47 protein-coding genes (2 of these 47 cut by a window edge) are annotated in these 57,671 nt (G+C 27.5%); 7 read left to right on the top strand and 40 right to left on the bottom strand.

Annotated features, from left to right (window positions below; translation table 11 throughout):
* Positions 1-86 carry the 5' end (the start) of a peptidoglycan recognition family protein gene (locus GOM42_RS03010; protein ID WP_003471344.1) on the bottom strand. 583 nt of this gene lie to the left of the window's left edge, so the window shows 86 of its 669 coding nt (coding positions 1-86); the start codon lies at positions 84-86; the stop codon falls past the left edge of the window.
* Positions 87-432: 346 nt separating this feature from the next.
* Here GOM42_RS03010 and GOM42_RS03005 point away from each other — a divergent pair, with 346 nt between their 5' ends.
* On the top strand, positions 433-2,619 hold the full coding sequence (locus GOM42_RS03005) for a stage V sporulation protein D (RefSeq protein WP_003471431.1): 2,187 nt from the start codon (positions 433-435) through the stop codon (positions 2,617-2,619).
* 449 nt (positions 2,620-3,068) lie between these two features.
* Here the strand turns inward: GOM42_RS03005 and treR are convergent, their stop codons facing one another.
* The 8 genes from treR to GOM42_RS02965 all read right to left on the bottom strand — a co-directional run bounded on the left by treR (position 3,069) and on the right by GOM42_RS02965 (position 14,244).
* On the bottom strand, positions 3,069-3,776 hold the full coding sequence (treR, locus tag GOM42_RS03000; protein WP_003471465.1) for a trehalose operon repressor: 708 nt from the start codon (positions 3,774-3,776) through the stop codon (positions 3,069-3,071).
* 264 nt (positions 3,777-4,040) lie between these two features.
* A complete protein-coding gene (gene treC / locus GOM42_RS02995; protein ID WP_057230793.1) occupies positions 4,041-5,708 on the bottom strand; it encodes an alpha,alpha-phosphotrehalase in 1,668 nt (555 codons plus the stop codon).
* A 203-nt stretch (positions 5,709-5,911) separates the two neighbouring features.
* The gene (gene treP, locus GOM42_RS02990) at positions 5,912-7,333 is read right to left on the bottom strand and encodes a PTS system trehalose-specific EIIBC component (protein WP_003471351.1); all 1,422 of its coding nucleotides are present in this window, start codon (positions 7,331-7,333) and stop codon (positions 5,912-5,914) included.
* A gap of 350 nt (positions 7,334-7,683) precedes the next feature.
* Complete coding sequence (locus GOM42_RS02985; protein WP_057230791.1) at positions 7,684-8,775, bottom strand: DUF4179 domain-containing protein; 1,092 nt, start codon at positions 8,773-8,775, stop codon at positions 7,684-7,686.
* Positions 8,768-9,343: a sigma-70 family RNA polymerase sigma factor gene (locus GOM42_RS02980; protein ID WP_252597693.1), complete on the bottom strand. Its 576-nt coding sequence runs from the start codon at positions 9,341-9,343 to the stop codon at positions 8,768-8,770. The genes GOM42_RS02985 and GOM42_RS02980 overlap by 8 nt, the downstream gene beginning before the upstream one ends.
* A gap of 256 nt (positions 9,344-9,599) precedes the next feature.
* A complete protein-coding gene (locus GOM42_RS02975; protein WP_057230786.1) occupies positions 9,600-11,153 on the bottom strand; it encodes a glycine betaine ABC transporter substrate-binding protein in 1,554 nt (517 codons plus the stop codon).
* Positions 11,146-12,282 (bottom strand): betaine/proline/choline family ABC transporter ATP-binding protein, encoded by a 1,137-nt coding sequence (locus tag GOM42_RS02970; protein WP_057230785.1) that lies wholly within the window; start codon positions 12,280-12,282, stop codon positions 11,146-11,148. The genes GOM42_RS02975 and GOM42_RS02970 overlap by 8 nt, the downstream gene beginning before the upstream one ends.
* Before the next feature lie 1,305 nt (positions 12,283-13,587).
* Positions 13,588-14,244: an NAD(P)H-dependent oxidoreductase gene (locus GOM42_RS02965; protein ID WP_057230783.1), complete on the bottom strand. Its 657-nt coding sequence runs from the start codon at positions 14,242-14,244 to the stop codon at positions 13,588-13,590.
* A gap of 309 nt (positions 14,245-14,553) precedes the next feature.
* On the opposite strand from GOM42_RS02965, the gene GOM42_RS02960 reads away from it, so the two are divergent.
* Positions 14,554-17,205 carry a heavy metal translocating P-type ATPase gene (locus tag GOM42_RS02960; RefSeq protein WP_289781952.1) on the top strand — a complete coding sequence of 884 codons (2,652 nt, stop codon included), beginning with the start codon at positions 14,554-14,556 and terminating at the stop codon, positions 17,203-17,205.
* Positions 17,206-17,323: 118 nt separating this feature from the next.
* Here the strand turns inward: GOM42_RS02960 and GOM42_RS02955 are convergent, their stop codons facing one another.
* Positions 17,324-17,971, bottom strand: coding sequence for a TasA family protein (locus GOM42_RS02955; RefSeq protein WP_057230779.1), 648 nt, complete (start codon positions 17,969-17,971; stop codon positions 17,324-17,326).
* Between the two features lie 145 nt (positions 17,972-18,116).
* The gene (nanJ, locus tag GOM42_RS02950; protein WP_057230778.1) at positions 18,117-21,638 is read right to left on the bottom strand and encodes an exo-alpha-sialidase NanJ; all 3,522 of its coding nucleotides are present in this window, start codon (positions 21,636-21,638) and stop codon (positions 18,117-18,119) included.
* A gap of 208 nt (positions 21,639-21,846) precedes the next feature.
* On the opposite strand from nanJ, the gene GOM42_RS02945 reads away from it, so the two are divergent.
* Complete coding sequence (locus GOM42_RS02945) at positions 21,847-22,110, top strand: DUF1294 domain-containing protein (RefSeq protein WP_003450079.1); 264 nt, start codon at positions 21,847-21,849, stop codon at positions 22,108-22,110.
* Between the two features lie 316 nt (positions 22,111-22,426).
* Here the strand turns inward: GOM42_RS02945 and speB are convergent, their stop codons facing one another.
* From speB to GOM42_RS02920, 5 genes are all read right to left on the bottom strand, one after another.
* The gene (speB, locus tag GOM42_RS02940; protein ID WP_057230776.1) at positions 22,427-23,284 is read right to left on the bottom strand and encodes an agmatinase; all 858 of its coding nucleotides are present in this window, start codon (positions 23,282-23,284) and stop codon (positions 22,427-22,429) included.
* The gene (gene speE, locus GOM42_RS02935; protein WP_003449853.1) at positions 23,271-24,122 is read right to left on the bottom strand and encodes a polyamine aminopropyltransferase; all 852 of its coding nucleotides are present in this window, start codon (positions 24,120-24,122) and stop codon (positions 23,271-23,273) included. Before speE ends, speB begins: the two co-directional genes overlap by 14 nt.
* 14 nt (positions 24,123-24,136) lie before the next feature.
* Entirely contained in the window at positions 24,137-25,591 is a 1,455-nt protein-coding gene (locus tag GOM42_RS02930; RefSeq protein WP_003480261.1) for an aminotransferase class I/II-fold pyridoxal phosphate-dependent enzyme, read from the bottom strand.
* Positions 25,592-25,608: 17 nt separating this feature from the next.
* Complete coding sequence (gene speD / locus GOM42_RS02925) at positions 25,609-26,424, bottom strand: adenosylmethionine decarboxylase (RefSeq protein ID WP_011009885.1); 816 nt, start codon at positions 26,422-26,424, stop codon at positions 25,609-25,611.
* A gap of 312 nt (positions 26,425-26,736) precedes the next feature.
* Positions 26,737-28,287 (bottom strand): nitrite/sulfite reductase, encoded by a 1,551-nt coding sequence (locus tag GOM42_RS02920; RefSeq protein ID WP_057230774.1) that lies wholly within the window; start codon positions 28,285-28,287, stop codon positions 26,737-26,739.
* A gap of 249 nt (positions 28,288-28,536) precedes the next feature.
* On the opposite strand from GOM42_RS02920, the gene GOM42_RS02915 reads away from it, so the two are divergent.
* The gene (locus tag GOM42_RS02915) at positions 28,537-28,767 is read left to right on the top strand and encodes a hypothetical protein (RefSeq protein WP_003450005.1); all 231 of its coding nucleotides are present in this window, start codon (positions 28,537-28,539) and stop codon (positions 28,765-28,767) included.
* A 13-nt stretch (positions 28,768-28,780) separates the two neighbouring features.
* A complete protein-coding gene (locus GOM42_RS02910; RefSeq protein WP_003449914.1) occupies positions 28,781-28,996 on the top strand; it encodes a hypothetical protein in 216 nt (71 codons plus the stop codon).
* A 162-nt stretch (positions 28,997-29,158) separates the two neighbouring features.
* On the opposite strand, the gene GOM42_RS02905 is transcribed toward GOM42_RS02910, so the two are convergent.
* Positions 29,159-30,550, bottom strand: coding sequence for a peptide MFS transporter (locus GOM42_RS02905; protein ID WP_003450292.1), 1,392 nt, complete (start codon positions 30,548-30,550; stop codon positions 29,159-29,161).
* Between the two features lie 404 nt (positions 30,551-30,954).
* Positions 30,955-32,088, bottom strand: a complete 1,134-nt coding sequence (locus tag GOM42_RS02900) for an AI-2E family transporter (protein ID WP_057230771.1) — start codon at positions 32,086-32,088, stop codon at positions 30,955-30,957.
* A 253-nt stretch (positions 32,089-32,341) separates the two neighbouring features.
* On the opposite strand from GOM42_RS02900, the gene GOM42_RS02895 reads away from it, so the two are divergent.
* Positions 32,342-32,794: a MarR family winged helix-turn-helix transcriptional regulator gene (locus GOM42_RS02895; protein ID WP_057230769.1), complete on the top strand. Its 453-nt coding sequence runs from the start codon at positions 32,342-32,344 to the stop codon at positions 32,792-32,794.
* 115 nt (positions 32,795-32,909) lie between these two features.
* Here GOM42_RS02895 and GOM42_RS02890 read toward each other — a convergent pair whose 3' ends face one another.
* The 16 genes from GOM42_RS02890 to GOM42_RS02815 all read right to left on the bottom strand — a co-directional run bounded on the left by GOM42_RS02890 (position 32,910) and on the right by GOM42_RS02815 (position 50,869).
* A complete protein-coding gene (locus GOM42_RS02890; protein WP_003449949.1) occupies positions 32,910-33,590 on the bottom strand; it encodes a TrkA C-terminal domain-containing protein in 681 nt (226 codons plus the stop codon).
* A 35-nt stretch (positions 33,591-33,625) separates the two neighbouring features.
* Positions 33,626-33,814: a hypothetical protein gene (locus tag GOM42_RS02885; protein ID WP_003471345.1), complete on the bottom strand. Its 189-nt coding sequence runs from the start codon at positions 33,812-33,814 to the stop codon at positions 33,626-33,628.
* Positions 33,815-33,822: 8 nt separating this feature from the next.
* Entirely contained in the window at positions 33,823-34,938 is a 1,116-nt protein-coding gene (locus GOM42_RS02880; RefSeq protein WP_003450095.1) for a 4-hydroxybutyrate dehydrogenase, read from the bottom strand.
* 310 nt (positions 34,939-35,248) lie between these two features.
* Positions 35,249-35,662 (bottom strand): hypothetical protein, encoded by a 414-nt coding sequence (locus GOM42_RS02875; RefSeq protein ID WP_003449951.1) that lies wholly within the window; start codon positions 35,660-35,662, stop codon positions 35,249-35,251.
* Positions 35,663-35,823: 161 nt separating this feature from the next.
* The gene (locus tag GOM42_RS02870) at positions 35,824-37,014 is read right to left on the bottom strand and encodes a transposase (protein WP_334212211.1); all 1,191 of its coding nucleotides are present in this window, start codon (positions 37,012-37,014) and stop codon (positions 35,824-35,826) included.
* A gap of 460 nt (positions 37,015-37,474) precedes the next feature.
* Complete coding sequence (locus tag GOM42_RS02865) at positions 37,475-38,116, bottom strand: manganese efflux pump MntP family protein (RefSeq protein WP_057230765.1); 642 nt, start codon at positions 38,114-38,116, stop codon at positions 37,475-37,477.
* A gap of 525 nt (positions 38,117-38,641) precedes the next feature.
* Positions 38,642-38,782, bottom strand: coding sequence for a hypothetical protein (locus tag GOM42_RS02860; RefSeq protein WP_003471247.1), 141 nt, complete (start codon positions 38,780-38,782; stop codon positions 38,642-38,644).
* 470 nt (positions 38,783-39,252) lie between these two features.
* Positions 39,253-39,783, bottom strand: coding sequence for a hypothetical protein (locus GOM42_RS02855; RefSeq protein ID WP_003461219.1), 531 nt, complete (start codon positions 39,781-39,783; stop codon positions 39,253-39,255).
* Between the two features lie 157 nt (positions 39,784-39,940).
* Positions 39,941-40,120: a hypothetical protein gene (locus GOM42_RS02850; protein WP_003450214.1), complete on the bottom strand. Its 180-nt coding sequence runs from the start codon at positions 40,118-40,120 to the stop codon at positions 39,941-39,943.
* A gap of 80 nt (positions 40,121-40,200) precedes the next feature.
* Positions 40,201-40,869: a response regulator gene (locus GOM42_RS02845; RefSeq protein ID WP_003471331.1), complete on the bottom strand. Its 669-nt coding sequence runs from the start codon at positions 40,867-40,869 to the stop codon at positions 40,201-40,203.
* Positions 40,869-42,419 carry a sensor histidine kinase gene (locus GOM42_RS02840; protein WP_011590236.1) on the bottom strand — a complete coding sequence of 517 codons (1,551 nt, stop codon included), beginning with the start codon at positions 42,417-42,419 and terminating at the stop codon, positions 40,869-40,871. Before GOM42_RS02840 ends, GOM42_RS02845 begins: the two co-directional genes overlap by 1 nt.
* 295 nt (positions 42,420-42,714) lie before the next feature.
* Positions 42,715-43,713, bottom strand: a complete 999-nt coding sequence (locus tag GOM42_RS02835; protein ID WP_011009879.1) for a 2-hydroxyacid dehydrogenase — start codon at positions 43,711-43,713, stop codon at positions 42,715-42,717.
* A gap of 326 nt (positions 43,714-44,039) precedes the next feature.
* Positions 44,040-45,089 (bottom strand): AEC family transporter, encoded by a 1,050-nt coding sequence (locus tag GOM42_RS02830; RefSeq protein WP_003449992.1) that lies wholly within the window; start codon positions 45,087-45,089, stop codon positions 44,040-44,042.
* Positions 45,090-45,343: 254 nt separating this feature from the next.
* Entirely contained in the window at positions 45,344-46,225 is an 882-nt protein-coding gene (locus GOM42_RS02825) for a hypothetical protein (RefSeq protein ID WP_057230763.1), read from the bottom strand.
* A gap of 497 nt (positions 46,226-46,722) precedes the next feature.
* Positions 46,723-48,579: an ABC transporter ATP-binding protein gene (locus tag GOM42_RS02820; protein ID WP_003455403.1), complete on the bottom strand. Its 1,857-nt coding sequence runs from the start codon at positions 48,577-48,579 to the stop codon at positions 46,723-46,725.
* Positions 48,572-50,869: an ABC transporter ATP-binding protein gene (locus GOM42_RS02815; RefSeq protein ID WP_057230761.1), complete on the bottom strand. Its 2,298-nt coding sequence runs from the start codon at positions 50,867-50,869 to the stop codon at positions 48,572-48,574. Before GOM42_RS02815 ends, GOM42_RS02820 begins: the two co-directional genes overlap by 8 nt.
* A gap of 322 nt (positions 50,870-51,191) precedes the next feature.
* On the opposite strand from GOM42_RS02815, the gene GOM42_RS02810 reads away from it, so the two are divergent.
* Positions 51,192-51,638, top strand: coding sequence for a MarR family transcriptional regulator (locus tag GOM42_RS02810; RefSeq protein ID WP_057230759.1), 447 nt, complete (start codon positions 51,192-51,194; stop codon positions 51,636-51,638).
* Positions 51,639-51,770: 132 nt separating this feature from the next.
* Here the strand turns inward: GOM42_RS02810 and GOM42_RS02805 are convergent, their stop codons facing one another.
* From GOM42_RS02805 to GOM42_RS02780, 6 genes are all read right to left on the bottom strand, one after another.
* Positions 51,771-52,565 (bottom strand): Cof-type HAD-IIB family hydrolase, encoded by a 795-nt coding sequence (locus GOM42_RS02805; RefSeq protein ID WP_057230757.1) that lies wholly within the window; start codon positions 52,563-52,565, stop codon positions 51,771-51,773.
* A gap of 445 nt (positions 52,566-53,010) precedes the next feature.
* Positions 53,011-54,282 (bottom strand): PTS ascorbate transporter subunit IIC, encoded by a 1,272-nt coding sequence (locus tag GOM42_RS02800; protein ID WP_003461029.1) that lies wholly within the window; start codon positions 54,280-54,282, stop codon positions 53,011-53,013.
* A 167-nt stretch (positions 54,283-54,449) separates the two neighbouring features.
* Complete coding sequence (locus GOM42_RS02795) at positions 54,450-54,722, bottom strand: PTS sugar transporter subunit IIB (protein ID WP_057230751.1); 273 nt, start codon at positions 54,720-54,722, stop codon at positions 54,450-54,452.
* Positions 54,723-54,896: 174 nt separating this feature from the next.
* Complete coding sequence (locus GOM42_RS02790) at positions 54,897-55,340, bottom strand: PTS sugar transporter subunit IIA (RefSeq protein WP_057230749.1); 444 nt, start codon at positions 55,338-55,340, stop codon at positions 54,897-54,899.
* 376 nt (positions 55,341-55,716) lie between these two features.
* The gene (locus GOM42_RS02785; RefSeq protein ID WP_057230747.1) at positions 55,717-56,523 is read right to left on the bottom strand and encodes an SGNH/GDSL hydrolase family protein; all 807 of its coding nucleotides are present in this window, start codon (positions 56,521-56,523) and stop codon (positions 55,717-55,719) included.
* A 152-nt stretch (positions 56,524-56,675) separates the two neighbouring features.
* Positions 56,676-57,671: the 3' portion of a sensor histidine kinase gene (locus GOM42_RS02780; protein WP_158276353.1), read on the bottom strand. Its footprint extends 243 nt past the window's final position; the window shows 996 of its 1,239 coding nt (coding positions 244-1,239); the start codon falls outside the window, past its right edge; the stop codon is at positions 56,676-56,678.

Below are 57,671 nucleotides of genomic sequence, written 5' to 3'. Positions count from 1 at the left end.
ATACTAATTAAAAATATAAGTCTTCTTCTAAAAATCTTTTTTCTTCTCTTTGATAAATTAATATTCTTAATTTTAGTATGCTCCAACTCTGCTCTTCCCCCTTTTATTTTTTTAATATAGCACCCCAATATTTCAGTTCCTATTTTAAAATATTAAAAAACACCATAGTATTTAAAAACCTTATATGTAAATAATAAACAAAATCCTTTTTAATCTCTACCTTATTTTTAATAATTTACATTTTGTTGCCTCTATAATTTTTTATTTCATACTTAAAATATTTTAAATCCTAACCTTAAATTATTATGAATCTTACTATACACATAAAAATAAACTTTTATTTTAAATAAGCTTTTTTTTAAATTTTATAATTAATTTCTTATTTAACTAATATTATGTATAGATAAGTTTTTTTGGAGGAGGTATTTAATATTGAAAAGATCATATAGAGATATGGCCATAATAAGAAAAAGACTTTCGTTTATCCTAGCATTTATTATAATTATGTGTTTTATACTAAGCATTAGATTATCTTATGTAATGATAGTTAAAGGACCTGAATATGCAGAACTAGCTGTTGAACAATGGACAAACGAAGTTAAAATATCTGCAAGAAGAGGAAAAATACTAGATAGGGATCTAAACGAGCTTGCTGTTAGTTCTAATGTTTATAGAGTTGACTTCAACCTAAATGCAATTAGATCTTATACAAAGAAAACTGGAAAAACTAATGAAGAATTAGCTTTAGAAATTTCTAAGGTTCTTGAAATGGATAAGGATACAGTTTTAAAAAAATTAGAATTTAAACTTCCTTCTGGAGCTCCTGCTGGTGCTGCAATCCTTGCTAGAAGAATAGAAAAGGAGAAAGCTGATAAAGTTAAAGAATTAGAAATACCAGGAGTAATGGTTTCTCCAGATACTCAAAGATACTATCCTAATGATAATTTTCTTTCTCATGTACTAGGTACTACTAACTCTGACGGTGTTGGACTAAATGGTATTGAGCTAAAATATGATAGAGTTTTATCTGGAAGTCCTGGATTAAAAATAACTGAGATGGTTAAAGACGGTGCTGAATATCCTTATACTATTTCTAGATTTACAGCCCCTGTAGATGGCAAAGATGTAGTCTTAACAATTGATGAAAAATTACAATACTTTGCTGAACAAATCGCTGAAATAGGTTTAGTACATCATAATGCTGATGCAGCATCAGTAATAATAATGAATCCAAACAATGGTGAAATCTTAGCTATGTCTAACAAGCCAGACTTTAATCCAAATAAACCTTATGATGGGGCTGAAAATTTTTCTGGAAATACTTCCTCAGATAGAATTCAAAAAATGTGGAGAAATAGATCTGTTTCAGACTCCTTCGAACCTGGTTCTATTTTTAAGATAATAACAGCTTCCGCCGCAGTCCAAGAAGGGGTAGCTGGTAAGGATGAAACCTATACCTGTAGTGGTGGTCTTCAAAAAGGTGATAGATTCATTAAATGCTGGAAAAGAGGTGGCCATGGCACTCAAACCTTTGAAGAAATAATACAAAATTCATGTAACGTTGGATTTATGAATTTAGGAGAAAAATTAGGTGCTGAAAAATTAAATGAATATATTAAAAAATTTGGTCTTGGAAAAAAATCCGGTGTAGATTTACCTGGTGAATCTCCTGGAATAGTTAAGAAAACAGAAAATATAACAGATATGGACTTAGCAACTATTTCTTTTGGTCAAACTAATACTGTTAACCCAATTCAATTCATGACTGCAGTTAATGCCGTTGCCAATGGTGGCACATTAATTCAACCCCATGTTGTTAAAGAAATAAGTTATATAGATGAAAATAATGATAGAGTTATAGATGAAACCTTTGTCCCTAAAAAAACAGAAAATTTAATAAGCAAAGAAACTGCTGATCAAATAAAATTAGCCCTAGAAAACGCAGTAAAAAATGGATCAGCAAAAGGAGCTTATAAAGAAGGATATGGAGTTGCTGGTAAAACAGGTACTGCCCAAAAAGTTAATCCTGAAACTGGTGGATATGGTGGAGGATATGTAGCTTCCTTTGTTGGTTTTGCTCCTTATGATAATCCACAAATATCTGTTATGGTATCTGTTGATAATCCTAAAAATGGAGAATATTATGGTGGTAGAGTTGCAGCACCTTTAGCTGGAATGCTACTCCAAAATATATTTAACTATATAGATTTAACAGAATTCCACTTAGATGAAAAACTTCCTGAAAAAGAAACTGTTATAATTCCTGAAGTTCGTGGATTACCTATAAATGATGCTACAAGTATGCTAAAAGAATTAAGTATATCTTACGAAATAGAAGGTGAAGGTGAATTTATAGTTGAAAGTAATCCTGCTCCTGGCTATCCAATATCTCCTGATACAAAAATAACTTTAATAGCTGGTGATAGTTCAAACTTAAATAGTGATGTTATAATTCCAGACTTTAAAAACTATTCTAAAGAATCTGCTGAAAAACTTCTTAATCAGTTAGGTCTTATAGGAGAATTTGTTGGTGAAGGACCATCTGTAACTAAGCAAAGTATTTCACCTGATGAAGTTGTAAATGGAAATTCAAAAATTACATTAACCTTAGGATATTAAAAAATTGTTAATGTAAAATGTATACATTCCTTATTTAAATAATTATTTAATGGTTAAAATTATTTAATTTCAAAATATAGGCTTAAATATTAAAATTATTTAATTCCATTTATTTGACATTAAATGCAAAAAGTTTTATAAATATTTTGTAAACATTATTAACTTTTTTTAAAAACTGTTTGATACTTAAGTGGCTTTCCTAAATTAGCCTTTACTACATCGAAACTTTTTCCTTTGCTATTTTAGGTGTTAAACATTATTCAGTCAATGAGAGTACATAAGTGCTCTCATTTTTTTATTTAAAATAATTAGTAATTCTAAAAGAGGCTTATATCAAAATAACTTTTAATAAAACTTGCAAACATTCTAAAGCTCATCTAACTACTCTTTTTATAATGTTTGCAAGTTTTATTATTATATTTTGATACAGCCTCATCACCATTTTAAAGCTATCTTCTTGCAAAATCTACAAACTTAAATTTATCTGGTCTATGTCTTGACTCTGTATATTGAAATAATTTTCTTCCTTCTAAATATGTATAACTTTTAACCACAGCTACCATATCATATCCTCTTAAATCTAAAAGTCTTTGATCTTCCTCAGTAGCAGTTTGTACTGTTATCTCTTTTTCAGCATAGGCTATTTTTAACCCTAATTCTCCCTCTATATATTTATATAAAGAATCCTTGCATATTTCTTCTGTAAGTCTTGGAACAAACTCTGCATTTAAATAGTCCTTATCTAAAATTATCTTTTCACCATCAATATTTCTAACTCTTACTACACTCCAAACATATTTATTAGGAGAAACCTCTAATTTTTTCATAAGGCTATCACTAGGACTTTTTAATGTTAATTCCTCTAATATAGTTTCGCACTCTTTTCCTAAGCTATTTTCAATCTCTTTAAAGCTCTTTATACCTGACACAGGAAAATCAAATTTATTCATATCAAGTACAAAGGATCCCTTACCTTTAGATTTTTCAATATACCCATTTTGCTCTAATAAATTTAAGGATTTTCTTACAGTATCCCTAGATACATTATATTCATCCATAAGTTGTGATTCTGAAGGCAATTTAGTATTTGCTTCAAAAATTCCACTATCTATTTTTCCAACAATATCATTATATATTTTTAAATACTTACTAGACATATTTTAAACTCTCCCCAACCTATAATTATAACTTTTACTACTTTTAAAACTTTGTATAATAAATAACTCAATATTTATTATTACCTATAAATATTAAAATTCAATTATATTTTAACATAATAGTAAGTTTTAAGTGAATTTCAAAAAAATAAAGGAGTTGCATCTTATTTAAAATACAACCCCTTCTTAATTTGTAATATATAATTGATGCGCAAAGTATATCTTTTATACTATTGAAATCTCAAATTTTTCAATTATTATATATTACTTTTCTAATTTATAAACTATTGATTCATATGGTCTTAACTTTAAACTTAATAAATCTAATGTACTATCCTTATAATTAGATATTAAAATACTCTTATTGTAATTTTCTAGCCCTTCAATTTCCTTTGATAAATCTACTAAGCACTCTTCTCCATAGAAGTTATTTATAACAAGTAACTTTTCACCATTATAATTTCTTTCATAAGCATAAACTTTAGGATGATCTTCTAAAAACTGAATGTAATCTCCATAGGCTATTACATCTTCATTCTTTCTTAATTCAATAAGTTTCTTATAATGATAAAATACAGAATCCTTATTTTCTAAAGCTCTTTCAACATTTATTTCTCTATAATTATTAGCAATATTTATCCAAGGAGTTCCTGTAGTAAACCCAGCATTTTTTTCTTCATTCCATTGAACAGGAGTTCTTGAGTTATCTCTTGATTTGCTCTTAAGGATTTCCATTATTTCTTTTTCATCAATTCCCTCTTCTTTTAAAATATTGAAATAGTTTATTGATTCTACATCTCTATATTCTTCAATACTTTCAAAACCTGGATTTGTCATTCCAATTTCTTCTCCTTGATATACATAAGGAGTTCCACTCATCATATGAATTGAAGTCGCTAGCATTTTTGAAGATTCATTAAAGTATTTCTTTACATCTCCAAATCTTGAATTAACTCTTGGTTGATCGTGGTTACACCAAAAAACAGCATTCCAGCCTCCTCCATTAATCATTCCTCTTTGCCAATTATTAAAAAGTTTTTTTAATTCAATAAAATCAAAATCCATTAAAGACCATTTTTGACCATCTTTATAATCAACCTTTAAATGATGAAAATTAAATACCATTGATAATTCTTTTTCCTTAGGATTAGAATATTTTATACAGTTTTCTATAGTTGTTGATGACATTTCACCAACAGTTACTATTTCTACATCTTTACCAAAAGTTCTTTCATTAAGTTCTTTTAAATACTCATGTATTCTATGCCCATCAGTATAAAATCTTCTTCCATCTCCTTCATAATCATTTTCAAATTTTTCTGGCTTAGAAATAAGGTTTATAACATCTAATCTAAATCCTTTAACCCCTTTATCTATCCAGAAATTCACCACTTTATAGATTTCTTCTCTTAATTCTTTATTATTCCAGTTTAAATCAGCCTGTGAAACATCAAATAAATGTAGGTAATACTCTCCTAGCTCCTCAACATACTCCCAAGCATTCCCTCCAAACTTTGAAATCCAATTTGTTGGTGGTTCTCCTTTTTTTCCTTCTTTAAAAATGTAATAATTTTTATATTTTTCTTCGCCCTTTAAAGCTCTTTTAAACCATTCATGCTCTGTAGAAGTATGATTAAAAACCATATCAAGCATAATATCTATATTTCTGCCTTTAGCTTCTTTAACCAATTCTTCAAAATCTTCCATAGTTCCATATCTAGGATCAATTTTATAATAATCTGCTATATCATATCCATTATCTTTTTGAGGAGATACATAAAATGGAGTCATCCAAATATAATCTACTCCTAAATTTTTAAGATAATCTAATTTTTCAATTACTCCTCTTAAATCTCCAAGACCATCTCCATTTGAATCCTTAAATGATTTTGGATATATCTGATAAACAACACTTTTCTTAAAATCTTTCATAATTCACACCTCACACAACTTGTACGTATAAGTTATTTTAAATATATTCTAATTCACTCTTTCTGTCAACACTTGTTAAATTTTAAATATAATTTCTAATTATATTTAAATCCGTAATTTAATAGATCTTACCTAGTATTTCATGTGTTATTTCACCTAAAATCTATATAAGCAAAAGGTGGAGTTACCCCCACCTTTTTATATTATTTTGAAGCCATATTAGCTAATTTTGTCTTTGAGAACACTATTGTTAAGATGAATGGTACAACTATTGCTATTCCCATTGCAACTAAATACATTAACATACTAGATGATTGCATTGATAAGATTGCTGGTAATCCACCAACTCCTACTGAGTTTGCCATACATCCCATTGCCATTGAGAACATACCAGAAACTCCTGCTCCAATCATAGAAGCTATGAATGGATATAGATATTTTAAGTTAACCCCAAACATTGCAGGTTCAGTTACCCCTAAATATCCTGAAATACATGCTGGTATTGATATTTGTTTTTCATCTTCATCTTTTCTATTTACATATATCATAGCTAAAACTGCTGATGCTTGAGCTATATTTGATAATGCAATTATTGGCCATAAGAATGTTCCACCTATATCACTTATAAGTTGTAAATCAACTGGTAATAAAGTATGATGTAATCCTGTTATAACTAATGGTGCATAAATCATTCCAAAAATTCCTGCAAATAACCATCCAAATGATGATGTTAAGCCTGCCACTATAGCTCCTGATATTACGCTACCTATTTTCCAACCTATAGGTCCTAAAACAGTGTGTGCTAATAATACTGTTGGAATTACTGAGAAAAATGGTACTATTATCATTTGTATAGGACCTGGTGTAATCTTCTTAAATAATCTTTCTAAGTAAACAAAAGTGAATCCAACCATGATTGCTGGTAAAACTTGTGCTTGATATCCTATCATTGGAACTTGAGCAAATCCAAAGTCCCAAACTGGAGCAGCGGCTCCATTACCTGCACTATATGCATTTAATAATTGTGGAGATACTAAAGTTATACCAATAACTATTCCTAGCATTTGATCTGCTCCCATTTTCTTAGCAATTGACCAAACAACTCCTACAGGTAAGAAGTGGAATATTGCCTCTCCTATTAACCATAAGAAACTATGTGTTCCTGCCCAGAATTGAGAAATTTCAACTAAACTCTTAGTTCCATCTTCAAATAATTTCATATCTCCGATTACATTACGGAATCCTAATATAAGACCTCCAACTATGATAGCTGGTATTAACGGAGCAAATATTTCTGCTAAGCCTGCAACTGCTCTCTGAACTATATTCATATTCTTCTTAGCAGCCTTCTTGACTTCTTCCTTACTTTCTCCAGATACTCCAGTCTGTCCAACAAAATCATTATAAAAAGTTGCAACTTCTGGTCCAATTATTACTTGAAACTGTCCTGCTTGTGTAAAAGTTCCTTTTACACAAGGAATAGCTTTTATTTTTTCAACATCTGCTTTGCTTGTATCATTTAAAACGAATCTCATTCTTGTAGCACAGTGAGTAACTGCAGCTACGTTTTCTTTTCCGCCTATGTACTCTGTTAGTAACTTTGCATCTTTTTCAAACTTACTCATCTTTTTCCCTCCATAACTTGTACGTATATCTTATGGCTTTATACTAACATATACGTATATGTTGTGTCAACCTTTTCATTAATCCTTTTCAAAAGTTTTTTATTTACTATTTTTATCATTAAATAATAAAATATTTAACTTATAGTTAGTAGTTTAAAAATAATTAATATACAAGTTACTAAAATATTTATAATAGGAAATTAAACTTTAAAATTAAAAAAAACTATCAGAAATAAAAAAGAAGTCAATGAAAATTACTATAAACTCTCATTTAACTTCTCTTTATAAAACTATTTTAGGTTAATATATTTTTTATTTTAAACTTAATAAATTAATATTATAAGCCTTGTTTATTCTAAATTTATTTCCTTAGAATATAATATAGTTTCTCTAGGATCATGAAAATAATCTTTTCCATTTTCATCTACAAATGGTTTATAAATTTCAACTTTTATTTTTTTAATATCTTCACCTTCCTTAGCAATAGTTGATAAGTATTCTCCATAACTAGATAATTCTTCTCCACTGCTTGTTATTAATATATTCCCTTTTTCATCATAAACTCTTACCCAGTAATTATTCTTTTCTCTGTCATAGCCAGTAGTAACTAATTTTAATTTAATTGGAGTTGCTATTACTTCTTTAATACCAACACCCTCCTTATTCATATCATTAACTTCTATACACTTAGATAAAGATTTATCAACTTTTACTGGCACTTTAAAGTTCCAAGTTCCTTCTAATACATTATCTTTATCTCTCTCACTATTCCATCCTTCTTCAACTATTGAATTGAAATTTATTATAAATTCAAATTCATCTGGAATCTTCATGTTTAAGCTTGTTAAATTGTACTCTTCTACTCCAACAAAAGTATGATCATCTATGAATCTTCCTTCTAATCCTGAAACTCCACTATTATCTAACTCACTATCTGTAAAACTTACTTTAGCTTCAGCTCCGTAATCTAATTGCATTTGTTCAATTTTTTCTGCTTGTTCTTTAGTTATGTCATAATCTTTCACAGGATCATATTTATATTTTATATATTTAAAAGGTTCTTTACTTTCAATTACATAGCTTACATATAAATTCTGTCCATCACAAAGAATCTCTGACAAAGTTATTCCTACCCCATTATTAGAGACAGTCTGATTAACTTCTGTTGCATATTTTGAGTAATCCCCTTTATTCCATATTTCCTTTTGTATTCTTTCAAAAGCATTCTTGATTACTGGAACCCCATAAGCCAAGGTGCTTGTACCAACACCAATTCCAGTAATTATTGCAAGTCCTGCTGCAATACTTTTAAATACTTTCTTATCCCCTTTACCTTTTATTTTATTTTTCTTTTTATCTTCATGAGCCATATTTATTGCCTCATCTATAATATCATCTAAATTATTTGGTAAATTTATCTTATCTAAATCTTTTTTATTCATCTAAATATCCCTCCTTTAAAATCTCACCTAAAGCTTGTTTTGCTCTTCCCAAATAAGTTTTAACTGTGTTTTCTGGGATTTCCATAACCTTTGAGATATCTTTTATTTTCATATCATTAAAGTACATCATGATTATTACTGTTTTATAATTATCATTTAATAAATCTATTGCATTATATAAATCTAACTTTTCCTCTGTGGATATTTCACATTTTTCTTTTCTTATCGGTGTACTTTCATCCAACATTTCATTTTTTCCTTTTTTCTTTAGAAAATCAATTGATACATTTATTAAAATTCTTGTAATCCATGTGTTAAAAAACTTTGCTTTTTTTAATTTTTCAATATTTAAAAAGGCTCTATATACTGTTTCATGTATAACTTCAAGAGCATCCTGCTCATCTTTAACATATAGAAACGCCATTTTGTATAAGTATTCTTTATTGTTTTTTATAAGGATTCCAAAGGATTCTTTATTTCCTTTCATTGATTCTTTTATTAATCTAATTTCATTTAATTCATTTTTTCTATCTATATCTAGATATGATATACTCATAGTTTTTTCCATCTTTCCCCTCCTAGCAAAAACTTTAACATCGATGTCTACATATATTAGTCTTTTTAAGTAGCTAAAAAGTTTCAAATTTTTTATTTTTTCTTTAAGTTAGGTTTTATTTAAAAAACTTTCTAAAATAATTTTCTTTAAACATACTCTCACTAAAAACTATACTAATTATAAATTAAGCAATAAAAAAGCATATTAAGACTTATATAAATCCTAATATGCTTCTTATAATTTTTATTTAACATATAATAAATACTCACTATTGTTCTATTAAACCTTCTCTAATTAAGAAAGCTTTAGCAACCTCTTCTGGTGATTTACCTAATACATCTACTTCATAGTTTAAGTCAATCATTTTTTCTTCATTGATCTTACCACTTAAAGAGTTTAAAACATCCTTTAATTGTGGATATTTTTCTAAAGTTTTATTGTTAACTATAGGTACTGCACTATAATTTACAAAGAATTTCTTGTCATCTTCTAAAGTTTTTAAGTCAAACTTTTTAAGAAGTCCATCTGTTGAGAAAGCATCTATAGCCTGTGATTCCCCATTTGATAATGCTGAGTATCTAAGACTTCCATCTAAAGATTTAACATTTTTGAAATCCATGCCATAGTAATTCTTTAATCCAACTAAACCATCTTGTCTATTTTGGAATTCAATAGTTGGAGATAATACAAAGTCATTACTGTACTTTGATAAATCTGATATGGTATTTATTTTATACTTATCAGCTAATTCTTTTGATATAGCTATATTATAAGTATTATTAAAACCTAGGGGTTCCATTACTGTTAACCCATGTTCCTTATTCATATTTTCTTTTATGCTATTATAATAATCTACACTATTATCAATATTATTTTCTTTCATAACATTAACAAGTAATGTTCCAGTATAATCAACGTACATGTCAACATCACCTTTTTCAAGAGCTCCAAAGGCAACTGATGTTCCTCCTAGATTTAACTTTTTTTCAACTTGTAAATCTGTTTTATCCTGAACTAAATCTGCATACATATTTCCTAAAATAAGTTGCTCTGTAAAGTTTTTTGATCCAATAACCACTTTATCTTTTTTACTTGATATAAATGATGAAATTCCCATAAATAAAATAGCTATTATCATTATTACACTTATTATTTTAAGAACAAAAGTATTTTTCTTTTTGTTATCATTACTTAATCCCTTTGGTGTAACAGCTACCTCTATTTTTCCAAAAATAAAGTCAACTATTAAGGCTAAAATACAAGCTGGTATAGCTCCTGCTAAAATCATATTATTATTTACCGTTTGAACTCCTGAGAATACTAAGTATCCAAGTCCACCGGCACCAATAAAGGCTGCTAAAGTCATAAGCCCTACGGCTGTAACTGCTGATATTCTTATACCAGACATTATTATTGGCAATGCTAATGGTAATTGTATCTTAAATAAACTTTGGTTCTTAGTAAGTCCAATTCCCTTAGCAGATTCTAATACTACTGGGTCTATGCCAGAGATTCCTGTGTAAGTATTTTTAACTATTGGAAGCAATGAATATACTACAACCATAAAGATTGCAGGTGTACTTCCTATTCCTAATATGGGAATAAGCAATCCTAGTAAGGCCATAGAAGGCACAGCTTGTACTAAGTTTACAAATCCTAGTATAGGCTTTCTTAAAAATTTGACCCTTGAAACAAGAATTCCTAAAGGAACTCCTATTAATATAGCTATTCCTATAGCCGTAATTGTTAAATATATATGTTGAACTAATAAATCTAATATTTGAGTTTTCTGTGAAATTACATATTGTAATAAATTATTCAAATATATTCACCTCCATGTCTAAGAATTGGTCGCTTAATATTGAAAGTAAACTACTTCTTGTTATAAGCCCTACCAATTTTTCTTCCGAGTTAACAACAGGTATAAATCCTACTGAGTTTTCATTCATTACAGTTAAAATATCAACTAAACTATCATCTTCATTAACTCTTAGTGGATTTTCACTCATAATTTCTGAAAGTGCTCTTGATTTTTCATTTGTAATTTTTATATCTTTAAAAGTAACAATACCTTTAAGTACATTTCCTTTATCAATAACTAATAAACTATCAACCTTATTACTTCTCATTATTTCAATTCCCTGTAATATGGTTCTAGCACCTTTAACAGATACAGGATTTTTTATCATTATATCCTTTGCTTTTATGAAGTCAGGATTATTCCAAACCCTATCTGATCCTATAAAATCTCTAACAAAATCATTTGCTGGATTTCTAAGTATATTTTCTGGAGTATCATATTGAGCTATTTTTCCTCCATTCATTATGCATATTTTATCTGCTATCTTTAAAGCTTCATCCATATCATGAGTAACAAAAATAATTGTCTTTTTAAGTTCCTCTTGAATATTAAAAAGCTCTTCCTGAAGTGAAGTACGAGTTATTGGATCTAAAGCACTAAAGGGCTCGTCCATTAAAATTATCTCAGCATCTGTAGCAAAGGCTCTTGCAAAACCTACTCTCTGTTGCTGTCCTCCACTAAGCTCTGATGGATACTTATTTAAATAAATTTCAGGATCCAATCCAACCATATTTAAAAGGTCTAAAGTTGTCTTCTCTATTTTTTCAACATCTTTGCCTTTCTTTAGTCTTGGAATAAGCTCTATATTTTCCTTTATTGTTAAATGTGGAAATAATCCATTATTCTGAATTACGTATCCAATATTTCTTCTTAATTCAATAGGGTTTTCCTTGGCTAAAGATTTCCCATTTATAAATATTTCACCAGAAGTAGGTGTTATTAACTTATTTATAAGTTTTAAAGTAGTTGTTTTACCGCATCCACTAGAACCTATTAAAACAACTAGACTTCCTTTATCAATAGTTAAAGAAATATTATCTAGTATCTTTCTGTCCCCTATTTGTTTAGATACATTTTTTATTTCTATCATAAAAATCCCCCTTTTCTTCTGACAACTTTTATTATTTTAAAAAGTTGTTAGTTCATTATAACACGATTTTAAGTTAAATTCAAATTTTAATTTGTTTAACCTAAAATTTATTTCATATAATTTATTAAATACTAAATACTATGTTAGTCTCTATTAATGGCTATATTACTATCTTCATAAGCTTTTAAAATAGTATTTAAAATAATAAAAAAACACCATTATATAAAACAGTGCTCTACATAATAAAATCTATTTATTTTTTGCCTCATTTAAAATATTCTTTACATCTGTACTAGTTCTTCTTTTATTCTTTTTACTTTTACTAAATTCATTACAAATATTATATATTAACAAATTTGTATCCTCCTTTTAATTTACATTTTAAATGAATTCTCCCTATATAGAGAATTCAACTTTCACTTAAATTATAGACATAATTTAATATTTATATATCAAAATTTTTATTTTTTTCCTTTAATTCACAGGTTTAATTGTAAGTATTAAAAATCATCTAGTTTCTCTTTTGAGTTAACAACTAGTATGAATATATTCTATTTTTTTCAACAAAAATTAAACTAATCAAATATCATTCTAAATCAACTTTAATTAGCTATAATATATGAAAATACATATTATTAATTTTTCACGCAGTACCTTTTTATAAATCTTAAATAAATAGTCCTATGATGTAAAACTATACTGAATTAATAACATACTTTTAAATTTTTTACTGGATTTATTAAGAATATTTTAGGTGTTATGTTTTTATACCATTTATCATGTTTTTATAAATTTTAAAACATTAGTATAAAATAATTTTGTACCTATTGAAGTGAAAATCCTCTTTACGAAGTGAATTACAATTTACCATATTGTAATTTAAATATTTTATCTCTCTTCTATACCTTTTTAAACCTGAGAATAAACTCTAAACTTTATTTTATTATAAAAATAATTTATTTCTATATTCTAATTTCAGCATTTAAACCCACAAGCTGAGAGTTAAGTATAACATATAAAAGTAAGAAATGCAAACATTCGTTCTCTTTTTAATTTATAATACTTGTGTAAAAGGTATTTTTTCTTATATTCAAAATATTTTTTTCTTATATTTAAAGTAAAAGAATTTATCAAATCTCATGAATAAAGTTTACAATTAATATGTTATTTACTAGTAAGTTTTATTAATAAATTACTTTGATAAATTCTCTTAACTCTATTGATCAACCTAAAAATCAATATTTAAATATAACTAAATTTAATTTCTATATAAGATTCTCTTAACTAAATATAAAACTTTTTATTTTAACCTTTATTACTAAAATGTATGTCTTTTATTAAATCATCTATTTTTTCAACAGCCTTATCTTCAGCCTTAAACTTTTCCTCTATACTAAAACCTGTTCCATCCACTAATAATTGATGGAATTTTTTTATTCCTAAGAATTTCATTATATCTTCAACATAGTCTAAGCCTTTATTAAATATCCCTTTAGTAAGCCAAGGAATTTCTCCCCCTGAAGATTGTATATAGACCATTTCTCTTTGCTTGTCATCTAACAATCCCTTAACCTCTTCTGGTGTTACTTTAATTGTTATTTTGTTTTGGACAACACAATCTATGTATTCCTTTAATGGTGCTGGGAAAGATAGTGTCCATAAAGGGGCTGCTATTACATATAAATCTGCACTTTTAAATTGTTCACTTAACTCTATTATTCTCTTTACTTCTTCCTTTGTCTTTGCATCTATACTAGCAGTCTCACAATCTACCACAGAACTTCTTCCTGAAAAATGCTTATGCTCTAATCTAGGAATAAAATCTTTGTATAAGTCCACTTCCTCTATTTCAAACTCTGGATTTAATTCTACAAATCTACTTATAAAAGCTCTTCCAATAGTCTTACTTGATGAAAGCTTCTCTGGCTTTGAGTTTACTGTAATATAAAGTAGCTTTTTCATATACTCACCTCATTTAAATTTTCTAAATTAACTTCTTTTTCTTATCTTGTGATTTTTTTAGTTTTTTATTAATAATTATCTAATTTTAAATAAGTTTTTATTTTTTAGCCAAAATAAGTTTATATTATTAAAAATACTTACCCTAAATCTTAAATTTCATTGATAATACTTATCACTTTCTTATTGACAAAAGAAAAATCAAAGAGTATATTTGAATCACAACCACCCCCTAGGGGAGGTAAAAATTTAAAAGGAGGAAAACTGTTATTCCTTTCTTTATAACAAGGGAATATGTCAGCTATAATTTTTATGATAAATAAATCAATTAATATAAAAGGTATGAGTTGTGCCGCTTGTGCTGCTAGAATCGAAAAAGTTCTAGGTAAAATGGATGGCATATCAAAAGCTAATGTTAATTTGGCAACTGAAAAATTAAATTTAGAGTTTGATGAAAATAAAATATCCTTTAAAAAAATAGAAGAAAAAATAAATAAGCTAGGTTTCTCAGTAGTTAGAAACTTAAAGAAAGAATCTTTCAGAGTTTCTGGAATGAGTTGTGCTTCCTGCGCAGCTAGAATTGAGAAAGTTTTAAATAAATTATCTGGAATATATAATGCTACTGTTAACTTTGCTAATGAAAGCCTTCAAGTTGAATATGATGAAGATGAAATTTCCTTAGAAGAAATTAAAGAAAAAGTAAAGAAACTAGGCTTTGAACTAAAAGGAAATAATAAGTCTACTTCCTTTAAGGTAGAAGGAATGAATTGTTCAGCCTGTGCAGCTAGAATTGAAAAAGTAACAAGTAAAATGGATGGTGTTGAAAGTTCTAATGTTAACTTCGCAAATTCTACTCTTAATATTTCTTTCGATAAAGATAAACTTTCTACTAATGATATAAAAGCAAAGGTAGAAAAATTAGGATATAAACTTTTAGATGCATCTCAAGAAGATGAACATGAAAAAGCAAAAGAGAATGAAACTAAAAGAATGAAAAATAGACTTATTGGCTCAGCAATATTCACAATTCCATTATTCATAATATCAATGGGACATATGGTTGGCCTTCATTTACCTAATATAATAGATTCAATGCATAATCCCTTAAACTTTGCACTTATTCAATTACTTCTTACAACTGTGGTTATATTAATATGTAGAGATTTCTTTATACATGGTTTTAAGAATTTATTTATGAGAAGTCCTAATATGGATTCCTTAATAGCTATAGGATCTGGTGCTGCATATGTTTATGGATTATTTGCAATATACCACATTTATATTGGTGACCATAGCTATGCTATGCAGTTATATTTTGAATCTGCTGGAACAATACTTACATTAATAAGTTTAGGTAAATACTTAGAAACTTTAACTAAAGGTAAAACTTCTGATGCAATAAAAAAACTTATGGGATTAGCCCCTAAAACAGCTACTCTACTTGTAGATGGCAAAGAAAAAATTGTGTCTATTGATGAAGTTCAAGTTGGTGATTTAATACTTGTTAAGCCAGGTGAGAAATTACCTGTAGACGGTAAAGTTGTAGAAGGATATACATCAATTGATGAAAGTATGCTAACTGGAGAAAGTATTCCTGCTGAAAAAAAAGTAGGAGATACAGTCTTTGGAGCTAGTATAAATAAAAATGGAAGAATAATTTATGAAGCTACAAAGGTTGGTAAGGATACTGTAATCTCTCAAATAGTTAAGTTAGTAGAAGATGCTCAAGGATCAAAAGCTCCAATTGCTAAATTAGCTGATACTATTTCAGGCTATTTTGTACCTATAGTAATATCTTTAGCCGTAATTTCAAGTTTAGCTTGGTATTTTTCTGGTGAAAGTAAAACTTTTGCACTTACAATATTTATATCTGTATTAGTAATTGCTTGTCCATGTGCTTTAGGTCTAGCTACCCCAACAGCTATTATGGTTGGTACAGGTAAAGGAGCTGAAAATGGAATACTTATTAAAAGTGGTGAAGCTTTAGAAAGTACACAAAATTTAAATACTGTTGTATTCGATAAAACAGGAACTATAACTGAAGGAAAACCTAAGGTTACAGATATTATTTGTGAAAATATTTCAAAAGATGAACTCCTTTTATTAGCAGCCTCAGCAGAAAAAGGTTCAGAACATCCTCTTGGAGAAGCTATTGTTAGAGATGCTGAAGAAAAAAATCTCAAACTAAAAAATGTTTTAGATTTTGAAGCAATACCTGGTAAGGGAATTAAGTGCTCTATTGAAAATAAATCAATTTTATTAGGTAACTATAAACTTATGAAAGATAAAAATATAAATCTTAAAAATTTATTAGCGACTTCTGAAGAACTAGCTTCAAAGGGAAAAACTCCTATGTTTATTGCTATTAATGAAAAAATAGCTGGTATAATCGCCGTTGCTGATACAGTTAAAGAAACAAGTAAAAAAGCTATAGAAACTCTACAAAAAATGGGACTTGAAGTAGTAATGTTAACAGGAGATAACCTAAAAACAGCTAAGGCTATTGCAAAAGAAGTAGGTGTAGATAGAGTTATTGCTGAGGTTCTTCCTCAAGAAAAGGCTGAAAAAATTAAAACTCTTCAAGATGAAGGCAAAAAAGTCGCTATGGTTGGTGATGGAATAAATGATGCTCCTGCTTTAGCTATTGCTGACATTGGAATGGCTATAGGTTCTGGAACTGATATAGCAATGGAATCTGCTGATATAGTTCTAATGAAAGGTGATATATTACATGTTGTTGGTGCTATTCAATTAAGCAGGCAAACAATGAAAAATATAAAGGAAAACTTATTCTGGGCATTTGGATACAACACTTTAGGTATTCCAGTAGCAATGGGAGTTCTTCATATATTTGGAGGTCCATTACTTAATCCAATGATAGGTGCCTTTGCCATGAGCTTTAGTTCAGTATCAGTATTATTAAATGCCTTAAGACTAAAAAAATTCAAACCAAACTATAAATAAGCTTTTAATTTAAATATATTATATTTAAATTTAAATTATAAACCTTTAAAATCCTTAATCACAAAATAAAAAACAGAGTCTAATGGACTCTGTTTTTTATTTTAAATTAAATTTAATACTACTTTTCTACATGGTTAATTTGCTGAGCATCTACAACTAACAATGGAATTTTATTTCCTTCAGCATCTTTTATATTATTTAAGTTTATAACTTCTTTAAACTCATTTCCTAGAGCATTAAATTCATTTCCCATAGCTTCTGGATCTACTTCTAAATTAACAATAACTTTCTTAGCATCAGTATATCCACCAGCTTCATTTTCAACAGAATTTATAGATGAATCTAGTTCAAAATTTGCTGTTCCTTCATTTTCTAAAGTTAAAGGTGATGCCTCAGTTGAGAAGCTTAAATTGAATACATCATCAAAAGTTATTCCATCTTTTAATTCAAGATTTAGTAAAGCAGGATTTAACTTAACTGTTACTCTTTGTTTTAAAGTTCCAACATTTTGAACTAAAAACTCTCTTTCAAAAGTATCTCCTGGTCTAACATTTTTAAATGACTTCTTATTTTCCTTATTTACTATCTCTGTGTCATCTCCTACTTTCCAACCTCTTTCAGCATCAATAATTTTAACATCTAATGTACCCATTGTAAGTTTTATGTCTCCATTTACTGTAGCTTTATCTGAGAACCAAGCATATGATCCAACTGCTCCTACCATTAATGTTCCGGCTAATAACATACCTAATAATTTTTTCTTCATAAAATTTCTCCCCCAAACATTTCAAATTTTTTATATATACAAAATGTATGATTACTTTAATAATCTACATAAATATTTATATTCGTTTACATTACATAATATTACTTATTTTTTACTTATTTACATTTAATTTTAAATTTATTCATTACCTAGCAGTTCTGATAGTCTTACTTTCTTTAGCTGAAAGTTCTCCATTTGAATATTTAGCTGCAACTTTAAAATTGTAAATAGTATGTCTATTTAATTTTGAAACCACAAACTCTGTAGATTCAGCTGGAACTTCTGATAATTTCTTTCCATCTTTATATATTACATATCCCTCTAACCCCTCAGTTGTTATTGGAGCATTCCATGTTAATTTAACATTTTTCTTGTTTATTTCTGGAATTTCAAAATTTTGTACTGGATTTACTACTATCTCTCCTGAAGCTTCTTCATTAATTTTAACTTCCTTACTTGAAAGTTCTAAGTCATGAGTATTTCCATCTCCAGATCCTACTAAAGCTGTTGTTAATCCTAAAACTTCTAATTCAGAAGAAATCTGTGGAGTTAAGTTAACTTTTACTAGATCTGAATCTTTTTCTATTTCATTTCCTAAAGATGCTACTAATATTCTAACTTTTCCTGGTTCAACTTCTTTACTCTTTACAAATAAAGAATCACTAAATGAAGTAATTTCATTTAATTTAAATGCTTCTGCATTATACTCAAATAAATATTCTGCTGAATAAGCTTCTGTATCTCTATTTAATCCTTCAATTCCTAATATAGCATCAAATGTTGAGCCAACTTGAACTTCATCATTAACCTTTAGGGTTGAATTTCCCACAGTTGTTTTTAATTCACCAATCTGTATATTAATTCCTGTATTATCTAATCCATTGAAAGTTGAAACTTTATTATAAACAGTATTAAGTTCTAAAGCATTATTTTCCTTAAGCTTTATTTCATAACTTCCCGAATTAATTCCTTCTGGCATAGTTCCTTTAAATATAGCTGAGCTTTTTCCTTCATAATTAACCATATTTAGTGGTACGTCTACTCCACCTATATCTAAAGTTATTTTTCTATCTCCTATTAGACTAACTAATTGATTGAAGTTTACTTTTATTGAAACTTCCTCTCCAGAATTATAAGTTAAATCTTCATCTAAAATTTCAATTGATTGAACTGAAGATGATGGTGAATCTTCAGAAGCATTAAACTTAAGGTAATTTAAATCAAATTCAGTATATGCCATTCTGCCTGCCCCTTCACCCTCGTAGAATAATCCTAGGTTTCCATCTGGTAACTCTGTTAAACAAGAATAAGCAAATGAACCTGGCTTAACTGTCTTATTATAAATCCAATCAAATTCATATCTTGGTTCTCCATTGTCATAAGTTCCATTCTCATTTATTAAGCCAACCTTAACACTTCCATTTACTCTACTACTTGCGTCTGGGTTTGAGAATATAATTGCATCTTTACCATTTATTTTTCCACTATAATTTATAACACTTAATTGACAATAAGGCTCTCTTAAAGAAGTATCTTCTGGAACTTCATCATGCCATGTTGCTCCTCCATCAAAACTAGTTGCAATTCTTGTATATGAACCAGTATTTCTCATAAATAATTTTAGTTGTCCATTTGGCATTTCAACTACTTGGCACTCTGTTAACTGAGTTCCTGAAGAAACTGTTTCAGAGCTTACAGAAGCTGTATCTATTGGAGATTCTCCTAACTTCCAAGTTTCACCAAAGTCATCACTATAAATTACAGCACTTGATTGGAAATTATTTTGATTAGTATAGTATATTGGGAATACTAATCGACCTTTATGCTCTCCATTTTTTATTTGAATTCCCTTTCCTGGTGCAGTTCCAAAGAATTTCATCCACTCCTTCTTAAGTCCTGGATTTAAATCCTCTGGTTCACTCCATGTGTTACCATCATCATCACTATAAATCATTTCAATATGAGCAGTTCCAACTGCCTTAAGTGGAGAATTACTTAGTAAAGCATTTCCGACTTCTTCTCCATTTTGAATAAGGGTCTTATCATTTTTCATTACATAATCAGTTTCATTTCCTTCTGAATTATAAACAATTCCATCTTCTCTAACTGTATATTCATTATTTTGAGCATCTTTTAATATAAAATAATATTTTCCATCAATTTCTTTATATCCACTTCCACCCTCTGTATTAGGGAATCCATAACCTTCTGGGAAATGAGTTACTATAAGAAATATTCTCTCTTTTTCAATTCCATTCTCTTCTATAGTAGCTGACATAAGAGAAGTATCTATAGCTGCTGATTTACCTGGATAATCTAATATTACTTTTCCTTCTTCCCATTCCCCATTTACTTCTTTTCTTCTTATACCTACATCTATGTTATTATTAGGAGCATCATGATCTCCGTTATTTCTAACATCTATAGAAGCTAAAACTGTTCCTTTTTTAGTTGTTTCTAAAGCAGGAATTCTATATCCTCTTGATTCTAAATATCCAGGATAGAATAATTCTACTGGTTGTGTTTTATAAACATCATCTGGCAATAAACTATCCTCTGATGGCGCCTTAGTTTCCCCTGTTTTTCTTAACAAATAATTATCACTTACTGGTTTATCATAAATATTCATAAAATCTATATTTCCTCTAAATAAGTACTCATTGTACCCATTTGCTCTATCAGTTTTACCAATAAATCCACTATTAAGATTTATTGCATTTAAAAATTTAATATTTGGATCTGATACCGTTTTAACCAGAGAACCATTTAAAAATATCTTAGCTCCAACTCCCTTTTCTATTTTTAAAGCTAAAGTATTTATTCCTTTATTAAAAGTAACATCTGCACTGTGATGTACATTAAAATCTCCATTTCCTTCTTGTCTTCTAAGCTCATATCCTACTTTTCCTCCACTTACATAAAGTGAAAAATAGTTATTTGCTTTATTTCCATCACTTAAACCAATTAAACTTTGAATTGAGGCATCATTCATATTAAATCTAGTGACTATAGTTCCTTCTTCTATTGAGGAGAATTTTTCTAAATCACCAGTTATATTTACCCTTTCTTCCTCCTTAGTTATTTTTAAGTTTCCATAGTTAGCAATTTCATCTACTTCGCCTTTGATTTCATAAACATTTAACTCTGCTATTGAAGCAAATCCACCAACACCTTGAATTGCAGTTATTTTTATCTCTTCTGCATCAATAGGAGAATCAAAAGTTACAGTTTTAACTAAATTATTTTCTTCCCAGGTTCCTTCTGCAACTAAAGTTTCTACTCCATTATTAATAGCATGAATTTCATACTTAGTTATAAATCCATTGTTTCCACTTGTTCTTGGTGTAATAGCTATAGAACTAACTTTTCTAGAACTTCCTAAGTTTACTGATAAACTCTGTGGAAGCGCATCACTACCATTCCATTTTGTATGCCACATAGTATTTATATTTCCATCAATAGCACTTGAAGCTGGATCTTGGCCCTCTTCTGAAGTTGCACTAGCTGTCATTTCTGATTGTGGAATAGCAGTTTCAATAATAGCTTGTCTATCTTCTATAATAACTGCCTTATGATTTACATTAGGCTTAGCTTTTACTAAATATCCTCCCATATTAGAAATAACTAAACTTGCAACAAGCGTAGCTATAATTTTTTTACTTTTCATTAGCTCTCCCCCTTAAAATAAAATGACCTTATATTATGTATACGTTTAAATAAGCTTTAATATTACTAAAATTGTATTAAATACAATTTATACTACCCAAATTTTATATTTATCTACTAATTAATAATAACTTTCCCTAGAAATAAGTTATAATTAACTTAAGAACTATATAATAAATACTAATGAAATAAATTAGGAGGGGTAATTATTGAAAGAACTTTTTGTAGGTTATTTGATTGTAATAAATTTAGTGGCAATAATTCTAATGTATATAGATAAACAAAAAGCTAAAAAACATCAATGGAGAATAAGTGAAGATACCTTAATAGGCGTTTCTATAATAGGAGGAGGAATTGGGGCATTATGGGGAATGCATGTCTTTCGTCATAAAACAAAACATGCAAAATTTACTATAGGTATTCCTTTAATAATAGCAATTCAAGCACTTTTAATTCTTTACTTTATTAGATAAATACGCAAAAAGAACTGTATCAAATTAACCTTTTAAAAATTTCTAAGACTATTTTTGAAAGAGTTACTAAATACTCTCTCTCATTAATTTAAGAAATTTTTTATTAGCTTTTGATACAGTTCTATTTTTTATATTTAAATCTCTAAAAATTCTAAATTAAATTTAACTTAAAGTATATTTTGCATAAATTGCAATTAACTTTAAAAATCTCTAAATATACCCTTAACTGAATTGATTAAGAACTAGTTTTAATTTTAACTAGTTCTTAAATACATATTCTAAATTTATCTAAGGCTAATCTATCTTTAAAATCATTCTATTTGTTATTTGCTACTAATAACATCTCTCTTAAAACTTTACAAGCTACAGCCGTTGATGCTCCTGTTTGGTCATACTGTGGTGATAATTCATTAATATCAAATCCCACAATATTTAACCCCTTAAGTTTTAATATTGAATTTAAAAGTTCATTAAACTGAATTCCACCTGGTTCTGGTGTTCCTGTACCTGGGAATACAGATGGATCTAAAACATCTAAGTCTATTGTTACATAAACAGGTTTATCTTTAACCTTTTCTAAGGCATAATCTAAAGTATCACAATTAAACTTATTTGTATAAACGTGATCCTTTGCCCATAAAAATTCTTCTTTTTCACCAGAACGTATTCCAAATTGGAATATTTTATTATCTCCTACTAAATCCCAAACTCTATGTATAACAGTAGCATGAGATAGTTTTTGACCTAAATAATCTTCTCTTAAATCTGCATGAGCATCAAAGTGAATTACATGAACATCAGGATATTTTTTAAATACTCCTTTAAATGCCCCTAAAGTTACTAAATGCTCTCCACCTATCATAGCTGGTATTTTCCCATCTTCAACAACCTTAGTTGAAAAATCCTCTATTAAAGCTAATGCTCCCTCTGAATTTCCGAAAGGAAGCTCTATTTCTCCTCCATCAAAAATATTAAAATCATAAAGATCTAAGTCTTGATATGGACTATAACTTTCTAATCCCCAAGATTCTCCTCTCATTACTTGACTTGCAAACCTAGTACCTGGTCTAAAAGAAGTTGTTGAATCAAAAGGAGCTCCAAATACAACTATGCTTGATTCATCATATTCAGCTTCACACCCTATAAAAGTGCTTACATTTCTATTCATCAACATTCTCTAGCATCTCCTTAACATAATTAGGTAATGCAAAACATCCTTTATGCAAATCAGTATTATAATATTTAGTTTTTAATCCTAAATCATTCCACTTTTCTATATCAGCATTTAGTGGATCATATTTTTTTGATGCAAAACCAAATAGCCAATGTCCTGATGGATAAGTTGGTATATGAGCTTGATAAACTCTACATACTGGGAAACATTCTTTTATTCTCTTATGAGCTCTCTTCATTCCCCTTGCATACTCTTCATAGTATGGGCTTTCATGTTGATTTACAAGTATTCCATCTTCTTTTAAGGCCTTAAAGCAATTTCCATAAAATTCTCTTGTGAATAAACCTTCTCCAGGTCCAAATGGATCTGTTGAATCAACTATTATTAAGTCATATTTATTTTCAACTGAACGTACAAATTTTAATCCATCTTCAAAGAATAAACTTACTCTAGGATCATCTAATTTATTAGCTGTTTGAGGTAAATATTCTCTACAAACATCAACAACTAACTTATCAATTTCAACCATGTCTATTTTTTCTATAGTTTCATATCTTGTAAGTTCTCTTACAGTTCCACCATCTCCAGCTCCTATAACTAGTACATTTTTAATATTAGGATTTGTAGCCATTGGAACATGAACTATCATGTCATGATAAATAAATTCATCCTTTTCTGTTACCATCATAAGTCCATCTAATGTGAAGAAAGTTCCAAACTCTTGAGATTTAAAAACATCTATTCTTTGGAAATCGCTCTTTCCACTATAAAGTTGTTCATCTACTTTGATTGAAAAACGTACCTTGTCTGTATGTTCTTCTGTGTACCATAATTCCATAATTAAAATTCCTCCTAACAATCTAAAACATTTATATATTCAATTTCCATATCTTCAGGGCCTGTAACTAAACTTCCCTTTTTCTTAGAATACTCAATATAGTCTATAGTCTCCTTAGTTATAAGCTCTCCTGGGGCAAGTATTGGAATTCCTGGTGGATAACACATTACAAATTCTCCAGAAATTAATCCTTCACTTTCTCTTAAAAGAACCTTCTTCTTTTCAGCATAAAAAGCCTCTTTCGGCTTAACCTTAACTATAGGATCTATATATTCGTGGTCAAAAATATCTTTTTTATCTTTTTCATGAATTCTCTTAATCTCACTTAAAGCTGAAACTAATCTCTCAATGTTATATCTAGTATCTCCAACTGATATTATGGCAAGAATATTAGCCACATCTCCAAGCTCTATTTGAATTCCATAATCATCTCTTAATATGTCATAAACTTCTATTCCAGCAAGTCCAGTTTCTAAAGTGTTTATAGTAAGCTTAGTTACATCAAAATCATAAATATCATCACCATTATTTATTTCTTTTGAGAAAGCATAATAACCACCTATCTTATTTATTTCTTCTCTTGCATATTCAGCTATTCCAACAACCTCTTCAAATATTTTTTCTCCATTTAAGGCTAAATTTCTTCTAGCAATATCTAAAGAAGATAAAAGTAAATAAGAACCACTAGTTGTTTGTGTTAAGTTTATTATTGTTCTCACATAATCTGGCTTAATTCTATTACACTTCATAAGTAACATAGAACTCTGAGTTAATGAGCCTCCTGTTTTATGTATGCTAACTGCTGCCATATCTGCTCCTGCCTCCATAGCTGATACTGGAAGTCTTTTATCAAAATAAAAATGAGTTCCATGAGCTTCATCAACTAAGACATACATATTATTTTCATGAGCTAACTTAACTATTTCTCTTAAATTAGAGCAAATCCCATAGTATGTTGGGTTATTAACAAAAATAGCCTTAGCATCTGGATTTTCCTTAATGGCTTTTTTTATATCTTCCATTGCCATTCCTAGAGAAATTCCAAGTCTACCATGAATTCCTGGATTTATATACACAGGAGTTACCCCTGTTATTATTAAAGAATTTATTGCAGATCTATGCACATTTCTAGGCATTATAATCTTATCTCCATCTTTGCAAACACTCATTATCATGGCTTGTACAGCTGATGTGGTTCCATTAACCATGAAAAATGCCTTATCAGCACCAAAGGCCTCAGCTGCTAATTCTTCTGCATCCTTTATTACAGAAGTTGGATGACAAAGATTATCTAAGGGTTTCATTGAATTTACATCTACTGAAACACAATCTTCACCTAAAAATTCTCTTAATTCTGTATTTCCTCTTCCTTGTTTATGACCTGGTACATCAAAAGGAACAATTCTTTGATTCTTGTACCATTTTAATGCTTCATAAATAGGAGCATTTTCTTGAGAAAGTCTTTTCACAGAAATCCCTCCTTTTCTTAATAAATATTTACACCACCGTATATTTCAATCATCTCTTTTGATATTCTATCTCTTATTTCTCTTCTATCATTTGGAGATAATTCATATGGATCAGAATTAAATAAATAGTTATTTAAAACTATATCCTTAAGCATCATCTTTGTATGGAATATGTTAGATTGATAAACATTAACATCCATAGCATCGTATTTTTTTAGGGTCTCTCCATCTATATAATCTTGAATAGATTTTATATCATGGTCTATGTAGCATTTTCTACCATCAACATCTCTAGTAAATCCTCTAACTCTATAATCAATAGTTATTACATCTGAATCAAAACTTCCGATTAAGTAATCTAGAGCATTTAATGGAGATATTTTTCCACAAGTAGATACATCTATATCAACTCTAAAAGAAATTATATCGTTATTTGGATGAAACTCTGGATAAGTATGAACTGTAAGATGACTTTTATCTAAATGTCCAACTACACTATCTCTAAGCTCCAAATATGAAAGTTCTCCTTTATTACATGATGGGTCAATTAGTGCTACTGGTAATGCCTCCTCTGTTATAAGAACATTTACACTAGCTCCCTGAGGTTCATAATCTTGTTTTGAAATATTTAGGACATGAGCTCCTATCATTTCTGTAACATCACAAAGAATCTTTGTAAGACGTTCAGAATTATACTGCTCGTCTATATATTTTATATAGTCTTCCTTTTCTCTCTCTGTTTTCGCATAACAAATATCATAAATATTAAAACTTAGTGTCTTAGTAAGATTATTAAAACCATAAAGGCATATCTTTTCTTTCAACCCTAACATCAATCCTTTCTTTAAACAACTTATTTAACTGCATAAATATAAATTTTGAATTTATTATATATCACCATTTTATTTTTTTCTATAGCAAATTCTTTCTAACCCTTATTTCAAGCTATCTTCAAAGGTCATCGTTAATATTTCGGTAACAAAAACTAAGTAAAATACTTAGTATTACTAAACCTAATATTTAATAAAATAAACTAAAAAAGTATTTAAATATGCCTATTCAAAGGAATTTTAAGTAAAAATCAAAAAATCCAAAAAAACTTATTTATTAAGTTTTTTTGGATTTTGTAAATATTTTGTTAACAGCTATACATTATATTCTTCAACTATAGCTTTAAATTCTTCACTATTATCCTTAATCCACTCTTCAAAAGTTGAATTTTTAGCTTCTACAGCCTTTGCAACCTTAATTAAGAATTCTGGAACCTTGTCTTGAAGTATATCTCCATAGTAATCTCCTAAACGAGTTTCACCTATTCCTAATTTTCCACCAAAATGTAATTCAAATACATTTGATAAAACATCACCAACTTTTTTCTTTTTACCAGCGAATCCTATATCTCCTATTTCATGCATACCGCAAGAATTTGGACATCCTGAGAAACGAACTCTTGGTAATATTCCTTCCTTAATTGAATTTTCTTTTAATAATTCTACAAACTCTCTTAAAGTTTTTTGGCTTTCTAGTACTCCCATTTGACATATTGGTGTACCTATACAAGAAACACTTCTTTCAGCTAAAGTCTCTCCTCCTTTACCTTGAGTAAAGTCTAAGATAGCTTCAGCTTCTTTTCCATTTAAGTTTCTTACATATAGATTTTCATCCATACCTAATCTTACTTCTACTTCTTCTATTTTCTCTATTTTTTCTATTAATTCTTTTAATACATCTAAGCTTAATTGTCCTCCAACTGGGTGGAATAAAACAGTATATAATCCTTCTTGTTTTTGAGGTATTAATCTTTCATGTTTTATATTAGTTTTTTCACCTTTTTTACTATATTTTATATCTTCAACCTTAAGGTCTAATCCACCTTTAGCTTTCACTTCTTCTAAGTGTTTTCTAAAGCAATTTTTAAACTCTTCTTCGCCCATTCTCTCAACAATATATCTTATACGAGCTTTTCCGTGATTTTTATAATCTCCTTCAGCTACAAATAAATTAGTCATAGCTTCAAGACAATATAATACGTCCTTTTCATCTATTAACTCATCAAATTCAACAGATGTTCTTGGATTTCTTCCTAATCCTCCACCTATGTAAAGTTTAAAGGCTCTCTTACCGTTATTCTCCACAGCTAAAAATCCTAAGTCTGTAACTGTGCAATGAGCTGAATCCTCCTCTGTATTTGAAAATGCAGTTTTAATTTTTCTTGGTAAATTATAAGTATATATTTTACTCATATAATGTGCATTAGATGCTAGTGCATAAGGAGTTACATCAAAAGTTTCTCCTATTTGAACTCCTGATAAAGGATTTAAGGCTACGTTTCTTGGGAAGTTTCCACCACCGCCTCTAGTGTATATTCCTTTATTTAACCCTTCTTGCATTATGTCGCATACAGCATCTATTGATATTCCATGTAATTGTATTGCTTCACGAGTTGTTAAATGTATTTTTTCTAAGTTATATTTCTTAGCCCAGTTATATGCTTCTTCTAATAAACTTAATCCAGCAACTCCTGATGGAACTCTTAATCTCACCATGAATTCTTTTCCTCCACGGTGCGCATAAACACCCATGCCTCCTGATGCCTTTTTAAATTCACCAACAGTCATTTCTTTATTTAAAAACTTATGTCCTTTTTCTCTAAATTCTTCAATTTCTTTTGATAAAATATCATTTAATGTATTCATTTTATATCACCTCACTAAAATTTTATGCCTCTAAATTCCATTAGTAAACAATTGTTTCTTTATATATAATATAAGTAATTACTTATATTAAAACACTTTTTAAATCAAATTTTTTTCTTAAAATTATTTTTTTTACTAAATTAAATTTTATACTTTTTGTAAACAAAAATCTTTCTTTATTTACAACATTTTAAAATATATATTTTTATTATATAATATATTTATAAAATTTATAAGGAGTTGAATTTTATGGGAGAGGAAAAAATAAAGAAGGAGTTATTAGATCTCTATAGTAAATGGAGAGTTTCTGAAAAAAGCTTTTTTGAAAAATTAAAATTAAATCATGATTTTAAAAAGTTAGAAAAAGAGCAAATAAAACTTATAACAAAGAAATTTTCTGAATTCGCTAAAATTGATACACCATTGACAGAAAAAGAAATACTTGAATTAGAAGAATATTATAATAATACATTTATTTAAGGAGATGTTTTTCATGAGCGATAATAAGTTAAAAGAAGATTTAGTAAAAGTTTATAAAGAGTGGAAAGACCTTGAAAAGAAAGCTGGCAAAAAAATTAAACATCATCACGAGCTAAAAAAAGAAGAAAAAGAAGATGAGATCCAAAGATTTTCAGACTATGCAGGATTGTCAGTTCCTATAACTGAAGAAATGCTTTTATACTTAGATGAAGAATATTTTAGAGTTTAAAAAAATACTTAACTTAAATTAACTAAAATAAATTTAAAATAAAAATTTTTAAGATACAAAAAAGACACATTATTTTATTAATGTGTCTTTTCTTATATAAAACTTAAATATCCTAATTTAATTACTCAAATCTTCTTAAAGAGATTTAATTTTAATATCATTTTATTCCATCATAGCTGTAATCTTTTTGCTTAATAGCAATAGTACTAAACCTAATACTATACTCACTCCAGCTATTGAACCAAATAGTTCTAAAGCTCCTAGTTTTTCAACAAATGATGCTATGAATCCTGATAAGTAGTTTGCTACTCCGTTACTAGCAAGCCATACACCCATTAATAATGAAGCGTATTTAGCTGGTGCTAATGAACTTACCATTGAAAGTCCTATTGGTGATAAACAAAGTTCTCCCATTGTGTTAAATAAGTAAGTTCCTACTAACCAGAACATACTAGCTTTAACTGCTGGATTTTCAACATTTCCACCTAATGACATAGTTGCGAAAACCATTAATAAGAATCCACATCCTAAAACTATCATACCCATAGCCATTTTAGTTGGGATTGATAAATCTCCTCTTTTACTATTAGCAAGTGTAAACCATAATTTTGAGAATAATGGTGCTAATATTAGTATAAATAATGGGTTTATAGATTGGAAGAATGCTACTGGTACTGTCCATCCAAACAAACTTCTATTAGTTGCATTTTCAGCAAATAATGTTAAAGTTGTACCTGCTTGTTCAAATCCTGCCCAGAAGAATACAACGAATGATGCAAGTATTAATATAACTGCAACTCTCTTCTTCTCTTGCTTAGTTAAAGGTTTCTTTTCTTTTGCAACATCTTTTTTATTTTTTTCTCTTTTAATTTCACCAACATGTGCTAAGTATTTTGGAGATAAAGTTATAAAGATAATTTCTCCTAATATTATACCTATACCTGCTGCTAAGAATCCGTATCTAAATCCATAGTGAAGTATTACTTCTCCTGATTTTGTAGCAAAAAAGTTTTCTGCTAATAATCCACATATTATTGGTGCTATTAAAGATCCTAAGTTTATTCCCATGTAGAATATTGTGAAAGCTGAATCTTTTCTCTTGTCACCATCTTCATATAATTGACCAACTATTGTTGATATATTGGGTTTAAAGAAAGCATTTCCTACTATTATGAACCCTAATCCTAAGTATAAAGCCCATCTAGTTTGCCATCCAAATAAAGTTAAGTTACCTAAAATCATTACTGCTGCCCCAAGCATAATTGATTTTTTCTGTCCTAAAAACTTATCTGCTATTTCTCCACCAATTATTGGTGTAAAGTAAACTAAAAAAGTATAAGCTCCATATATTCTAGCTGCACTAGGTACATCATATCCTAATCCGCCAGTCACAAATGATGCTGTTAAGTAAAGCATTAATAAAGCTCTCATTCCATAGTAACTAAATCTTTCCCACATTTCTGTGAAAAATAAAAGGTATAGTCCTGCTGGATGCTTTAATCGTCCATTGCCTTTTTCTACCTCAAAATCAGTAGATTTAATTGCCTCTGCCATTTTATATTGATCCCCCTCTTTTAATTATGACCTCATTCAAATTATCAATTTATATGAATTTATCATTAAACTTATTATTTCGTTAACACATTTTTAATTATAAATACATTTTTAATTGTAATCAAACTTACTCTTAACAAATTATTGCAAGTTTCTTAATAATTTGATTATATTTCCTCTTAAATACTCCATTTTTCTATGTGTATCATAACAACACAATTGTTTTTTATAGAAAAACATATACTTAAAACTTCTATATCTAATAGAAACATTTTAACAAACTACCAAGTTTAATTGTCGAATTTTATCACTTTATTAATTTTTCCTTATTATACCTCCTTAAAAAAATCAAAATAAAAAAGCAGCCTATTTATAATAAACTGCTTTAAAATGAATATCTTAAATTATCTTCTTTCAATTCCCTTTTCATTTATCTTCCTATTAGCTACTCTCTTTAAGATTTTAAAGACTACACCAAAGATAGGAATTCCTATTAACATTCCTATTATTCCAAATAAACTTCCTCCAACTATCATAGCAAACATAACCCACAGGGCAGATAATCCTATAGAGCTTCCAACAACCCTTGGATATATTAGATTTCCTTCTAATTGCTGAAGAACTATTATAAATATAATAAACCAAAGAGCCTTAATAGGATCCATTATTAGTATTATAAATGCTGAGGGTATTGTACCTAAAAAGGCTCCAAAAACAGGTATTAATGCTGTTACTCCAATTACTACACTTATTAATAAAGCATATGGCATTTTTAAAATTATCATCCCTATAAAGCATAAAACTCCTATAACTAACGCCTCTGTGCACTGCCCTAATATGAATTTAGAAAACATTTCATTACACATCTTCCCTAGTTCTATAATCCTATCTGCCTTATTTTTACTAACAAAAGCATATATTATAAGTTTTAGTTGACTTATTAAGATTTCTTTACTTGCTAGCATATATATAGCTAAAATTAAGGATAAAAAGAAATTTATTACTCCATAAGTTATTCCTAAAGTAAAGTCTAATAAATAACCTAAGGAGGTTCCTACTATTTGACTTGTTACCTTTAATATTTCTTTCCACATATTTAGTAACTCATTAATTATATTTTGCATCATAACTTGTGACTGTGAATTATTTATTGCATTTACCTCTAAAAACTTTTCAAATTGAGATAAGTATTCTGGAATACTATTCATTAAAATTGAAATACTACTTAATAATTGAGGAATTACAAATAATATAAATAATGTTATAGCTAATATAAAGAAAAGAAATGTTAAAGTTATTGAAAAACTTCTTTTCATTCCTTTAAAGAACTTACTATTTCCTAAGTTTTTTTCTATTAATTTCACTGGAATATTAAGAATAAAAGCTATGGCTATTCCCCATATAAAAGGCTTTATTATTCCTAAAAACTTATAAAGAAAGTTCATAATATCCTTTATATTTATAAAAAAGAATATTAAAAGTATTATATATGTTGATAAAAAAATATAATCTTTAATTTTATTATTTTTAAACTCCAATGTTTTTCCTCTCCTAAATAAATTTATAAATATGTTATAGTAATTTTTTACTATTTTATCCTTATATTATTAACTTAATTAAAAAATATTAATCTTTTCTACATTAAACTTTGAAAAATATTATTAAAAAAGTATATTTTCATATGTATAATGATTATATGATTTAAATAAGAAATATATAGTTTACTTATAAACCAATTTAAGGTATAATTTATATAAAGTTTACAATTGAACTATTCAAGGAGGAAGGTTAATGGATTTAAAAGCTCTTAATCCTAATGGAAATGCTTTTTTAGTTTCTTTTACTAAAGCAAAAAAAACATATAAAAAATTTATTTCACCAACATTAAATGATTTGGGATTAACGCATAATGAATTTGAAATATTAGTTTTCTTACAGGAAAATTTAGAATATAATACTGCAAAGGATATAGTCGAATTTTCAGGTCTTTCTAAAGGATTAATTTCAAGATCTATAGAAAGCTTATTAAAAAAAGAAATGCTATCAATAAAAAAAGATGACAAAGACAAAAGAATATTTAGATTATACATATCTCCCTCTGCTAATGAAACACTTAATATTTTAAACAAAGTAAGTAATAGATTTTTTAAGTTATTATTAGAAGATTTAAAAGATGAGGAACTTATATTTTTCGATGAAGTTTTAAATAAAATGATTAAAAATCTAAATAACTTAAGAATCTAATTAGGCTATAAAATAATAAAAAATGGGTTTGTGTCTAAAATATAAAAAATAAAACTTACAAACATACACTATTTGTAAGTTTTATAAAGAGTTATTTTAATATACGCCCATTTTGTTATTTAACTTCATTTATATGCTTAAACATAGCCTTTATATTTTTTACATTACCATACACTGTTACCTTATCACAAACTTCAAAAGTATAATCAGGAGTTGGGAAATTAACAAACTTATCCCCTTTATCTATATTTAAAACTTCTATTTCATTTGCTTTAAGATCACTATCTCTTATGCTCTTTCCAATAAGTGTTGCCTTGTTTGAAAGATATATTTCATAAACTCCAAAGCCTTTAGTGTTAGTTATTAAAGTTAAATGCTTTGAATTAATCTTGTCCCAAATTTTAGATTGAACAATAAATTTCTCAATTTTATTTTCAAACTTTTCTAATAAAGAACTTTTATGAAAAAACAAAACAAATATAATAAAAAGAACAATTACAGCTATGGAACCTACATCTATGACACTACTAGTTATTATATTTACTGCAAAAGATATAATAGTTGCTGTACTGGCATAACTAAATCCCATAAGCCAAATAGCAAGCTTTCTTCTAGTAGGATGTTGAACTATTATCTCACTTTCTTTTGTTGTAAAACCTGTTCCTGTCAAAAGAGATGTAACTTGAAATCTGGCTTTTTCTATTGGCACCCCTGTAAGTCTAAATAATATAGCAAAGAAATCTACTATTATTAAAAATATCATTAAAAATAAAATAAATGTAAGTACTAAAACCACAAGTACCTCTCCTTCCCATTAACTATTTAAAATTATTATCTGATAATACTACAATATAGTAATTTTTCTTGTTGTTCATCATCCAATTTAATATGTTGTTCTTTAATATTACTTAAACTTTTATCCTTCTTTTCACATTCAGCTACTTTAAACACAATACCTAAAATCAACAAAATTACAAGCAAAACTTCTCCAGCAATTAAAATCATCCTAAAAAATTTCATAATGCCTCCTAATATAGAGATTTATAAATTTCCTCCATATCTTTTATTTCCATAGATACATAATTATTTTTAAGTAATCTTTGTTGATTTTTCATTACACTTTGAGAAAATTTTTCAATTTCATCAATTGTCATACCATATTCTTTTAAATTTTTTCTTCTAATAAGATTATTTAATAAGTTTTCTAACTCTAAATAACAATCCTCTTCCTTTGCATTTATAATACTGCTTATTAATTTTGTTAATTCGCTAATTTTTCCATCTCCATTGTTTTTCTTGTAGAAATTTAATACTGCCATTAAAAATTGATAATTTGCCTCTCCATGAGGAACATGATATTTTCCTCCTAAAGGATAAGATAAGGCATGAACTGCACCAACTCCTGCATTACCAAAGGCTATTCCTGCATAATTGCTTGCAATTAAAAATTTATCCATTATAGTATTTCTATACTCTTCACCTTTTTCTATTATCTCTTTATATCCACTTAAAATCATTTCAATTGCTTTAAAGGCAAATAAATCTGTGTATGGAGTAGAATTTGGAGATAAAAATCCTTCTATACTATGTATTAATGCATCAATAGAACTATAAACAAAAGCTTTATAAGGCATTGTTTTACAAAGTTCAGGAATTAAAACTCCCTTGTCTGCATAAAGTTCGTCTACTGCTAAACCTAACTTAGTATTTTCACTCTTTATTTCTACAATAGATATGTTTGTTACCTCACTACCAGTACCACAAGTTGTAGGAACTATAATAAGCTCCTTATCTCTTATTATAGGAAGTTCTCTTTTAAATAGTTTCTTTGTACTATCTACATCTTTTAAAGCTAAAAGTTTACCTACATCTAGAATTGATCCTCCACCAATAGCTATAACTCTATTAAAATCTATATTTTTTATATCTTTAAAAATTTCATCTATAATTTCATCATTAGGTTCATTGAAATTATATTTGTCCTTTAAGACATAATTACATTTTAAATCTAAAGATTTAAAACTTCCTTCATATATTCTTCTGTTTGTAAAAACTAGGTCTTTTTCATTTAAATTTAATTCTTTTGCAAATTCAGAAGAAGTATCAAAACCTAGTATTTCCGTATTTAAACTTAAAAGTTTCATCTTAATCACCTACTAAATCACTAAAATATTTTAACTAATCGTACCTATAAAAATTACATGAATTAAAACCTTCATTTATTCTTTAATTTTTATTCACAACAAATTAATAATTTTATTATACTAAATTTTATATTTTTTCTACAACCAAAAGTATTTCCAATAAATATTTCATAAATTCCTTTATTAAAAACACAATAAAAAAATCTATAAATGTTAGAAAAACAAATAACATTTATAGATTTTAATTATCTAATTCATATAAAACTTATTTTATAAAAATTAATTTGAAAGTTTATTGCACCATTTAAAATTAATCTACTTGTCTTAATAATCTCTTCATAACATCATTAACCTTAGCTATTCCAAGATCTTCATGAGCCATTACCATTATTAATTTTACATCATTGTAAGACATATCCCATTTATATGATCTTATATCTAATATAGCATCTTCTGGCATGTATTCAAATATCATTCCAGCAACCTCTTCTGCTAAATCTAAATAATCTTCAAATAACTCTTCATCATTTAAATCTTTAAGATCAGAATTCTCTTTCATAAGACCTCTTAAGATATCCATATCTATGCTTAACTTAAAAGCAATTATATCTTCTCTTTTTGAGCTCTTACATAAATCACTTACAACTCTGGCATCAGTATTAAGTTCTATTTCTTTTTTTATTTCTTCACTATCCAACACTCTGTTTCCAAATGCAACGTACATGTAAATTACCTGCTACTCAAAATATGGTCAAAAATATCCATATTGAGAAATTTCCTTCTTCATAAAGCCTCGCCTTGCCTAAGCTACTACGATTTTTTATGGCTCTCCAAAGGCTTAAATTCCGAAGTTAGCCCTCCGTACATATATAAGTGCTTTTGATTTTAAGCTATCTTATATTCTTTAGCATTTTTAAGATTAATACTTGCGTTTAAATCTCTATCAATAGTAAATCCGCAATCGCATTTATAAATTCTATCTGATAGTTTTAAATCTTTCTTAACCTTTCCACATTGACTACAAGTCTTTGATGATGGATAAAATCTATCCACTATTCTAAGTTCTATATGATTTTCTTTGCATTTAACTGTTAACTTAGTTTTAAATTTAAAGAACTTCTGACTTGCAATAGCTTTAGATAAATGCTTATTCTTCATCATTCCTTTAATATTTAAATCTTCAATTGTTATATAGCTTGGTTTTTGCTTTATAATCGAAGATACTATTTTATTTATATAATCAGTTCGTATATTAGCTAATCTCTGATGAAGTTTTTGTACTTTGACTACTTGTTTTTGAATATTTTGACTAGTAACATTTCCTCCTTTTTCTTTTTTATTTCTTATTTTTAAACTTTCATATTTCCTTGAAAGTTTTCTTTGCTCTCTTTTTAATTTCTTTTCTACTTTTTTAACAGTAGATATTTTATTTATATTTTTAAATTTATTACCATTTGAACATATTACAAATTCCTTAATACCTAGGTCAATTCCTACGCCTTCATTATTGTGATTAAATATTTCTATACCTGTATTGCCATTAGATATTTTTATAGCTGTTTCTTCAACCAGTATAGATACATAATATCTATCAGCTTTTTGACTTACTGTACCACTTTTGACTATTGAATTTACTGGAATATAACCAAACTCTTTTAGTCTTACCCATCCTAAAGTTGGTATTTTAACTTTATGTCTTTCTAAAGTCCAATCAGTCTTATTATTTTTAGGAAAATATGCTTTTACATCTTGATTTTTCTTTTTCTTAAATCTTGGAAAGCCTTTAGCTTTTTTAAAGAAATCTCTAAAAGCTTTATCTCCATTCATAATAGCTTGTTTAGTAGCTTTTGAAGACACTTCTTTAATCCACTTCATTTCTTGATTATTAGGAATATACTTATTATTTAACCATTTTGAAAAATCCATACCACTAACAAACTTTCCTTCTCTCTCGTAAATCTCTTTGTTACGAGCAATATAAAAGTTATAGACAAATCTTGATACACCAATAGTTTGGTGTATTTTTGTTTTCTGTTCTTGTGTAGGATTAATCTCTATCTTGTATGATCTTTTCAACTTCTTCATCCTCTCTAATCTTTTTTAAATTCTCAATAACTTCATCTAATATTATTCCTTTAGTATTAGCGTATTATCTAAGAAATTCAATTTAATTTTTTAAATCACCTTTTAGATCAGAAGTTGAAACTAGTGTATAAATAATAATTCTGCAAACTCTTTTGGTCTATAGTGTTTATTAATATAATCACATCATTTTGTGACTATATTATACAATATAAGAATATATTTGATTGTATTTTTAGTAACTAGAGAGCATCTCCTTAGTTGTTTATAACTCTAAACCATATTTAACACAAATATATTTAATTAAAATTATTATTCTAAAATCTACCTATATATTTATATCACTTGTTAATGTATTATTACAAGTAATATTTTTTCTCTTGTTTAAAAAATAGTGATTTTAAGTTTCAACCTAAGATAAAGTTATATATGTATCCTTACCTTAATTATGATACTAAGAAAATAACTTTTCAATAATTCCTGTATGTTCTAACAATATATTTATACCTATAAGAATTAATATAACTCCACCTACTATTTCAGCATAGTTTTTAAATATATCTCCTAATTTTTCACCTATTATTACCCCTAAAAAACATAAAACAAAAGTTATAATACCAATTATTATTATAGTTTGAACTATAGAAATACCTAAGAATGCAAAACTAACCCCAACTGCTAAGGCATCAATACTAGTTGCAATAGCTAATACTGTAATATTTTTAGCACTTAGCTCCTCTTTGCGTTTCATATTAGCAAATTCTCTTTCTTTATTTTTGCTAACTTCCATTGATACTGCAACCTCAGCTTTTTCTTCATCATCTTCTTTTAAAGCTTCAAAAATCATTTTTCCACCTATGAAACTTAATAATATAAATGCTATCCAATGATCAAAGGCTTTTATATAATCTGCAAAATATCTCCCAGCTCCCCATCCTATTAAAGGCATAAGCGCTTGAAATCCTCCAAAGAATAAAGCAACTTTTAATGCATCTTTAGCTTTTACTCTAGTAAGGGTTATTCCCTTAGCAACTGATACGGCAAAAGCATCCATAGCAAGGCCAAAACCAGTTAAAACAATAGATAAAATACTCATAATATATCCTCCTACTTATAAAAACTTTATAAAAAAAGACCTATATGCAGCAAAAAACTGCATATAAGTCTCGCTATTTAAGATTAAGCCAGACCAAAGCTCTTTGGTCAATTTGTTGACTTAATCACTCATTCAACTTGAGCTAACTACTCCCTCATATGGAAACAAAGTTTGTTAAATACTTTAAAACTTTATCATAAATATTTGCATAAATCAATGGTATATTACTATTAAAATTTATTAACATAAATATGTTCTTTATATTTTACTCCAATTTAAGTAAATTTATTTCACTAATTTTATATTTATTTTTATATAACATCTTAAAATATCCATAACAAACTTTTATGAAAATTATAATTTCAATTAGTGTAGTATTGATTTTTTATATGAAAAGTTAAATTGACTAACTCTTAAAAATTCATTTCTTATTAAGAAATTTAAGGATAGAGATTAATTTACTATTTAATAAATTTATCTCTATCCTTACATAACATGCTTTGACTTTTAGGTTTATGAACTTAATTATTTACCACAAGATTTTTCATGACATTTAAATTTATTAGCCATTTTTTCTTCTTCTTTTCTTACTTCGGCCATTTTTTCTTTTTCTATTTTCATTGTATGTTCTGAATCACAATGACTTATTCTATGGTGTTTTGACATATAAAATTCCTCCTTATTTTTTATTGCATAGGTAAATTTTTATATTAAAGATATTGGATTAAATTTATCCTTACCTTTACCCCCATGTTACTCTGAAGCTAGGTCTTTGTAAAAATTAATAAAGTCTCATTTATTATGATTTAAAGTTGAAATTTCTTATTTTACCTAATACTCAATATGTTTTCTGTATATTAAGCCATATCCTGCACTATTTTTAAAAACCCTCTAAAATAAAAATAATTCTAATAAACTATTATTTATTTTATTAGAATTATTATCTTTAAAGCATAAAAAAATTAAGAAATTTATAGTCTAAAACTATAAACCTCTTAATTCTCTACATTTCTACCATAATTTTATTTTAGGTTTTATTTTAGATAACTCTTTACTTTATAGCCATTACTTCATACTTAAAGTTCTATCTAAAATCAATACTTATATATGCTATTCTTATTTTTAAATATTAAAAATTAAATAGCACTCTTATTTACAGTGATTATAGTTTCTTCTCCAACTTGTGAAAGCTTATATTGGTATCCATCTTTTTCCCATGAATAAACTTTAGAATCACCATTTTCCTTATCCTTGCTAATTTTCGGCTCACCTAATACCTTCTTTATGTTTTCTAATATATTTTCTGGCTCTATTCCTTTAAAGTGAACACTTACTGCACTTATATTTTTTGAATCATCAAGTTCTAGTATTAAGTTTGCATTATAATTAAACATTCTTGTAGAATAGCTTGAGGAAACAATAACTTTTTTTCCTGCAACCTCTTCTATATTTTCATTTCCAGTTCCCTTATTTTCTGAAACCTCATTGTAAGTCTTTCCTACATAAGTTCTTAAATCATTAAAATCACTTTGATTTTCAACACTTTCTTGAACTTTTGAATCATTACTACTTGTATTGGCCTTATTATTTGATCCAACACACCCAACCAGCGATGTAACTAATAAAGAGGTCGTTAAAATACTAGCAACAATCTTTCTTTTATTCATTTTTTTCTCCCCCACCTATTTTTCATGTGTTTTTTTAAATGCAAATGTGTATGATTTGCATCTTCATCTAATTATAGTATAGTTTCCCCAAGGAAAAATTACAAAACTTATTTTTAAGCTCTTTTAATTAAGAAAATATACTATAAACAAAAATATTTTATTTATTAAACTTAAAGGGAGCTCCTACATATAACCAACTGTTCTCATAAAAAAGTGTAAACCATAAGAAATTAAGAAAGAAAATATACCATAGGGCATTTCCTCCTGTAAATCCCTTAAGTCCAATTAGTGAAAGTAATCCTAAAAATCCTAAATATCTATGCTTGTTATATTCCACACTATCCCCTCCTAATAAGTATTTCTAATATAATTATACTATACAAATCAGGAAATATTTTCTATGAAACTATTTATTTATTAGCCTAGAGTATATTTATATTCAGGTCTCCCAACATTCCCGCTAGTTAGTGTTACATTTACCTTTTTAACATCCTCTAAGTAATCCATATATTTTTTTATTGTTACATTGCTTATTTTTAACTCATAGGCTATTTCTCTTAGTGTCCAAACCTTCCCTTGGTTTTCTTTTAAAAACTCCATTATCCTATCTAAAGTTTTTTGATTTAATCCCTTAGGTAATTCAATCTTTTCCTCTAAAGATTTTGAAATAACATCTATATCCTGCTGACTTAAAGCCTCTCTCTTATTTAAAAGATTATTTTTTTGTTTATACTTATTTATAGCCTCCTCAAACCTCTCAAATTCAAAGGGCTTAACTAAGTAATCAGTTACCCCATAAGCAAAGGCTCTTTTCACCTCTTCAACACTATTGGCAGCAGTTATCATTATTACATCAGTTAAATACTTCTTGTATCTTAAACTTTTTAATATATCAATACCATTTTTCTTAGGAAGATATACATCTAAAAGAATTAAATCAATATTTTCTTTATCTAATACCTTTATTATTTCCTCTTCAGTTTGTACTGGTCCTAATATATCTTTAAAGCCCATATTTTCTAAAAATCTTTTATTAATAAGAGCCACCATTGGATCATCTTCTACTATAAGTATTTTCTTTCCCATTATTTTTCTCCTTTTAAAATAGTTATAATAAATATTTTCTCTTCATTGAATTCCTCAATATCAATACAACCATCATAAAGCTCAACTCTATTCTTAACTAATGATAATCCTGTTCCTCTTCCTTCTCCCTTTGAGGAAACTCCTAATTCAAATATTCTTTCCTTTATATTATTATCTATAGGTTTCCCATTATCCCTAACTTGCAATTCTATCTTTTCATCATCTTCATATAAAGTAACCTCAACTTCCTTGTTATAACTACTTGAACATACACAAGAATCAAAAGCATTTTCTATTAAGTTACCTAAAATAGTAACAATATCATAGGAATCAACATAATTATGATTTCCAAATAAAAATGATTCCTCTGTTAGAATAAAGTTTACTCCTCTTTCTTTAGCAACTAACTCTCTACTTAAAAGTAATCCTCTCACGTAATAATCCTCTACGTTTGAAAATTTTAAAGAGTTATTTTCATGAACCTTTTGAGTTTTTAATATGTATTTTCTAGCTTCTTCATATTCACCTAGTTGAATTAATCCTAAAATTACATGTAGATTATTTCTAAATTCATGGACATTAGCTCTTAGATTCTTAACAACCTCATCAACTCCAGTTATCTCTTTTGCAATTTTTCTAATATCATTTCTATCCATTAAAGTTATTACAGAACCTAAATATTCACCCTTTTTCATAATAGGTTGTATAGTTACAAATACCTTCTTCCCCTGAAGTATAATTTCTTTCATTTCTACAGGTTTATTTTCTTCTATATAAGGTAATAATTTTTTCAATACCTTATACTTTGAAAACCCATCTATAAGCTTATAGCAATTATCATTTATCTCTGTTATTTCATTATTTTTATTTAAGGCAATAATACCTTCGCTTACTGTATTTAATATTATCTTTTTTTCTTTATATAAGGCAGCAATTTCTTCTGGTTCCATTCCCAAAATTGCCTTTTTAACCTTTCTAGCAAAAAGTTTAGATATTAATATAGTAATTAAAAAAACTAAAATAAAAAGTCCCATATATTTTATTAAAGTCTTATGGGTTAAAAGTTGAATCTCATTATAATATTTACCTACCATAATAAAACCAACTTGTTTTCCATTGTACATTACAGGTTGAAACCACCTTAAAGTTTCTCCCATAGAGCCCTTCATCAAAGAATAATAACTACTTCCTTGTGTTAAAACCTCTTTCTTATCCTCATTAACAAATACCTGTCCTATTTGCTTCTCATCTAAATGAGAATACTTAACCCCTCTCATATCAGCAACAACAATAATATCAACATCATTTATGGCTTCAATAAAATGTTTGGTATATTCTTGTATTCTTGAGTTTATTTCTCCATTACTAAGATCCTCCTGAATAAAAGGAATCTCACTTATACTAAAAGCAGTCTCTTTTAAGGTATTTCTTACATCTTCATCCATATATGAAAGCTTATCTTCTATAAATAAAGTAAAAGATAATGCTAGTGGAATGAAAGTTATAAGTATAGCCCATAATAATATTTTATTTTCAAATTTTACTTTCATATTTTTCACCACCGTGAAGGAATTATATCATATTGTAAAGATTACTCCAATTCTATTTTTAACTTTTCACTAATCTTTTTTCTAAACCCATATTTTCAACTTTTTTAATTTTTAAATATATTTTAGATTTAAATTAAACTTAGGAAATCTCATAAAAAAAGAGTATATCATAATTTATAGCTCTAGAAAATATAGATTATATTTTCTTAAGAACATAATTATTGATATACTTCTTTTGTTAGTAAACTTATTTAATTTTAACCTTAATTAAAGTAATTTAAAGATACTCTATTTATTATGCTATTGCATTTTTACAAGTATTTCCCTCTAAATACTCCTTTAAGTTTTCATATGATATTCCTATCATATTTCTTAAAGCCTCATCTGTATATGAACCCATATGAGGAGTTACTAAAGCTCTTGGGTATAAGCTTATTAATTTTTCATATGATTCATTTTCTAACTTTTGTCCCTCTAAGTTTTTGAAGAATACTGCTGACTCACCTTCTAAAACGTCAGCTCCAAATCCACCTAATCTTCCTTCTTCAAGAGCTTTTACTATAGCTTCTATATCTTGTAATTCTCCTCTTGCAGTGTTGATTATAATAGCATCATTTTTCATTTTTGATATGAATTCTTCATTTATCATGTGATAATTTTGCCCTTTTATATATGGCATATGTACTGATATTACATCAGAAACTTTTAAAACTTCATCTAAAGGCATAAATTCAACTATTTCCTTAGCAGCATCACTTTGGAATACATCATATGCTACAACCTTAGCTCCTAGCCCTTTAAATAATTTAGCAGTTGTTAATCCGATTCTACCTGCTCCTAATATTCCAACTGTACAGTTTCTTATTTCTTTACTAAACATAAATCCATCTACTACAAAGTTTTTATTGCTTGTTCTATTAGTAGTGTATGCTGTATGTCTTAAAAGCATCATAGCTAAACTCACAGCTAATTCTCCTATAGCATTTGGTGAGTAACCTGGTACTCTAGCAACTTGTAATCCTAAATCCTTAGCAGCATCTAAATCAACATGGTCAAATCCAACAGTTCTAGTTAAAACATATTTAAGACCCTTACTCTTTAATAGTTCTAAGTTTTGTCTATCAGCCATACAGTTTCCTCTTACCATTATAGCCTCAGCCCCTATAGCTTCCTCTACATTTTCATGGTTTAAGTTTTTTTCAACTAAAGTTAAATCATATCCGAACTCTTCATTTAACTTATGGAAGTATGGTACCTCTGTTTCTCTAACTCCATAACATACTAATTTTATCATACGAAAAACCTCCTCTTTTCCCCATCTTTTTATTTTATTTAAATCTCTATTTATCCTTTTAATTTAAATTTCTAATTAAATTTTTCATATTAAATATAAGTGAAATAATATTTGAATGAGTGCTTAGAATTTCATTTTTTATGGAATAGATTCAGCGTTAAAAAGCGAAAACTGTTTGAAGCGAAGCAAGTTTTTGAGCTTTAGCTGAATCTATGGAATAAAGAATAGAAATTCTCCACGAAATTCAATAATTATTGAACTATATTTAATATGAAAAATATGTTTTTAGTTTTAAAAAGTTTGTTAGTTTTTAAATGCTTATATTATTAAGCGAATAATCCTATGTTTTTGATTATTTGTAATATTACTATCCAGAATGGCATTGCTACTACGGCAACCACTGTTGATAGTAATGAACAGTTTGATGTTAATAAAGCTTCCTTATCAAAACTTATTGCGTAAGCTGCTGCCACTGTAGCAGTTGGAGTAGCTAACATTATAACTGTAGTAGCCATTCCTTCAAATGAAACTGGTAATATACCTGTTTTATTTAATACTACTAATAATCCTAAGTTTATAACTGGAACTAATATTATTTTTATTAAACTGTAAACCCAAGGTTCTTTTTGTCCTACAGCTTGCTTAAATGGTACTTCTGCTAAAGTAATACCTATAGCTAACCATGCAAGTGGTGAACATAATTTATCTAAGTATGTAAGTGGTTTATATAACCAAGGTAATGTTTGATCTATTCTTAAGAATGCATAACTCTTATCACCTATTTGAACTTGTGGTAACATACCTTGGAATAACCATATAAATAATCCTAAGAATGTAGCTATAATTACTGGATTTAGTAACATTTCTTTTAAGTTTTTCTTTAAGTTTTCTTTGTCCATTTTTACACCTGACATTTTGATGTATCCATATGAATATAAGAAAACTCTATATGCTATGTTAAATATTGATGAGTACATAGCTCCAACTGAACCATAAACTGCTTTAACTATTGGAACTCCAAAGAAAGTTGTTGATCCAAATATAGTAAGTACTCTAAATACGTCTTGCTTGTCCCCTTTAACTCTTGCAAATATAAACTTTGTTAATACAATTAATAATATGTAAATTACAAATCCCCATATTAGAATATTAATACCTTCATGTAATTCTTTTTGATTAATATCTTTCATGAATGAAGTAAATGCTAATGCTGGAATTGCAACTGTTAATACAACCTTAGTTAATATTTTAGATGCAGCCCCTGTTAATATATTTCTTTTTCTAATATAAAATCCTAAGAATATAATTGCTATTGATGAAAATATTGCACCTATGATTGCATTATCAGTAAGTGTTTTTTGAATGATTTCTAACATTACTAACCTTCCTCCTATTTTGTGTTTTTTTTAACATTTAAAGTTATGTTGATTTTTGTCGAAATTTCTTCTCACAAGAATTATTGTACAAGCCTTGCCCTTTTCAAACAATTTATTTAAGTTTTTAAATAATTATTTAAGTTATTTAAGTTAAATATTTAACAAAATCAAAATTTATTAAAAACTAAAAAAAGCCCTTAAAACAGCTTTATAAGCCATTTTAAGAACTTTCACCTATAAAATTATTATTCTTTTTATTTAGAAATGAGTATGTATCTTACTTCATCATTAAAAAAATCCTTTGTTAATTGTTTAATTATCAACTTAGAATCTAAGGATATGTATTCTTTTAAAGCATCCTCTATAAGAGCTATTTCATTTAAATTTACTCCTTCTTTGCTCATTAATATTAATTTAAATAAATTATCTCTCTGTATTTTAGAAAACTCCCCTAAAATCCTCATAATTACCTCTCCTGAAAAATCCACCCCCTTAACCTTTCCAAGAGTTAATTTAGAGTTAGCTATTTTTTTTCTATATTCAGACCATTTATCTACTAAATCATCCTTTAATAATAAGAAATCTATTAAAATATGAATAAACTCATTTAAATTAACATCATAATTATTTAATACTAAAGAGCACTTCCTAAATCTTGAATCTATATTAGTAACTTTATTAAATATAATCTCTTCATTAAATATGATTAATATCTTGTCCCAATTTATATCCTTTGAAATTTTATCTAATTTATTCATAAATGAAGTTATAAACAATTCATCCTTATTAGCTTCTTTATTAAGTAAATCAAAAAAAATTATTTTAATTTCTTCATCTTCACCATTTTTATTTAAATAAAGTAAATCCTTAAACCTATTTGTATCATTTAAATAAGTTTCATTAAATTCTTTACTTCCTAATGAATAAAAGTTAATTACAGAACCTCTTTTACTTAGATAAATCCTATTAAACTTCTCTTCACTAAATCCATTTTTATATTTTTTTCTATTACAAATTTCTTTATAATCTAAAACCTTTTTATTTAAAGAATATTCCTCACAATTTAAAACCCTAAAAAGCCCCTCTTCTCTATGACTTAAGATTTTATCACCAACATATAAAAACCTAAACTTCATAAAAAAACCTCACAAATTTCACTTTTAATACCTTATTTTCATTAAAATTATTTAATAAAAACCTAGGCAATAAAAGCTATTAATAATTATTTTATCTCAGCTAAATATAATTATATCATATTAGATTCTTTGCATTATGTAATAACTAAAATTATATCTATCAAACTAAATCTTTAAAAAGTTATCTTAAAATAAATTTCTTTAAATTAAATAAGTTACTTTAAATTAATATCTTACTTTAATTACTTTTAATTTATTAACTTACTTTCAATTAAATAAGCTACTTTAAAATAAAAAAAATATAGCTGATACAAATTTAAAATTCTTAAAATTCATATCAGCTACATTATTCATATATTTTATTTATACTATTTTTAAGAAAAAATACTTTTTAACACTATTTAACCAAAATAATTTATTACATACTTCTATAAAACTCTAATTTAAAATAACTTATTCTAAAATCTCATAATCTTAAATTTTAAAGTTTATATTTCTTATGAAGCACTACTTTGTTCAAATTGGCTATTGTAAAGGCTTGAATAGAATCCACCTTTTTCTAGAAGCTCTTCATGATTTCCTTGTTCAACTATATCTCCATCCTTCATAACAAGGATTAAGTCTGCATCACGTATAGTAGAAAGTCTGTGAGCTATAATAAAGCTTGTTCTTCCTTCCATAAGTTTTTCCATAGCTTTTTGTATTAAAAGCTCTGTACGAGTATCAACTGAACTTGTAGCCTCATCAAGTATTAATAGCTTAGGATCTTTTAAGAAAGCTCTAGCAATTGTTAAAAGCTGCTTTTGTCCTTGTGATATATTACTTGCTTCTTCATTTAAGACCATATTATATCCATCTGGTAAAGTTTTTACGAAATGATCAACATGGGCAGCCTTAGCAGCTTCTTTAACTTCAGCATCTGTTGCATCTAGTCTTCCATAACGTAAATTCTCCATTATAGTTCCATTAAATAACCATGTATCTTGAAGAACCATACCAAATAAGTTACGTAAATCAGCACGCTTAAAGTCTCTTATATCATGACCATCAATCTTAATACTTCCACTATTTATATCGTAGAATCTCATTAATAATTTAACTATTGTAGTTTTACCTGCTCCTGTAGGTCCAACAATAGCAACCTTTTGCCCTGGTTTAACATCTACTGAGAAATCATTTATTATTATCTTATCTTCATTATATCCAAAATGAACATCTTCAAATTCAACTTCTCCTCTTATTTCTGAAGGATCTACTGAATTAACTGGATCTTTAACCTCATCCTCTTCATCTAAGAATTCAAATACTCTCTCAGCAGCAGCCGCTGTTGATTGCATTATATTTGCAACCTGAGCCATTTGAGATATTGGTTGGTTAAATGAACGTACATATTGGATAAATGCTTGTATATCCCCAACTGTTATAACACTTTTAATTGTTAACCATCCACCAAGTATTGAAACTAAAACATATCCTAAGTTTCCTACAAAAGACATGATTGGCATCATCATACCTGATAAGAATTGAGATTTCCAAGCTGATTTATATAAAGTATTGTTTAATTCATCAAAGTCTTTAGTTGAAGCTTCTTCTCTATTGAAAGCTTTCATTATATTGTGTCCACCATAAACCTCTTCTACTTGACCATTAAGATGACCTAAGTATTCTTGTTGAGATTTAAAGTATTTTTGAGACTTCTTAACAACTAAAGATATAAGAACCATTGAAACTGGAAGTATTATAAATGTTGCTAAAGTCATAATCCAACTTATTGAGAACATCATTATTAATACTCCAATTAAAGTAACTACTGAAGTTATTATTTGTGATAAACTTTGATTTAAAGTTTGGTTCACTGTATCAACGTCATTTGTAATTCTTGATAAAACCTCTCCATTTGTTCTTGTATCAAAATAATTAAGAGGTAAAGTATCCATTTTTTCTGATATTTGCTTTCTTAAATTATAAGAAACCTTTTGAGCAACTCCTGACATTATAAAAGATTGTATAATCCCAAATAATGAACTTACTAAGTATAGAGCTACTAAAATCATTGCTATATTTCCAATGTATCCAAAATCTATAGAAGCATCTGGTACCCCTGTTATCTTTTGAACTAAACCTTCAAATATTTTAGTAGTGGCTTTACCTAAAATCTTAGGTCCTACAATTGAGAAGGCAGCACTTCCTATAGCAAATAATATTACAATAGCTATAGATAAACTATAGGGTTTTAAATAAACCCCAAGCTTTTTCATTGTTCCTTTAAAATCTTTTGCTTTTTCAACGGCTCTTGGGCCTCCGCCCATTCTACCCATTGGGCCACCCATTCCGCCTTTTCTTTCTTTACTCATTACTTAGCTCCTCCTTTGAAAGTTGAGATAAAGCTATTTGCTTATAAACCTCACAATTTTCTAGAAGTTCCTTATGAGTTCCCTTACCAACAATCTTACCTTCATCAAGTACTATTATTTGATTAGCTCCCATAATTGTGCTTATTCTTTGTGCAACTATAAGCATTGTACTATGTGATGTTTTCTCATTAAGAGCTTTTCTAACAGCTGCATCTGTTTTAAAGTCAAGAGCTGAGAAACTATCATCAAAAATATATACATCAGGATTTTTTACTAAAGCTCTGGCAATTGAAAGTCTTTGTTTTTGTCCACCAGATACGTTAGTACCACCTTGTGAAATTTCCTCTGCATATTTTAAAGCTTTAGTATTTATAAATTCAGAAGCTTGAGCAATATTTGCAGCCTCTTCTAATTCTTCTAAAAGTGCATCCTCATTACCATATTTTAAGTTACTTTCTATAGTACCTGAGAATAATATTCCCTTTTGAGGAACATAACCTATTTTTTCTCTTAAATCATGTTGAGAAACTTTTCTTATATCTGTTCCATCAACTAAGATTTCACCTTCTGTAACATCATAGAAACGTGGTACTAAATTAACTAAAGTAGATTTACCACTACCAGTTCCTCCAATGAAGGCAGTTGTTTCCCCAGGCTTTGCAGTAAATGAAATATCTTTTAAAACATATTCCTCTGCACCAGGATATTTAAATGAAACATTTTTAAATTCAACATATCCTTTTTTATTTTTATTAAACTCATCATTCTTTTCAGGATCTTTTATGCTTTCTTTAGTTTCTAAAACCTCAGCTATACGTTGACCTGAAACTGATGCTCTTGGAAGCATTACTGATACCATAGATATCATTAAGAATGCCATTATGATTTGCATTGTATATTGAATAAATGCCATCATATCCCCAACTTGCATAACTCCATCATTTACATTATGAGCACCAACCCATACTATAAGAATAGTTATAAGGTTCATTATAAGCATCATAAGTGGCATCATTCCACCCATTATTCTACTAACAAAAAGATTTGTTCTAGTAAGATCTTTATTTACTCCATCAAACTTATTCTCTTGATATTTTTCTGTATTAAAGGCACGGATTACTAACATTCCTGTAAGTGATTCACGAGCTACTAAGTTAAGTTTATCAACAAGTTTTTGAACTAACTTGAATTTTGGAATAGCAAGTCCAAATAAAACTATTACTAAAGAAAGTATAGCAGCTAAGGCTACAGCTATTATCCATGACATTCCAGTATCTGTTTTTACAACTCTAAAAATACCTCCTAGACCTAAGATAGGTGCATAGAAAACTATTCTAAGAAGCAGAACCATAAGAGTTTGTATTTGTTGAATATCATTTGTACTACGAGTTATAAGGGAAGCTGTTGAAAACTTATCAAATTCTGCATTTGAAAATCTAACAACTTTTTCAAAAACTTTACTACGAAGATTTCTTCCAAATCCTGCTGCCACTCTTGCGGCTATTAATGTTACTGATACTGCTGCAATCATACTTCCAAAGGCTAAAAGAATCATTATTCCTCCAGTTTTTAGTATGTATTGGCTTTGTATCTTCTCTATATTCATGCCTAAATCAGTATATTGAGCTTTAATAAAAGTAGCCGCTGTTTGAGTAACCATACTCTCTGGCATACTTTCAAATTTCTCATTAATTTGCTTAAGCATATCATTCTTTTGTGCCTCTGGCATATTCTTAATCATAAAGAATGGATCTGTATTAGCAGGCATTCCTTGTATTTGTCCTTCTTTAGGAGCACTTTCTTCCATATTAGCCTTGGAATTATCAGAAGCTCCTGTAAGAGATGAATTTCCCATTACTCCTTGTAGGCCCTTTTCTTCAATTCCACCTACAACTATCATTGCCTTACCCATAATAGGATTTAATTCATTAATTATCTCTTTATCCTTAGTATTTAATTTACAAATATTCTCCTTCTCTAAAGCTGGATAATCTTTTACATATTCATCATACTCACTTTGAGATAGAGTACCTTTATCTAACAACGTATAATTGCTTTCTACTTTTTCTTTTTCATCTTTGCTCATAAAAAGTGTCAGTTTATCAAACTCTGATTTACTAATTACTTTTGGAACAGCATTTTCTATACCACCTTGCTGAATTCCTACATTGACTATGTTTGACATGTAATCTGGTAAGGATAAATCAAACATTGCCTGAGCAAAAAGAAGTACTATAACAGCTAAAATTGATGCCGTAAATGGTTTTAAGTATTTAATTAGCTTTGACATTTATTTCCCTCTTTTCTTTTTTAATTTATAATGTTTTAAATTTGTATTGCTTTGAAATTAAGTTAGTCCTAAAAATATATTTAAAAATCAATACTCACTAAAACAAAACTTTTCAAATCTATCTCTTTATAAATAGTTATATTTTAATATTAATTATATTTTTATAACTATTCTATGTCAATAACTATTTTTAGTGTATAATAGTTATATGTGGTTATAATATAAGGTGTTTTGCTACAATACTAAAAACTTTAAAAATTTATTCATTTATTATATTATAAATCAACTAAAATTTATGAACTTAATACAATAGGAGGTAAAAATGAATACCATAGAAAATTTAATGGGAGCTACTGAAGAACTTTACACACTATTATTGTGTTTAAATAGAAAAGTATTTAGTCATGATGATATTATTAAAAGATTGTCTATTCCGCCATCACATGCCAAGGTTGTATTTCATTTGCATTGCGGTGGAGAAGCTTCTGTTTCGGAAATAGCAAAAAAATTATCTATATCAAAATCAAATATGACTCCAATTATAGATAAGCTTATTCAAGAAAATTTAGTTGAAAGATTTACAGATCCTAATGATAGAAGAATTATCAGAGTTAGAGTAACGGAAAAAGGACATGAATTTTGTTTAAAACAAAGAGAAAAAACTAAAAAGCATCTTGAAGAAAAAATATCATCCCTTTCACCAGAGGAATTAGAAAGAGTAAAAGATTTAGCTAAAGAACTTAATAGCATTTTTTCTAAAATAGAATAAAAACTGTAAAAGAGCTTTTAAAATATAAAAATAAAACTTACAAACAATATAAAGAGAAATCTAGTAATTCTCGGAATATGTTTGTAAGTTTTGTAAAAAATTATTTTTATACTCTCACTTCATTATTTTTGATTATATTAAGCCTAGTCCTAATAAAGCCTTATATATTCCTTCATTTGGAACATTTTCTGTTTGCTTGTATGCGTGTGGTATTAAAGTTTCATGGGCATCTCCCATTGCTATTCCATATTTAACTCTTTGGAACATTTCTATATCATTTTCTCCATCTCCAAAGGCATAAGTATCCTTATCACTTAATCCTAGCTCCTTTATTAAATGTTCTATTCCATGAGCTTTTGTACATCCTCTTCTATACATATCATAAGATGAATGTCCTGGATGTTGCATAAATACAAATTCATCCTTAAATCTTTCAAATATGTCTTTAAAATCATCCTTATTATTATCAACAATAACAAGCTTATTTGCTGAAAGCTCCTCTTCTGTCCAGTCACCAGTAAAACTTTCCTCTGGAAGAGAAAAATTTTCTACCATTTTTTTAGCCACATCATTATTTAAAACATAACTTGTTTTTTGTCCTTCTAAAATAAAATTAATATTATGTTCAACGCAATAATCCATTATCTCTTTTAATTTCTCTAATTTTATATCATCATTAAGAATAACTTCATTATTTAACTCTATATATGTTCCATTAGATGCTATATATCCATCTAACTCTAATTCCTTTAAGCCATCATCAACAAAGCTCATTGGACGTCCTGTCGCAAGAATTGTTAAATACCCATTGTCTTTTAATTTTTTAATTGCCTCTTTAGTTTTATTTGATGGTTTATATAATCCCTTACCACAATCAATTAATGTGCCATCCACATCAAAAAATACTATTCCTTTTAAATTCTCCATAAATGCCCTCCTCCTTTTTAATAATTACTATAATATCATACTTTTTTTAAGATTATAAATCTTTTCAACATAATTAAAGGGAAAGTAACCCTGTATAAAAATAAAACTTACAAACATATTCCGAGAATTACTAGATTTCGCTAAGAATTTATAATTATTACTCCGAAGATATTACTAAAGCTTCGAAACTTAAGTGAAAGACCAAATTTTTAATTTGGAATCTTGAACTTATGCAATCGAACTTTGTGAGATTGTATTCCTAAGAAATTAACAGTTTCAGCTTCTTAACGTAATATCTTCTCCGTAATAATTTAAATTCTAAAGCTCATCTAGATATTCTCTTCATACTGTTTGTAAGTTTTATCAAAAGTTATTTTTATAAAGACCTCTTTATTTGTTACCTATAATAAATATTATATATTAATCTCTAAATTAAACTCCTTTATTATATGCTAAAAAGCTTTCCTACTAAGTCACCTATTATTACCCATATTGAGAATTCATTTCCTCCATATGTTTGAATGAAGTTTCCTACAGTTCCACTTACTAAATTTAAGGAAATAGCCGCTAATACCATTAGGATTATTCCTCCTAAAGCACTTGTAATTATAGCTGCTGGCCATCCACCTCTTGCATTAGCAAAGATAGCTCCTGGGGCAACATCAAAATAACATGCAACTACTAGTGGTATAAGAGCAAAGGTTAATACTCCTGATGCTCCTAATAAGAATAAAGTACCTATACTTGTTATAAGTGCTATTATGAATCCAATTAATAAAGCATTTGGTCCATATGGGAATATCATAGGAATATCTAAAGCTGGAATTGAACCCTTAGCTAATTTATCTGCTATACCTTTAAATGATGGTATTATTTCTCCTAAGATCATTCTTACCCCTGTTAAAAGTATTATCATACCTGCTGCAAAAGTTATTCCTTGAATTAAAGAATAAGTAATAAGTGGCTCACTTCCATATATAGCTATTCTACTTTCTTTTCCTATAAATAAACCAACTATTATATAAACTATAAACATAACTATTGCCGCTGTTATATTTGTATCTCTAAAGAAACTTAAAGACTTTGGAAGATTTAAATTTTCTATATTTTTATCTTTTTGTCCAACAAGCTTTCCTATATAAGAACCTAATAAACAATATATTGATGCAGTATGTCCAATAGTAAAACTATCATTTCCAGTTACATACTTAACATGTTTTCTTAATATATATGGGAATATTGTTATAACTAAAATATACATAATTAATGTGAATATGAATAACTTTAATCCACTTACATTATTTTCAATCCCAACAGCTAAGAAAAGCATTGGATACCAAAATAATATATTTCCTGTTAAGTATATAGTCTTAAATCTTGTATATCTAGCAATAATTATGTTGATTACAAATCCGCAAAGAAGTATTAATCCAACATAGCTTCCATACTGACCTAAAAATACATTAAAATCTCCTAATGTACTATTACTTTGAGTGTTAAATAATCCTGAAAAGGCATTAGCTAAAGGAGTAATTGAAGAAACTACTATATCTACTCCCTTAAGTAGAATTACCATTCCTATTATTCCTTTAAATATGCCTTTTAAAATAGCATCTATTGGTTTTCTTTGAAGTATTAAACCAATTGCTACTACAAGACCCATAAATAAAGCTGGATTTCTAAAAAAACTTACACAAAAATCTAATATTTCTTTCATTTTTAATAATTCCTTTTTATTTAATCTAATTTAATTTTTCCTTGATTTCATACAAATTAAAAGTTATCACATCATACATAAATTTATTATGGACTTAATGCTTAGTGATTTCTCTATAAATGATAAATCTAAAATAAAAGCTATTTAAAATAAACACCATATTTTTCTTAATTTCTTATAGCTTTTAAAATCTTTTCCTTTACTTCTTCTTTATCCATAAAGTTTGATATATAAACAAGTTTTCCACTTACTTGCCCTTCTATCTCTTCTCCAATTTCTTTTGATGTTAAAATTAAGTCCGCAGAATTTCCACATGCTGAAGTCATATCACTAGCTTCAACATAACCATTTATTCCTTCCTCTTCAAGAATTGAATCAACTGTCATTTTTAAAAGCAAACTTGTTCCAACTCCAAATCCACATACAGTCATAATTTTCACCTATCTCCCCTCCTCTCCATAGTATATAGATAGATTTAAATTTCAAAAGATCCTTTTAATACTTATCCCTTAGAAGTCAATTCATCTCTTAAAACTTATCTACAAATAAATATTACTTATAAAATATACTAATTTAAAATATCTTATAAGTTACTTTTTGAAAAGTTTAATAAATTACATAAAAAGCTCCATTATCTCTTTTTTATTTTGAGCATTTTTAATTTTATTAACAGAATCCTCATTTATTAAGACCCTTGCTAAATCTTGCAGAGCATCTAAATGACCTGTATTTTCCTTTGCTCCAATAACAAAAATTATTTCTATTGGATCATTATCCTCATGACCAAATTCAACTGGATTTTCTAAAGTAAGCATGCTAATACACTCTTTAAACACATAATCACCTGGTCTAGAATGAGCAATAACCACTCCTGGCATAATTGCCATGTATGGTCCTAAGTCATTGATTTTCTCTAAAATGTCTTTTACATATTCCTCTCTTATACTTCCATCTTTTAAAAGAGGCTCCGCAGCCAATCTAACTGCCTCTTCTTTGTTAAAAGCCTTAGCCTTGAGAATTATATTATTCTCATTTAATAAATCCCTAATAAAATTCACCAACTTTCCTTACGTTAATTTAACATCATAAAAACAAAAACCCCTAATTACTTTATAAATATGTTAAATTTACCTAAGTATATTATCATTCCAAAGCATTTAAAGTCAATTTTAAAGTATATTTAAGTAAAATAATCCTTTTAAATACAAAATACAAAGATAAATATTTAACCATCTTAAATTTAATATTCCTATAAAAATTAAATTTTACTTAAATAAAAAAATATCACATTTATATACCAACTATTCTTTATTAACTAGAATAATTAGTATACTATAAATGTGATATTTACCACTTACTTATTTAAAAAATATTTTACTTTCTTAAGTTGTCATATAAACTTAATCTTTTATAAAATATAAAAGATTAATTATATTAATTTAAAGCTGCTATATTAGCTTCTATTAAAGATTTTGTATTAGAAAAATATAAGCTATATCCTAAGTTATTTGGATATATTCCACCCTTAGTTGTTAATTTAGCATAAGGGGCTGGATCCTTTGTAAATACTGTAGCCATATCTAGAACCTTTAGATCATTAGCTTTTCCAATGTCTTCAATTATAGTTGTATATTCATTTTTCTTTCTAAGAGAATTCTCTATTATAGGAACTATAGAAATATCCTTATTTCTTTCCTTTAAATTCTTAACTATTTTTTCATAGTCTTCTTTGAATTCATTAGGTTTAAGTGCTTTTTGATCATTTTCACCAAATATTATGTAAGCTAAATCAAAGCTATCTTTATTTTTCTCTAATTCCTCTAAACCTACTTTAACTGTAGCTTTATCTTGGGATAAATTAGTTATATTAGCCTTTGATTTATATGTTTCTTCTAGCCACTTAGAAAGACTACTTGTCCAATTACCACTTTCATCTGTTTTTCCTTCACTAAGTCCTACTCCATTACCTAAAACTAATATATTAACTTCTTTACCATCTTTTATTTTTTCATAAGGACTTGATGTTGAAGCTTGCTTTTCATTATTTTCAGACTTATTACTTGAATCTGTACTGTAAATTTCCATATTTTTAGCTAAAGTTTTCTTATCTCTTATAGTTCCTACTCCTATAACTACTGCTAAAGCTATTATTAAAATTATTATTGAAATATCTAGAACCTTAGATTTACTTCTGTTAGAAGAATTTCTTTTAGGATTTTTAACTCTTTTTCCATTCTTCATATTTTTCCTCCATATTTTTATTTGTGAGATAAATTGTTATATACTATATATTTTATCTAAAAATTGGACATTTTTACAGTACATTTTGTAAATTAATTAAGTAAACATATAATTTTTATAAATATATTCTTATTAAACATATATTCAGTTTATTATTCCCTACATTTCATATATAGATTTACCTCAAATAAATTACTGAAATCTCTAAACTTAATATCTCCCTGATTTTTATATACTGCTTGTTTAACATTTTCTAATCCTATTCCATGATTCTTAATATCAATCTTACTACTTAAAAACTTTCCATTCCGTTTCTTAATCTTATTTTCCTTAGAGTTAATTATTTTAATATGTAATTGATTTAAACAAATTCTAGCACTTACCTGAATAAATTTCTTTACTGACCTCATATTGTCACATGCTTCAATGGCATTATCTATTAAATTTCCAAATACTGTACAAATATCTATAGGATCTATATTTAGTTCGTAGTTCACTACTAAATCAAAACTTATATTTATATTTTTTTCTTTACATATTCTAGATTTTTCCAAGCATATAGCATTTATTATTTTATCAGAACAAATATTACTATTTTTACCATCAGGAATTCTATCACTTAATTTATTTATGTAGTCACCCATGCTTTTATAATCTTCATTTTCCAAAAAGTATTTTATTACATTCATATGATTGTTTATATCATGTAATACTTTTTTACTATCATCATAGTTACCAATTACTTTTTCATAATAATACTTTTGATAATCTAATTGATTTTCTAGTAACTTTAACTTCGATTCCAATTTTTTGTCCTTATATTTTCTATATACACATGAATATACTACTCCCAAATATATTGTGATATTTATTGAAATTATACAGGCCTTATATATATAAATACCACTTAATTTTATACTATCAAATACTTTAATCGATAATATAACTGCTATTGCTAAAATAACAGTAAATATAGTGTAATTTTTTATAGTAATCACCTTATTAGAGAATGCAATTCTAAGTAAATACTTTATGTACAAAATTGATCCTATTAGCATAACACAAATTAATGCCATAAATAGGTTAAATAATTTACAGTCTAAAATTCTTAGTATATTTAAGTCAAAAAGCATTATTGAATATACTAA

The organism is Clostridium sp. 16K-1-R1 (genome assembly GCF_023921145.1).
GTDB classification, from domain to species: domain Bacteria; phylum Bacillota; class Clostridia; order Clostridiales; family Clostridiaceae; genus Sarcina; species Sarcina perfringens.
This window is presented reverse-complemented; position numbering and strand designations above follow the sequence as displayed.

Coding starts and splice junctions, on each gene's coding strand:
- GOM42_RS02910 (WP_003449914.1), top strand. CDS start 28,781: ATGAGCGATAATAAGTTAAAAGAAGATTTAGTAAAAGTTTATAAAGAG.
- GOM42_RS02845 (WP_003471331.1), bottom strand. CDS start 40,869: ATGGGAAAGAAAATACTTATAGTAGAAGATGATCCAATGGTGGCTCTT.
- GOM42_RS02865 (WP_057230765.1), bottom strand. CDS start 38,116: ATGAGTATTTTATCTATTGTTTTAACTGGTTTTGGCCTTGCTATGGAT.
- nanJ (WP_057230778.1), bottom strand. CDS start 21,638: ATGAAAAGTAAAAAAATTATAGCTACGCTTGTTGCAAGTTTAGTTATT.
- GOM42_RS02915 (WP_003450005.1), top strand. CDS start 28,537: ATGGGAGAGGAAAAAATAAAGAAGGAGTTATTAGATCTCTATAGTAAA.
- GOM42_RS02985 (WP_057230791.1), bottom strand. CDS start 8,775: ATGAATAAAAAAGATTTAGATAAGATAAATTTACCAAATAATTTAGAT.
- GOM42_RS02960 (WP_289781952.1), top strand. CDS start 14,554: ATGATAAATAAATCAATTAATATAAAAGGTATGAGTTGTGCCGCTTGT.
- GOM42_RS02980 (WP_252597693.1), bottom strand. CDS start 9,343: ATGGAAAAAACTATGAGTATATCATATCTAGATATAGATAGAAAAAAT.
- treP (WP_003471351.1), bottom strand. CDS start 7,333: ATGAGTAAGTTTGAAAAAGATGCAAAGTTACTAACAGAGTACATAGGC.
- speD (WP_011009885.1), bottom strand. CDS start 26,424: ATGTTAGGGTTGAAAGAAAAGATATGCCTTTATGGTTTTAATAATCTT.
- GOM42_RS02800 (WP_003461029.1), bottom strand. CDS start 54,282: ATGAAAGAAATATTAGATTTTTGTGTAAGTTTTTTTAGAAATCCAGCT.
- GOM42_RS02840 (WP_011590236.1), bottom strand. CDS start 42,419: ATGAAAGTAAAATTTGAAAATAAAATATTATTATGGGCTATACTTATA.
- GOM42_RS02830 (WP_003449992.1), bottom strand. CDS start 45,089: ATGTTAGAAATCATTCAAAAAACACTTACTGATAATGCAATCATAGGT.
- GOM42_RS02860 (WP_003471247.1), bottom strand. CDS start 38,782: ATGTCAAAACACCATAGAATAAGTCATTGTGATTCAGAACATACAATG.
- GOM42_RS02855 (WP_003461219.1), bottom strand. CDS start 39,783: ATGAATAAAAGAAAGATTGTTGCTAGTATTTTAACGACCTCTTTATTA.
- GOM42_RS02875 (WP_003449951.1), bottom strand. CDS start 35,662: ATGTACGTTGCATTTGGAAACAGAGTGTTGGATAGTGAAGAAATAAAA.
- GOM42_RS02885 (WP_003471345.1), bottom strand. CDS start 33,814: ATGAAATTTTTTAGGATGATTTTAATTGCTGGAGAAGTTTTGCTTGTA.
- speB (WP_057230776.1), bottom strand. CDS start 23,284: ATGTTGATGAATAGAAATGTAAGCACTTTTATAGGGTGTGAAGCTGAA.
- GOM42_RS02965 (WP_057230783.1), bottom strand. CDS start 14,244: ATGAAAAAGCTACTTTATATTACAGTAAACTCAAAGCCAGAGAAGCTT.
- speE (WP_003449853.1), bottom strand. CDS start 24,122: ATGGAATTATGGTACACAGAAGAACATACAGACAAGGTACGTTTTTCA.
- treR (WP_003471465.1), bottom strand. CDS start 3,776: ATGTCTAGTAAGTATTTAAAAATATATAATGATATTGTTGGAAAAATA.
- GOM42_RS02785 (WP_057230747.1), bottom strand. CDS start 56,523: ATGAAGAATGGAAAAAGAGTTAAAAATCCTAAAAGAAATTCTTCTAAC.
- GOM42_RS02970 (WP_057230785.1), bottom strand. CDS start 12,282: ATGATAGAAATAAAAAATGTATCTAAACAAATAGGGGACAGAAAGATA.
- GOM42_RS02920 (WP_057230774.1), bottom strand. CDS start 28,287: ATGAATACATTAAATGATATTTTATCAAAAGAAATTGAAGAATTTAGA.
- GOM42_RS02815 (WP_057230761.1), bottom strand. CDS start 50,869: ATGTCAAAGCTAATTAAATACTTAAAACCATTTACGGCATCAATTTTA.
- GOM42_RS02895 (WP_057230769.1), top strand. CDS start 32,342: ATGGATTTAAAAGCTCTTAATCCTAATGGAAATGCTTTTTTAGTTTCT.
- GOM42_RS02805 (WP_057230757.1), bottom strand. CDS start 52,565: ATGGAGAATTTAAAAGGAATAGTATTTTTTGATGTGGATGGCACATTA.
- GOM42_RS02955 (WP_057230779.1), bottom strand. CDS start 17,971: ATGAAGAAAAAATTATTAGGTATGTTATTAGCCGGAACATTAATGGTA.
- GOM42_RS02880 (WP_003450095.1), bottom strand. CDS start 34,938: ATGAAACTTTTAAGTTTAAATACGGAAATACTAGGTTTTGATACTTCT.
- GOM42_RS02825 (WP_057230763.1), bottom strand. CDS start 46,225: ATGAAGTTTAGGTTTTTATATGTTGGTGATAAAATCTTAAGTCATAGA.
- treC (WP_057230793.1), bottom strand. CDS start 5,708: ATGAAAGATTTTAAGAAAAGTGTTGTTTATCAGATATATCCAAAATCA.
- GOM42_RS02835 (WP_011009879.1), bottom strand. CDS start 43,713: ATGATAAAATTAGTATGTTATGGAGTTAGAGAAACAGAGGTACCATAC.
- GOM42_RS02810 (WP_057230759.1), top strand. CDS start 51,192: ATGAATACCATAGAAAATTTAATGGGAGCTACTGAAGAACTTTACACA.
- GOM42_RS02820 (WP_003455403.1), bottom strand. CDS start 48,579: ATGAGTAAAGAAAGAAAAGGCGGAATGGGTGGCCCAATGGGTAGAATG.
- GOM42_RS02905 (WP_003450292.1), bottom strand. CDS start 30,550: ATGGCAGAGGCAATTAAATCTACTGATTTTGAGGTAGAAAAAGGCAAT.